Genomic DNA, 57,671 nt, shown 5'->3' with positions numbered 1-57,671 from the left:
TCCGGTAGAGCCGGGTGGCTGGCTCGCCCAGGGTCGCCTTGATGAAGTCATCGATGGCACGGAAGTAGTCGGCGCTCTCTTTCGGGCCGGTCAGAATGATCGGCATCGGCTGGCGTTCATTGGCCGGGTTCATCATGATGCCGAGCAGATAGAGCAGCTCTTCGGCGGTGCCGACCCCGCCCGGGAAGATGATGATGCCGTGGCCCAGACGCACGAAGGCTTCCAGCCGCTTCTCGATATCCGGCAGGATCACCAGCTCGTTGACGATGGGATTGGGCGGTTCGGCCGCGATGATGGAGGGTTCGGTGAGGCCGATGTAGCGCCCGTTTCGTACCCGCTGCTTGGCATGGCCGACGGCGGCCCCCTTCATTGGGCCCTCCATGGCGCCCGGGCCGCAACCGGTACAGATGTTCAGCTCACGCAAGCCCAGTTCGCTACCCACCGCACGGGTGTACTGGTATTCGATCTCGTTGATGGAGTGGCCACCCCAGCAGACGATCAGGTTGGGATCGGCGCCGGGCAGGATCACCTTGGCGTTGCGCAGAATGGCGAACACCACGTTGGAGATATGGGTGGAGTTGGTCAGATTGACCTGGCGGTTGGACTCGAGCTGATTGGAGACATAGAGAATGTCGCGTAGCACCGAGAAGAGGTGCTCCTGAATGCCGCGAATGATCTCGCCATCGACAAAGGCGTGCTCGGGGGCATTGAACAGTTCCAGCTTGACCCCGCGCTCGCGCCGGATCACATGAATATCAAACGATTTGAAGCGCTCCAGGATCTCCTTGGAGCTGTCGGTATGGCTACCGGAGTTGAGCACTGCCAGCGAGCAGTTGCGAAACAGTTGATAGATATCGCTGGAGGCAGTCTGCTTGAGGCGATCCACCTCAAGCTGTGACAGCAAATCCATGCTGCCGACGGGATTGATGTGCGTAATCATAGGTTCCCCTTTACTCACTTGTTATCGTTGTGTTTTTCCCTGGGGAGAAAAGGGGACGCCATGTAGCATCCCCTGAGATCGATAGTAGTGGTAACAGAGGGGGGAGGGAAATAGGGTGACGACTGTTCGCTGTTTTTTTAGCCGGTTGTCAGGCCAGTGTCACTTGATCCCGACCGGTGTTCTTGGCGTGGTAGAGCGCCTTATCCGCCCGCTCGAACACATCGGACGGGTTATCCCCATCCTTGAACAGGGTGGCGCCGATGGAGATGGTGATCTCCACCTTGGCATCGCGAAAACGGAACGGGATGCTCTTGATGGTCTGGCGCAGGGTCTCCAGCGGCTTCTGGAATTTGTCCGGGTTGATGTTGGGCAGCAACACCACGAACACTTCCCCGCCGAAACGGGCGATGAAGTCAGTGTCACGCAGGGCACTCTGCAGCGCCTTGGCGACCACTTTCAGCGCCTTGTCACCCGCCATATGGCCGTAGTTGTCATTGATGTTCTTGAAGTGATCGATGTCGATGATCGCCATGCAGAGCGGAGTGCGGTAGCGCAGCCAACGTTTGTACTCCTGCTCCAGCCGTTCATCGAGGGCGGCCCGGTTGTGTACCTGGGTCAGGCTGTCGAGGAACAGCTTGTGCTTCTGAATGGTCAACCGCTTCTTATACTCGGCGGTCTCCTCCTTCATCAACCGCAGCTTGGACTCCATGGTGGATAGGCGGGTGAGCAGGTGACGCTCTCGCGCCGCTGTGCTCTCGCGCTCTTGCAGCAGCAGGTTGATGGCGCCCATGTGGCCTGAGATGGTTCGCTTGAGCGCATCGAGGGAGTTATAGCTGGCCAGGGATTGATCGATGGCCTGCAACTCGCTGACCAGCGCCTCGCGGGTCTCTCTGGTTTCGTTTTGCAGCGCGCGCCCCTCGTCGAGGGATTCGGTAAACCCGACATGCACCGCGGACAGGCTCTCGTTGAGGGAGCTGAGGAAGGCGCGGGAGGCTTTGCGCTCCTCACGGGTACCTTCGATGATGAGCTCAATCACCTGCAGGCAGGTTTCCGCCAGCAGGGCCGGGTTGATCCCGATCAGCAACTGGCGGCGGATGTCGCCCAGACTCTCGCCGATGGCACCGGCAAAGTCGAGTTCGGTGATGAGCCGCTGCAGCTCGTCGGCGATGCGAGCGTGATCCTTGAGATCAAACGGGTCGACATCGGGCTGGCCATCGTGGCTGGTGGGGGCATTTTCTGGCTGAGCTGCGCCTGCCGGTGCCAGCAGAGGCTGGCTGGGCAGCAGCTGGATCTTGATCGCCTGCTGGTAGAACTCCAGCAGTTTGATTACCTTCTTTTGCTGATCGGCAATGCCGTAACCGGCGGGACTTGCCAGAAACTCCTTGAGGGATTTGCGGGTCTCTTCCGGGAAGCCCTTGATGGTTTTCAGCTGTCTGGAGCCAAGATCGATGGCGGTTTGGGTCAGGGTGATCGACTCTTCCAGCGCATTGCTGTGCTGCTGCAACAGTTTTTCGATGGCCTGCAGATCCTCATCCAGCGCGGTAAAGGCCGGATTGTTATCTAGTTTCTGCTTGAGTTTGGCGAATCGATTATCCAGCTCGCGGTCGAAGCCACGGCAGGAGAGCATCAACTTGTTGATAAACTGGATGCCGCGGGCACGCTCTGCATCGGAGAACGAGAGAACGCCGTCGAGTTCCAGCTGTTTTTGCTGAAGGGATTCCCTGAGCCTGGCCAATTGTCCTGCTACGGCAGCGATGTCATTCATTATCAGGTCGCCCTGTTGTCATTATTGTTTTTGGTGTTGGATAGCAACAGTGGTCGAACCGGGTTTCGAGCCTCGCCCTGTTATCTACATTTCCGGGTGGTCATCGGCAGCCGGCTTCCTTGCAAGGCTGGGCCAATTAACCCATTGCTTTTCATGAGAAGAATTGACTTTTACCAGCCCCTTGTCAATTGCCATCAAGCCGCATTGCCACACATCCCCATTAAAAAATGCGGCCTGTTGGCAATCGATGGCGGCGAGCTCCAACCAGGCGTTTTGCTGGCATTTTTCACTGAGCTGAATGGCTCCCGACAGGGCGAGATAGCAGAGGTCAAACAGGCCATTGTGATCGAGCGCGGTCGCCGCCTTCGGCAGGAAGGGGTGACTGACAATCCCGAGGCTGATCTGGCGATCCAGCGGATAGCTGCAAGGGAAGGCGGCGATGGCGGTCAGCAGGTCTCCCGCCAGTTGATGTAGGTTGGTCACGTGGCGCTGTGGCACCACATAGAGCATGTGTCCTTCACGCAAGTCATAGATACGGCCATCTTGCGGGGTCAGGGTGTCCATATAGGCACCGAAGGCCTGCTCGATTTCTCTGCTGGCCTGATAGCCGTGGCGCTCCAGCGTGTTGACCAGAAAGGGCACCCGGAACAGCAGATAGTGCAGCTTGTCATCGAACTCGCTGGAGGGCTGTTCACTGAGGTACCAGCGATCCGATTTCAGCTGGCGCTTTGCCATCTCCCGCGGCCAGCGGTTCATCAGCCGCTGCCAGTTGGCCAGCCCCGAGCGTGGCTCGATCAGCAGGGCCTCATTGGTCCGTTTCAGTTGCAGGCGGGCAGTACGCAGCTTGAGCCAGAGGGTGAAGAAGAGGTAGATAAAGAGCGCCAGCAGCAGGCTGGTGGTGATGCTCGACCAGAGATAGCGCTCCTGCTGATGCTGGCTGTTGTTAAGTCGCTGCTCCAGCTCCTTGATATGTTGCACCCGCTCGACCTGGACATAGTTGTCACGGATCGCCGCCTGCTCCATGGCCTGCTCCTGCTGGCGCACCTCTTCGCCAAGACGGTGGAAGCGCTTGTAGCTGTCGAGGGCCTGACGCAGATACCCCTTCTGCTCGTAGGCAAGCGACAACAGGCGGAATACCTCGTACTGACGGCGGGTATCGCCGAGCTGATTGGCCAGTGCGCGGGCGTTCTCCAACTGCAGGATGGCGATGGCGGCCTCCTGCTTCTTCAGATAGAGCTCGCCGAGCAGCAGCAGGGTATCGATCAGCGGCTCTTTGGCATCGCTCAGTTCGTGAGACTGACGGGCCGCATTGAGGTAGTTGCTGGCCAGCGAGAGGTTGCCGCTTTGCAGGTAGGTTTTGCCGATTTCATATTTGAGCAGGGAGGCTTGTGGTCGGTTGCTCCCCTCATCGAGCAGATCCAGCGCATTGAAGAAGTAGACCAGCGCCATATTGAGGTCGCCCTGCTCGCGGTTGAGTCGCGCCAGCACCATCAGGGAGTCGCACAGCAGGGAAGGGTTGCCGATGGAGTGGAAGTAGTTGGCCGCCTCATTGGCATACTGCAGCGCTTTCTGGGGCTCCTGCTCCTGCTGATAGAGTTTGACTATCTGGTTCGACAGCAGGCCGAGAAAGAGCGGGTCGTTGAGGCTTTTGGCCTGTTGCTGGGCATCGATATATTCCCCCAGTGCCAGCTGTGGCTGCTGCAGCGCGCGATAGAGGTCGCCGCTGATGGCGCTGACCCAGGCACTGGCGAGGGGATTGGGGGTCTTGGCGGCCCAGATCCGCGCATCTGCCAAGTGGGCCTTGGCATCATCGAAGTGCTGGTTCTCGATGTCGTAGCTGGTGCGTTGCAGGCGGCCATAAATCTGGAGCTGGCTCTGCTTGAGCGTGGGGACGGCCAACTGTTCGTCCAGTTGATCCATCAGGGCGCGGCTGGTGCTCTGGTTATCCGGTTTGAGGGCCTGACTGCGGATCTTGAGATAGAGGCCGTGGGCCTTGAGTTCCGGTTGCCGCTCTTTGTCTGCCAGCGCCATCGCCTTGTCGAGCGCTTGCTGGGTGGCCTGATATTGACCCAGTTGCAGCAGACACTCCCCTTTGAGCAGATGGGCGCCTATGGTCTGGGCCGCCGTGCTGTAACTCAGGATGGGCTCGCGATAACCGAACTCCTGGCGATTGCTGATGATTTGCTGGGGATTATTGGCTGCGCGCGTCAGGAAGGCTGTGGTGATCTGGACGCATCTGGCAGGATCGGTCAGTACCATCGATTGCGCTTGTTGCAGATCGATAGAGAGTTGCTCCTTGTCCAGATCCAGATTCGGAGCTGACAGGGAGGACATCATCATGGCCAGAAAAAACAGTTGATTCATTGGATTAAGGACGGCGCAGAGGTGTTGGCATGTTATCCAAGCCCCCCCCTGCGAGTCCAGCGTTTACTGTGGTTTGCTGGTGGCCGGCAAGTGGGTTTCGTCTGGATTTTATTATCCAGCACCCTTATCCCTGCTGCGTAAAGCATCGATTGAAACCTTTTTTGCCAGTCATGGAGGGCAGTGCGACTGCCCTCTTTGCTGCAGCTCGACTTTATTGGCGGATTAGACGCAGGTTGGCGGGCACGGTTTCGAAATTGGAGCGGAACGGGTTGATGTCGAGGCCGCCGCGACGGGTATAGCGGGCATAGACGGTCAACTGCTCTGGCTGGCAATAGTGCTTGAGGTCGATAAAGATCCGCTCGATGCACTGCTCGTGGAACTCGTTGTGCTGGCGGAACGAGATGAGATAGCGCAGCAGCTTCTCCCGATCGAGTTTCGATCCCTTGTAGCGGATCACTACAGAGCCCCAGTCGGGCTGGCTGGTCACCAGACAGTTGGATTTGAGCAGGTGGCTGTGCAGGGTCTCCTCGACCAGCTCGCTACCGGCTGCCCCTCGCAGCAGGGACGCATCAAACTCGTAATTGTCTACCTCGATATCCTGCTCGTCGATGCACTCGCCGGGCAGCTGGGCAATCTGGTGCGGCGCCTTGTCGAGGGGGAACAGGGTCACCTTGACGGTCTCCCCCGCACAGGCGCGCAGATCCCTGGTCAGCATGGCGGCGACTGCCTCGATAGAGTCGCAACGGGTCTGGTTGAAGGAGTTGAGGTAGAGCTTGAAAGATTTGGATTCGATCAGGTTCGCACTGGTGGCCGGGATGGTCACTTCACCCACCGCCACCATCGGTTTGCCCCTGGCGTTGAGCCAGGAGAGCTCATAGAGGGTCCAGACATCGCAACCGCTAAAGGGCAGATCATCGCCCAGCTGGAGATCATCCCGGTTCAGGCTACGTGGAACCGGCTGCAGCAGGGAGGGGGAGTACTGGCTGATGTAATCGGATTGCTGGCCCAGGCTCAGGCCGGTCAGGGCGCTGGCCCCGGCGTATCTATCTTGTTTGCTCACAGGGTTGCTCACGTAATGTGCTCATGATGAGTGGAATGAAACGGGCCATTGCAGGGCCGGATGGTTGCAGCCGTTTGGCTTGGGCGTCGGCCTCTCTGTATCCCGGGTTCTGTTTCCCGGGTCGCAAGGTCGGCTGGCAACCTTGTCTGTTACCGGGTTTGGTGGTGCAATAGCGGACTTTGCCAGCAATTGTGGGGATTTTCGATGTCGGATCAAGTTTTGTCTGCCCTGGAGCACTTTTTTGCCCGCTGGCAACGGGATGGCGAGGCCAGACGAGGCCTGCCTCTGTGCGAGTGGGAGGCGGACTGGCGTTCCCCCTGCCAGCTTGGTGAGCCCGCCGATGGTCGGGTGGCCTGGCGTCCTCACCATCGCCCCGAACCCGCCGATTTTACGGCCATGGCCGATGCCCTTGAGCTGACAATTCATCCCAGCGCTATCGCCCTGTTTGGGCACTGGTTCAGTCGCCCTATCCCCTGCCTTTTCAAGGGGCTGCGCCTTGAACTGATCTTGCCGTGGAACGACGCGGATCTCGACCTGCTCAAGGAGAACCTCATTGGCCATCTGCTGATGTTGCGCAAGCTAAAACGAACCCCCTCCATCTTTATTGCCACCACCCGCAACGAGATGACGCTCATCTCGCTGGATAACGAGAGTGGTCGGGTGTGGCTGGAGTGGCTCGATTCCGGCCGCCGTCTGACGCTGGCTCCCTCCCTACCGGCGTTTCTGGAGCGGCTGGAGACGTTGCCGCAATAGCACCTGTTCGAGCCAAGGTTACTCATCGGAACGAAAAGCGCCTTGCCATGCGGCAAGGCTCTTTTTTATGGCATCGCGTACAGGGAACGCGCTTAATCCTTGAAATCCCAGGAGAGGTTGGAGACCAGACGGCAGCTGTCGCACTTGAAGTCGAAGATCTCGTGCAGCGGCGCTGCCAGTGCCCACTCACCGCCACAGCTGGGGCAGGGGCGCGCCTTCTCCTCGGCAGCGCTCAGCCCGCCCACCCGGTAGAGGTAGTAGTAGGTGGGGATGCCGCTCAGCACTTCCAGTCGCTTGGCCAGATCGCTGCCGCGCCGGTAGAGGCGGCTGCCCACTTCGCCGATTTCGTGCAGCGCCGCGTGTTCTGCGATGGAGCCGTTCATCTGTAACTGATCACACGCCTCCCAATCCTCCTGCCACTTGATGATCTGTTTCTGATCGCCGTTGGCGACAGCGGGCAGTTGGTAGAGCGGAATGGGGGCGAAGTGGTCGCCACAGCGCAGCGGCGAGCAGGTGTGCAGGAAGCTGGTGTAGAGCAGCATCCAGCTGGGGCGCTCGCCCTGCTGGCCGCAAGGATCTGTGCTGTCGGAGAGCAGATCCGCCCCCTGCAGCTGGAGTTTGGGCGCCAGCAGCCCGGCCTGATTGAGCTGCTGTTCGGCCAGTTTGACCTGCTCGCTCTGGTTGTCGGGGTGCAGGCTATCCTGCTCCGGGCAGACTACCCGACTGACGAAATAGCCGTCGTGCATGCTGGTGGGGAACTCCCGCCCGAGGATCTGGCCCTGATAACGCAGCATGTCGAGGTAGTTGACGATGGCCCGCTCGGCGTCGCCAAGGGAGGTATCGCGGTAACACTCAAAGCAGAGTTCGACGATATACATGGTTCAGCCTTGCCCCTGCTGGAGGAGCAGGTCGGTCAGGCGATCCACCTTCTGTTCGATGCGTGCGAGCTGTTCGGCGAGTTGCTGCAGGGTGAGCTCCGGCGCTGGCTGGGGCACGGCCTCTGGCAGGAGCTCGCTCTCGGCGGTCGCGATGGGCTGCTGCTTCCACTGGCTCAGCACTTTCAGCAGCTCGGCCATCGGCACGGGATGGGTGAGGCGGGCCTTGATCATGGCAGTGGTGGGAGTCAGGCCCTTGGCGGCCAGCTCGTTGGCAATTCGGATGATCTCGTGGGCGGACATAAGCATGCTCTGGGTGAGAAGGAGGGATCGATATCGGGGCGGGATCTTAACCAAAGCCGGCAGGGGAGGAAAGGGGCGGGCGGCTTAGCGGGGCTGGCGCAACATCACATCGAGTTGGTCGATCGCCTCGCACCAGTCGGAGTCGTTCCACAGGGCATCACGCAGAAAGCTGGCCTGGGCGGCGTTCCAGAAACCGGCCTCCGGCAACAGGGTTTCATTGTCGAGGTGATGGTCGTGCACAAAGCGGTGCAGGCTCAGCTCGTCGTTGGCCATCCCGAGCTGGGCAAACAGGGCTGGCAGATCGTGGACAAGGGGTTCCATCTCGTCTCTCCCTTTGTTTAATCCCTGAGATTATAGACAGGCACAGCCACTGGGCGCAGAGACGAGATTGGGGATCAGGCAGAAGGGATGCGGTGAGGTGGCAGATCAACGCCGACGACGTGCAGCCCCTGCATCTTGAGGGTGCCCTGATAGTGGCTCTCGCCATCGCTGGAGAATTCAAACTGGTAGTGGGTCAGCAGCCGCAGGGGATGGCGCGCCAGCTCCCGCCGGTTGCGGGCCAGCGACAGCAGTTGCAGATCATGATGCTGGCAGTAGCGGCGCATGTATTGCCAGGCCACTTCTGCCTGTTGGCGTTGCAGCCAGAACAGGCCGGCAACGGCAATCAGCAACAAAATTCCGAGCATCTCTCCCATAGGCGGGCTTCCTTATCGTGATGTCGATAACCGGGAGTCCTGCTTGGCACTCCCAGTCTCCATTTCTATTTCCCGCCGTGTTGCCTCGTGGCGTGAGGGGGATGCGAGGGATCAGGCCGAGGCAAACAGACGGCCGATGGCCTTGCCCAGCGCCTCGCTGCGGTTGGGGTCGCGCAGTCTGGCCAGCATATCATTGCGCAGGGCCGGTAAAGTGACCAACTCGGCAAAAACCTGATTGAAGAACTGGGTTGGTTGCAGCGCCAGCTGTTCCAGATAGTGGCTGAGCAGATTGGCATCTTTCAGATCGGGCCAGAGCCGGCCGGCGATGGCGAGCAGCAGCGCCGGGCTCGGCTGAGTTTGCAGCAGGGTCAGCAGCTTGTTGCTGCGCTGTTTGTTGCCGGGGCAGGAGGCCATGGCGCGGCAGAGGTAGGCCAGGGTCTCCGGGTTGGGGGCGGCGCACTCCTGCTCCTTGCCGATCCGCTCGAGCAGGGCCCCTTGTACTGCCGGTGGCAGCGGAGCGTTTTCAAGGCTCTGGCAGAGGGCATAGAGCGGCTCTTGCGGCAGCTTGGGCAGCGCCTTGCAGACCAGCGCCAGATTGCGCTCATCATGCAGTCGTTCGGCCAGATCGGCAAAGCCCTGCAGCCCCAGCGTCTGCCAACCGGTGTTGTTGGGGGCAGCCAGATAGTGGCAGAGGGTATCGTAATAGGCCGAAGGGGCCTGCTCCAGCTGGCGCGCCAGTTTGGCGTGCAGACTGGCCATTTTGGCCTCTGCCGGGCGGAAGGTGTAGGGATTGTCGGCCAGGCGCTGGGCCTTCTCTTCATCGAGATCGCCGGTGAGCTTGTAGCCCAGGGTCTCCACCACCTGATCCATGAACAGCTTGGGGCCGTTTGACATCAGCAGGCCGCGCTCATCGAGGGCAAATTTGAGGAACCAGAGGTAGTGGCGAGACTCGCTCGGCTGGAAGAAGTGCACGCCGAGCCAGGCGTGCTGTTGCAGCGGCCAGGGGTAGGGCTCCTGCTGCTGTTCGATGCGGACAAAGGTGTCGCTTGCCAGTGGCCGCACCTGGCGGCCCATGTCAAACAGCTGGAACTGGGTGCCAGCCTGAGTCAGAAATTCGGTCAAGGTATTGATGGCAGTAGGCGTCGCAGACATGGTGAGATCCGGCTAATGGTGATGCGGGCCGATTATAAGGCCCTTGCCGAGGATAGCCAGTGGCAGCAGACGCGCGCTGCGGCAGATATCAACATGGCAGCCATGCGGGGGGCGGTGTATAGTATCGCCCTTTTTTAACGGCGGCAGGCCGCGCTGGCTGCCGTGTATGTCGTTGACCCGGCTGAATCGCCGGTGCTGCGCGACTGAATGTATCGGCATCCTGGCTGATCCTGTCGGGTCAGCGGATCAATCTGTGGTTATGAGGAAGAGAGCGAGATGAATCAATATTTGCTGGTAGCTGGCCTGTTGGGGGAACTCACCGCCGAGTTGCAGCGCCTTGAGCGCTGGCAAGCTGACCATCCCGGTGACGAAGCCCTGGCAAGTACCCTGCCTTTTTGTGTTGATACCCTGAGCTTTGATCAATGGCTGCAGTTCGTGCTGATACCGCGCATGGAGCAGTTGGTGATGTTGCAGGCTCCGCTGCCCACCAGCGTCTCCCTCTATCCCATGGCCAGCGAAGTCTACAAAGAAGATCTGGCCGAGGCAGAAGCGCTGCTGCGCCTGATCGCCCGCTTCGATCTGCTGCTTTCCGGCAAAGTGATCGAACAATGATGCCAGATCAAACCCGAGAAGAAAGTGACTTGAAGCTGACCCTGCTCTATCAGGATGAGTGGCTGGTGGCGGTCAACAAACCGTCCGGTCTGCTGGTGCACCGCAGCTGGCTCGACAAGGGCGAGACCCGTTTTGCCATGCAGATGACCCGGGATCTCATCGGTGGTCGCCATGTCTATCCGGTGCATCGCCTCGACCGTCCCACCTCCGGCGTGCTGCTGTTTGCGCTCGATCCGGTGATTGCCCGCGCGCTGACCGAAGCCTTTACCCAACGTCAGGTGCACAAGGAGTATCTGGCACTGGTGCGCGGCTGGGCGCCCGAGCAGGGGGTGATCGACTATCCCCTCAAGGAGCAGCTGGACAAGATTGCCGATGCCATGAGCAACCCGGATCGCCCGGCGCAGGATGCCGTCACCACCTTCCGTCGCCTGCATCAGGTCGAGCTGCCCCACGCGGTCTCCAAGAAGCACCCCACCAGTCGTTACAGCCTGGTCAGATTGTTTCCGAAGACCGGCCGCAAGCATCAGCTACGCCGCCATATGGATCACCTGTTCCACCCCATCGTCGGGGACACCACCCACGGAGATGGCCGTCACAACCGCTTCTTTCGCGAGCACTTTGGCTGTGAACGACTGCTGCTGGTGGCCCGCACCCTGAGTTTTACCCATCCGGTGCTTAATGTACCGATGCGGATCCAGGCTCCGCTCGGTCAGGATGTGCTACGCCTGTTTGCCGAGCTGGGCTGGCCCGCCAGCGAGAGCGACTACTAAGCGCCTGATCCTCAGCCCTGAACCGGTGGCATCTGACGCCAGCTTGCTGATAGAGTTGCTTAAAAGAGTGACTCAAACAGGGAGCGGAGAATGGCGCAGATCGATATCGTGGTAGGGAGTGTCTACGGCGCAGCCATGCTGGTGGCCGAGACCTTGGCAGATGAGCTGGAGCGCAAGGGGCATCACTGTACCCTGCACGAAGAAGCACGGCTGGCGGACATCGACCCTGGCCGTTTTTTATTGCTGGTCAGTGCCACCACAGGGCAGGGGGATATTCCTCCCAATCTGCAGCCCTTTGCCAGCGAACTGGCCGACAAGGCCCCTTGGCTCAAAGGGCTGCGTTATGCCCTGATTGCCATGGGCGACAGCAGCTATGACCATTTCTGTGGCGCGGGCCGTCGGCTGGACGGATTGCTGCAAGAGTTGGGGGCCACGCGAGTGATTCCCCCGCTGGAGCTGGATGCCACCGTGCACGACGAACCCGAACAGGTGGCACTCAGCTGGCTGCAAAAGTGGGATATTCAGCCCTGAATATTCTCTGAAATAGAGCCATATCAATCCCCTGATTCCTAATCGGCAGGGGATTGTTATTTGTACAAATTCAATAGCCTGTCACCGGCATATTTCCCTAACTGAAAGAGGGATATTCCCCTCGCGCACTATCCCATGGCTGAAATGGTTTCAACCTCGCTGCAGACCCGTCATCTAAATAAAAGTTCAATCTTGAAAGCGATCTCAGTCATGTTTTTGTCATCCAATCGTAAAATAATGACTTTGGTTCTATCGCAAATTAATTGTTGGTAACGCTTTCATGTTTGTTATGATTGCGAAGTTCATGTGATTATTGGTTATTTATTGCCTATTGTGGCGATTTTTTACTTTCTGGTGTTGAGGTGATCGTTTGCCGAGCGATTTGTCGCCATTTTGTGAGTTGCTTCATATTTGTCGTGAAATACGCTCCCTATAATCAACCTCGGTTATCACCAACAGGATTACATGGTGATAAGAAGTTGAATATTCAGGATCACACTCCTCACTGCGGGAAATAAGGAATATGACAATGAAAATGAAGTGGCTCCCGATTGCAGCAGCTGTTACTGCCGCCCTGGCTTCCCAAGCCGCCTTTGCCGTAGATTTCCACGGTTATATGCGTGGTGGTTTTGGTGTTTCTGACAATGGCGGTCAGCAGACCCTGAGCCAGCAAAAAGTTGGTCGTCTTGGTAACGAAAAAAACGTTTTCGGCGAAATTCAGCTTGGCCAAGAAGTATACAATAAAAATGATATTTCATTTTATGTTGACTCAATGATTGCTTTTGGTGATGACGATTCAGCCAAGAGCACATGGAATGACAACATTGCAGGTCGCCAATTTAACGTTCAGGCTAAGAATCTGTTTGGTGGTGGCGAGACCCTTTGGGCTGGTCAGCGCTACTATCAGCGCCATGATATTCATCTTAGTGACTTCTACTACTGGGATGTGTCTGGTATCGGTGGTGGTCTTGAAAATGTGAACATTGGCCCTGGTAAGGCATCTGTTGCTTTGATTCAATCTGATACCAGTGCTGAGTTCAAAGCAGGTAAAGAGCGTGTCGATACCAACACTTTGGATGTTCGTTATGCTGGTATCCCTTTGTGGAAAGACGCCAGCTTGGAGCTGGGTTACGATTTTGCGCAAGCAAATGTCACTGACGATCAGAAAGCTCGACTTGGTTATGATGCAGAAGATGGGCAAATGGGTACGGCAGAGCTGACTTGGGGGCTGTCTGGCGGCTTTAATAAGACAGTTCTGCAGTACATGAGTGGTGGTTTGGCCAATCAAGCTGCTGGTTACGGTGCTGGTAACGGAAACGGTTTGGTTATCGAACAAGGTGATGGGAAAGGTTTCCGTGCAATCAACCACGGTGTCATCGCTTTGGGCGCAAGTAACTTCGAAGTTGGCCATCAACTGGTCTATGGTGAAGCCAATGATGTTTACGTTAACAAAAAACTCGCAGACATTGATACCTTCTCTGTGGTTGTTCGCCCTGCCTATAACTGGACTGATACTATGAAGACCTACCTTGAGCTGGGTTACTTCAAGGATAACGAGAAGATTAAAAATAGTGCAGAAAAGTCTACCGAAGGTAGTAAATACACTATCGCGCAGGCATGGTCTGCTGGCCGTGGCTACTGGGCTCGTCCGGAAATTCGGGTTTTTGCTAGCTACCTGCAGCAAGACGGTGCACTTGAAAAAGACTCCAATGGAGTTCCGCAAGATGATGCTTTCACCGTCGGTGTGCAAGCAGAAGCTTGGTGGTAATAGGTGTATTAAATGCTTGTATAGTCACGCCCCCGCTTGTCGGGGGCTTCTTTGTTTATTCTGTTAATGGATGCGTCGAATCATGTATAACACCAAGCTCGCAGTCGTTTTGCTAGGCTCTTTGTTGTTGGGCGGGTGTGCCTCGCTCGAAGCACAGCTCTCTCCAACCAAAGGGTTCAAAGCAGCCGTTACGGATCGAGAACGTGCCATGCAATCTCTGGATTTGGCTAAAGCGTGTTGCAAGGATTTTGCGAATATCCCGTATGTTGATATGGTGCTTGGGACATCTCAGCTAGCCGCCATTGATGCAAATTCTCCCGTATATGCGTTTTCTGAAGGCAAGAGTTATTTTGCTGCTTATCGTCTCCCTACTCATTCTGGTGACCTCAGTATCACTGTCGAAGGGATCATCGATCAGACTATGTTTGAGCCAGTCGTGGTTATGTTGGACTCGCGTTTTCAGGTCACCCGAACGATGGGGCGGAACGTTTTTAGATATGACCCAGCGAGATTGATCAGTGGGAATGCTGTTAGTGGAACCTTTACCGTCGACCGTAGTCACATCGGTAATCCGAACAATGAGAGCTACCTGCTTATCTATACAGATGAATCGCGATTGAGTGAGACCCTAACGATTCCCAGTGATGCCAAGTTGATGGCCAAAGCAAAGGTTGTCAATGATTACGGCATCAAGGACCCAGTTATTCCACATTCGCCTTGGGGGGTTATCCGTTTCTCTGTTGTAGACCTTAGCGCAGGAAAAGATGGTGTAAATGTGTACAAGCCAGCGTATGCAATTGGTACTGATGAGATAAAAGAGCAGGCGAGACGCTCAACTGTGGAAGTGGTTCCTAATAAACTGGTCGTCCCTGCTGCAACTGCGGTTGTCGCAACCAGTGCCTCGGTAGTTGCCAAACCTGCTCCTGCCATGCTGAGTGAAACAGAGGCTTTCTACCAGAGCCAGATCGAAAAAGCGGTCAAGGCGGGGGATATCGACAAGGCGATGAAGCTGGTGAACGAGGCCGAGCGGGCCGGTTCAACCAAGGCAAAAAGCGTGTTTATTGATGCGGTCAAGCGCTCGCAAAAATAGAATAATACGACCATTTACTGGTCAGATATATTTATTGAGGCCTCCCTTGTTGGAGGCCTTTTTAATCGGTAGACTGTAATAAATAAAAATCAAGCCGTTACACTTGGTTACAATGAGTTGCTGTTTGATGTAAGTGGTATTGTTAAAATACAAAGTGAAACTGCTATTTATATGTCTTTGTAGTAGAGTGATAATGAGGATATATATAACTTATATTACATGCGTTTTTTAGCCGCTAAACAAGTTGTGATCTCCCCTCCAAATTCAATATTCCCCCGCCTTCGAAAGCAGCAATTTATGACCCGCTGGGTTATATTCTGATGGTCAAAATAAACAAGCCCGACTCGAAGATATCTGAATGAATCAGTCCTTATTTCATCCAGATAGATCGTTCAGGGACGACAATCCATTCAGGAGCGCACACAATGTTCAAAAATGCTTTCTCTAATCTGCAAAAGGTTGGTAAGGCGCTGATGCTGCCAGTATCAGTCTTGCCAGTCGCAGGTATTCTGCTGGGGGTGGGGGCTGCCCACTTCAGCTGGATGCCGGAAATTGTCTCCCAATTGATGGAGCAAGCCGGTGGTTCCGTATTTGGCCAGATGGCCCTGCTGTTTGCAGTGGGTGTTGCTCTGGGCTTTACCAATAACGACGGTGTATCCGGTCTGTCAGCTATCGTTGGCTACGGCATCATGGTCGCAACCCTGAAGGTCATGGCACCTGTGATGGGTGTTGAAACCATCGAAACCGGCGTGCTGGGTGGTATCCTGGCCGGTGGTATCGCTGCCTGGGCGTTCAACCGTTTCTACAAGATCCAGCTGCCAGAGTACCTGGGCTTCTTCGCGGGCAAACGTGCCGTACCCATCATCACCGGTTTCCTCTCCATCGGTCTGGGTGTGATCCTGTCCGTGATTTGGCCGCCAGTGGGTGGCGCCATCGGTGCCTTCTCTGACTGGGCTGCCAACCAGAACCCGGTACTGGCCTTCGGTATCTACGGTGTGGTTGAGCGCTCCCTGATCCCGTTCGGTCTGCACCACATCTGGAACGTACCGTTCTTCTATCAGGCTGGTACCTGTGTCAACGGTGCCGGTGAAACTGTTCACGGTATCATGACCTGCTTCCTGACTGCTGATGACGCGTCCCGCGCTGCCGGTAACGGCTTTGGTCAGCTGGCTGGTGGCTACCTGTTCAAAATGTTCGGTCTGCCTGCTGCTGCGTTCGCCATCGCTCACGCTGCCAAGCCGGAAAACCGCGCCAAGATCGTTGGTATCATGGCCTCTGCAGCCCTGACCTCTTTCCTGACCGGTATCACCGAGCCGATTGAATTCTCCTTCCTGTTCATCGCTCCGGTTCTGTACGCAATCCACGCTGTACTGGCTGGTCTGGCTTATGTGCTGACCAACTCTCTGGGTATCGTACACGGTCACACCTTCTCCAACGGCTTCATCGACTTCGTGGTGCAATCACCGCGTGCCGACAACATGCTGCTGCTGGTTGGTCTGGGTCTGGTTTACGCGGCCATCTACTACGTGGTATTCAGCTTCGTTATCCGTGCCATGAACCTGAAAACCCCGGGTCGTGAAGACGAGACTGCTGAAGAGGCCGTTGGCCAAGGCAAAGACGAGATGTCTGCTGCTCTGGTTGCCGCCTTCGGTGGTAAAGAGAACATCGCTTCTCTGGATGCCTGCATCACCCGTCTGCGTGTTGGTGTGAAAGATGTTGCCAAGGTTGACCAGGCTGGTCTGAAGAAACTGGGTGCTGCCGGTGTGGTAGTGGCTGGTTCCGGCGTTCAAGCCATCTTCGGTACCAAGTCCGACAACCTGAAAACCGACATGGACATCTGGATGAAGAGCAACTAATCCTGTTGCCTGAATATCAGCGTGTTTGAAGAGGGAGGCGAAAGCCTCCCTCTTGCTATTTGTGGTTGCTTGTAGCGTGTCTCGGGGCTTGGCCGGGGTTGTGTTTTCCAAGGGGCGATATGTAACGGGTTGCCCAATGGTGGCCCAACAGCACAAGGTGGTGTGCTCCGCTCACCTTATCGCACGGCATTGCCAGATAACCCCATAGCCCCATAAAGCCAGCCAATAAAAAGAGCGCCACCGGGCGCTCTTTTGTCGAGTCGAGGGGATTAGAGTTTCTCCAGATCCCGTTCGATTTCGCTGATCTTGTTCTGTACCACTTTTTCCAGATGGCGCAGGTCGCGCAGGATCTTTTGCTTGATGTCCGGGTCGGCCTGCTGATGGACGCCCTGGGTCAGGTTATCCAGCTCATCCACCACATATTTGAGGTTGGCGTTGATCTCGGTGACATCCTTGTACTCATGGGTACCGGAGTCGACCAGCATGGTCTTGCGCTGGCGGGGATACTTGAATTTGACACTCTTGGCGAAGAACTCGCCCTTCTGCTTCTTGAAGTAGATCTTGAGGATGTCGTGGTTGGCCTCCTGGCGCAGGGTGTAGCTGTCGACGGAGGAGGGATCCTGGATCCCCAGGCTCTTCAGATTCTCGTACATCAGGCTTCCTCGGTTTGAAACGATCCTGTCCCATCCATCTTAACCGATGCCGCATGGCTTGCCTGTGACAGGGGCGCCAAAATCAAAAGGGCGCCATAAGGCGCCCTTTTCATCACAGCAATGCTGATTACTCGTCGATGGAGCGTAGCAGGGCGTTGATGCCGACTTTGGCGCGGGTTTTGGCATCCACCTTCTTGACGATCACCGCCGCGTAGAGGCTGTACTTGCCACACTTGGAGGGCAGGGAGCCGGAGACGACCACGGAGCCAGCCGGTACGCGGCCGTAGTGGATCTCGCCGGTTTCGCGGTCATAGATGCGGGTGGACTGGCCGATGAAGACGCCCATGGAGATGACGGAACCTTCCTCGACGATGACCCCTTCAACCACTTCGGATCGGGCACCGATAAAGCAGTTGTCTTCGATGATGGTCGGGTTGGCCTGCAGTGGCTCCAGTACGCCACCGATGCCGACGCCGCCGGAGAGGTGGACGTTCTTACCGATCTGGGCGCAAGAGCCGACAGTAGCCCAGGTATCGACCATGGTACCTTCGTCAACGAAGGCGCCGATGTTGACATAGGAGGGCATCAGCACGGTATTGGGGGCGATAAAGGAGCCTTTGCGGGCGGTTGCCGGCGGCACCACGCGCACACCCGCTTCCTTGAACTGCTCGGCGGTGTAGTTGGAGAACTTGAGGGGAACCTTGTCGTAGTACTGGGCATCGTCGCCCTTGATGATGCCGTTGTCGTTGATGCGGAAGTAGAGCAGAACCGCTTTCTTCAACCACTGATGGACAACCCACTCACCGGCGATCTTCTCGGCAACCCGCGCCTTGCCGGAGTCCAGCAGGTCGATGGCTTGCAGGATGGCGGACTTGGTGGCGCTATCCACGGAGCCCGGAGTAATGGTGTCGCGGCGCTCGAAGGCCGCTTCAATGATCTGTTGCAACTCGGTCATGACAGGTTTCCTTTAAAAAATTCTGTTTGTTGTATCACACTTTTCCGACTGTTTTTAAGGGGTTGACCGGAATTCTTCCGGCCAGCGGCCATTTCTTCATCCGGTGTGCGCCAACCAGTTGTTTGGTATGGCAAAAAACGCCCGACAACCAGCCTCTTTCGAATCACTCTTCGCTTAATCCAGTACCGACTGCTGGGGATTGAGCTGGTGTACCAGTCGCTCTTCCAGCTGTTTTTGCTGCTCGGCGGTCAATGGCTCGCCATCGAGGCTGGTCAGGCTGAAAAAGTCCTCGACCCTCTCACCGAAAGTGGCGATTTTGGCGGCGTGCAGCGACAGTCCACACTGCTGGAAAACGGCACCGATCCGCGCCAGCAGGCCGGGGGTATCGAGGGCAGTCAGCTCCATCAGGGTGTGACGGCTCTCCCCTTTATGAGGCAGGAAGACTACCCGGGTCGGTACGCTGAACTGGCGGTGGCGCCGCGACAGCGGCTTGTTGCGCAGCACCAGCTTGCCCGGCTCCTGCAGCGCCTTCTCCAGCGCCTTCTTGATGGTGGCGGTGCGGTTGGGGCTGATGGGTTCGCCGCTCGGCTCCAGCACCACGAAGGTATCGAGCACATAGTTGCTGCGCGAGTTCATGATCTGGGCGTCGTGGATGTTGAGGTTCTTCTGATCCAGCGCCGAGGCGACGGTGGCAAACAGATTCGGGGTATCGCGGCAGTAGATAAACACCTCGCTGCCACCGCGGGTCGGGTGTTTGCCGATGATCACCAGCGGAGCCGGATTGTCGCCATGTTCGATGATGTGGCGGCAGTGCCAGGCGATCTGCTCCGGGCTGTGACGCAGGAAGTAATCGGCCTTGAAGTCGCCCCAGAGCTGGTTGATTGCCTCTTCCGATACATCCCGTTGCGCCAGCAGTTGCTTGGCCTGACGCTGGTTTTCGCGAATGCGCAGCCGCATGTCGGGCGGGTTCTCCAGCCCCTGGCGCAGCGCCTTCTGGGTGGCGAAGTAGAGCTCCCGCAGTAGTGTGCCCTTCCAGTCGTTCCACAGGGTATCGTTGGTGGCGCAGATATCGGCCACGGTAAGGCAGTAGAGCAGGTCGAGATGCTGCTCGTCGCGCACCTTCTGGGCAAAATCGGTGACCACGTCGGGGTCATAGATATCGCGGCGCTGGGCGGTGACCGACATCAGCAGATGGTGGCGCACCAGCCAGGCGACCAGTCGGCTCTCGTAGCGATCGAGACCGTGCAGCTGGCAGAACTCCAGCGCATCGACGGCGCCGAGTTCCGAGTGATCGCCGCGCCGCCCCTTGGCGATATCGTGAAACAGGGCGGCGATGCTGAGCAGCTCCGGTTTGCGCAGCCGGGTGAATACCTCGTGGCAGAGCGGGTGGCTCTGGCGACTGGCCGGATTGGGGAACTGATGAATGTTCTTGAGCAGCCGATGGGTGTGCTCATCTACCGTGTAGGCGTGGAACATGTCGAACTGCATCTGGCCGACGATCAGGTTCCATTGCGGCAGATAGGCCGCCAGAATGCCGTACTTGTGCATCAGGGTAAGCGGCAGGCCGATGCCGTTGGGGTGGCGCAGCAGCGCCATAAAGAGGCGACGGCAGTCAGGCAAGTCCTGCAACCAGCAGTTGAGTTTGCGGCGCGCCTCGCGCAGTTGGCGCAAGGTGGCCGAGTGGATGCCCGCAATCTCGGGATGCTGGGCCATCTGATAGAAGAGGCGCAGGATGGCGGACGGTTCACGGCTGAACAGCTCCGCATCCACCGCATCGATGAGGCGGCCACGGAGCTGGAACTCGTCGGAGAGGCGGCGCACATCCATTGCGGTGTTGCCGAGGATCGCCTCGTCAAACAGCTGCAGCAGCATCTCGTTGAGCTCCGAGACCCGCCGCACCGTCTGGTAGAAGCGCTTCATCATCTGCTCGACCGGAGTGTTGCCTTCCCCCTCGAACCCCAGCATCTGGGCCACGGTGCGCTGGCGATCGAACAGCAGGCGGTTATCTCCCTTGTTGATGGCCATATGCAGGGCAAAGCGCACCTTCCAGAGAAAATTCTGGCAGTCGAGCAGCTCACGATACTCGGCGCGGTTGAGAAAGCCGTGGCTGGTCATCTCGAACAAGGTGGTGGCGCCAAAGTGGCGGCGGGCGACCCAGGCGAGGGTTTGAATATCCCGCAGGCCACCCGGATTGCTCTTGAGATCGGGCTCCAGCTTGTAAGCGGTACCGAGAAACTGCTGATGACGCTCCGCCTGCTCCTGGCGCTTGGCGCGAAAGAAGGCTTCGCTCGGCCAGAAGTGCTGGGGGCCGGTGGCCTCTTTCAGTTGCCGGAAGCCTTCCTGGCGACCGGTGATGTAGCGGGCCTCAATGAGGTTGGTGGCGACCGTAATATCGGCGCGCCCCTGCTCGAGGCACTCCGCCACGTTGCGCACCGCCTGACCCACCTCCAGCTTGAGATCCCACAGCAAGGTGATGAACTCGCCGATCCGCAGCCCCAGCACCTCGTCCAGCTCGTCGCCGTCATAGAGGATCAGCAGGTCGATATCGGAGTGGGGGTGCAGCTCGCCGCGACCATACCCCCCCACCGCGATAAGCGTCAGGTCGCTCTTGTCGAAGCCGAACTTCTGCCACAGCCGGCAGAGCAGCTGATCCATGTACTCGGAGCGGGTGGCGACCAGCTCGATGATGTTGTCACCGGCATCGAAACGGGCGTGCAGCCAGCCGAGAAAGCGGCTCAGGTACTCTTTGCAGTTGTCGCGAGTGAGCTGGTCATCGGGTAACAAATGGGGGGAAAGCAGGCTGGCGTCCATGGCATCTCACACGCAAGTGGCAGGCAAACGGTTGAAACAGAAGTAAAAACCCCGGCGCTTTGGAAGTTCAGGGCCGGGGTTCGATGTTAGCTGTGTTTGATGAAGCGGTCGATAGTGTCATCGGGGCGCAGGGTGAGCACCTCGCAGCCATCCTCGGTCACCAGCAGGGTGTGTTCCCACTGGGCGGAGTCGCCGCCATCCTTGGTGGTCACGGTCCAGCCATCCTTCGGATTGACCTTGCAGTGATACTTCTTGCTGTTGACCATGGGCTCGATGGTGAAGCACATGCCCGCTTTCAGCTCCAGCTTGCCGCTGTTGCGGTAGTGGAGGATCTGCGGCTCTTCGTGGAACTCGGCACCGATGCCGTGACCGCAGTAGTCACGTACCACGGAGAAACCGGCCTTCTCGACGATGGGCTGGATGACGGCCCCAATCTCGGTGATGCAGGCCCCCGGACGCACCTTCTTGATGGCGGCGTAGAGGCTCTCTTGCGCAACCTTGCAGAGCTGGCGGCGCAGCGGGGTGGTTTCCCCCACGATGAACATGGCCGAGGTATCGCCGTGGTAGCCATCCTTGATGACGGTGATATCCAGGTTGATGATGTCGCCATCGCGCAGCTTCTTGTGATTCGGGATACCGTGGCAGATCACATCGTTCACCGAGGTGCAGATGGATTTGGGGAAGCCATGGTAGTTGAGCGGAGCTGGAACCGCCTGTTGTATGTCGACAATATAGTCGTGGCAGAGGGTGTTCAGTTCGTCAGTGGTGACGCCAGCTTTGACATGGGGCGCAATCATGACCAGCACATCGGCGGCCAATTGGCCGGCAACGCGCATCTTTTCAATCTCTTCCGGTGTCTTGATTTTAATGGACATGGGATCTCTCTTGCGGCCTGCCACTGGGCCTGCGAGGGCAGACAGGACAGGTAATGAAAAATAGATGCGTTTGCAATCAGGGCAAAATTTTATCCGCAACCCCTGCGTACTTCCAGTGTGATTGTCATCACAACGTCAAATCAGCGTCGCAGCATCCTCTGGCGGGATCCATATTTACACCTGTTTAGGGTGTCGGCCGGTGGTGTCCTGAACAAAGTTATGGTATAAAGCGCGCCGGAATGGGGAACTTGCGTCCCGATTTCATCACCCTTACTTAAACAACACACACACATCGACACATATGCCGGGGTGCCTTAACGGGTCGGTTATATGGGATGTGTGGAGGCCTAACCCCAATACAGAGGTATAAAATGGCTAAAGTTTCTATGCGCGACATGCTGCAAGCCGGCGTTCACTTCGGTCACCAGACTCGTTACTGGAACCCGAAAATGAAATCCTACATCTTCGGTGCCCGCAGCAAAGTTCACATCATCAACCTGGAAAAAACCGTTCCGATGTTTGACGATGCCATGAACTTCATCAGCTCCGTAGCTGCCAAGAAAGGCAAGGTACTGTTCGTTGGTACCAAGCGTGCCGCGTCTGAAGCCGTAAAAGAAGCCGCTGAGCGTTGCGACCAGTTCTATGTAAACCACCGCTGGCTGGGCGGTATGCTGACCAACTGGAAAACCGTTCGTCAGTCTATCAAGCGCCTGAAAGATCTGGAAACCCAGAGCCAGGACGGTACCTTCGACAAGCTGACCAAGAAAGAGGCGCTGATGCGTACTCGCGAAATGGAAAAGCTGGAGAAGAGCCTGGGTGGTATCAAGAACATGGGCGGCCTGCCTGACGTTCTGTTCGTTGTCGATGCCGACCACGAGCATATCGCTATCAAAGAAGCCAATAACCTGGGTATCCCGGTAGTTTCCATCGTTGATACCAACTCCAACCCGGACGGCGTTGACTATGTCATCCCGGGTAACGACGACGCTATCCGTGCCGTACAGCTGTACCTGAATGCTGCTGCTGACACCGTACTGGAAGCTCGCGCTCAGGACATCGTTGTTCAAGCCGAACAAGATGGCTTCGTTGAAGCTGAGTAATTGATAAGGACTGTAAAGCCCTTATTAACCAAGCTGATGTAATTGGTTAGCAGGGGCCCTTGTGGCCCCTGTTTCTTGTCAATTCAAGACCGAGGATACTGGACATGGCTAACGTTACTGCCGCCCTGGTAAAAGAACTGCGCGAGCGCACTGCCGCTGGCATGATGGATTGCAAAAAAGCACTGGAAGAAGCTGCTGGTGATATCGAGCTGGCAATTGAGAACATGCGCAAATCCGGTCAGGCCAAAGCCGCCAAGAAAGCTGGCCGTATCGCCGCTGAAGGCGTTATCTTTGCTCGCACCGAAGGCAACGTTGCCGTCATGATCGAGCTGAACAGCGAAACCGACTTCGTCGCCAAAGATGCCAGCTTCATGGCAATGGGCCAGAAGATCGCTGACATCGCTGCGACCCAGAAAATTGCTGACGTTGACGCGCTGAAAGCCGCTGACTTCGGTAACGGCGAATCCGTCGAGCTGACCATCACCAACCTGATCGCCAAGATCGGTGAGAACATGAACCTGCGTCGCGTGATGCTGGTTGAAGGTGACAACCTGGGTACCTACGTTCACGGTTCCCGCATTGGTGTTATCACCAAGCTGACCGGTGGTTCTGCCGAGCTGGCCAAAGATCTGGCCATGCACGTTGCTGCCAACAGCCCGCAATTCGTCAAGCCTGAAGACGTGTCTGCCGAAGTCGTTGCCAAAGAGCGCGAAATCCAGATCGACATCGCCATCAACTCCGGCAAGCCGAAAGAGATCGCCGAGAAGATGGTTGAAGGCCGCATGAAGAAGTTCACCGGTGAGGTTTCCCTGACTGGTCAACCGTTCGTGAAAGATCCTTCCATGACCGTTGCCGAACTGCTGAAGAAAGAAGGCGCTGACGTTGTCTCCTTCACCCGTTTCGAAGTGGGCGAAGGCATCGAGAAGCAAGAGACCGATTTCGCTGCTGAAGTTGCAGCCCAAATCGCGGCCGCTCAAAAGGCCTAATCGAACCGGTTTTTCCGTTTCCCCAGACCGCGACTTATGTCGCGGTCTTTATATGACCAGGAATCAGTGACATGAGTACCAATCCCAAACCTGCATACAGACGTGTTCTTCTGAAGTTGAGTGGTGAAGCCCTGCAAGGATCCGAGGGTTTCGGCATTGATCCGGCGGTGCTGGAGCGGATGGCCCAAGAGATCAAAGAACTGGTTGAGTTGGGTGTTCAGGTCGGTCTGGTCATCGGTGGCGGCAACCTGTTCCGTGGTGCCGGTCTTGCCAAAGCGGGCATGAACCGCGTGGTGGGCGACCACATGGGTATGCTGGCAACCGTGATGAACGGTCTGGCCATGCGTGATGCCCTGCATCGTGCTTATGTGAATGCCCGTCTGATGTCTGCCATCTCCCTGCAAGGCGTCTGCGACTCCTACAGCTGGGCCGAGGCAATCAGCCAGCTGCGTGCTGGCAAAGTCGTTATCTTCTCTGCCGGTACCGGCAACCCCTTCTTCACTACCGATTCTGCGGCTTGTCTGCGCGGGATCGAGATCGAAGCTGACGTGGTGCTCAAAGCCACCAAGGTTGATGGTGTATACAACGAAGATCCGGTCAAGAATCCGGATGCCGTGCTGTATCATGAACTGAGTTATGATGAAGTTCTTGAAAAAGAGCTCAAGGTGATGGATCTTGCTGCCTTTACCCTGGCACGTGACCATGATCTGCCGATACGCGTGTTCAACATGAACAAACCGGGTGCCCTGCGCCGGGTTGTCATGGGTGAACCGGAAGGCACTCTGATCCACCACGTTGGTAAATAAGATAAAAGTGAGCCACCTGGCGCTCTTATCCTATCCATCACGTCAGTAAATAAGATAGACACGGGCCGTGTAGCGGCTCGTTCGCCAAAAGGAAAACCACTGTGATCAACGAGATTAAAAACGACGCCAAGGACCGTATGGGCAAGAGCGTAGAAGCGCTCAAGACTCAAATGTCCAAGATCCGTACCGGCCGCGCTCACCCGAGCCTGCTCGACGGCATCCAGGTTGAGTATTACGGTGCTGCCACTCCGCTGAAACAGTTGGCCAACGTCGTGGCAGAAGATGCTCGCACCCTCTCCATCTCCATTTTTGACCGCTCCATGATCCAGGCGGTAGAGAAGGCGATCCTGACCTCCGATCTGGGCCTGAACCCGTCCAGCAATGGCCAGACCTTGCGTGTGCCGCTGCCGCCGCTGACCGAAGAGCGTCGTCGTGACCTGACCAAGATCGTCCGTGCCGAAGCTGAAAATGCCCGTGTTGCCGTGCGCAACATCCGTCGTGACGCCAACGCTGACCTGAAAGCGTTGCTGAAGGACAAAGAGATCTCCGAAGACGACGACCGTCGCGCCCAGGAAGAGATCCAGAAACTGACCGACTCCTACATCAAGCTGGTCGATGAGGCCCTTGCCGTAAAGGAGAAGGAGCTAATGGAAATCTAACCGTCTGAAAGGTATATTACGAGCGCCGTGTAGTGCCCCTGCACGGCGCTTTTGTCTTTGTGGGAGAATTACATGTCGCTTTTGGCTGCGTTGGGTGATTGTGCCAACTCGTCTTTACCCCGTCACGTCGCCATCATCATGGATGGTAACGGTCGCTGGGCCCAGAACCGAGGCAAGATGCGGGTTTATGGCCACAAGGCGGGCGTCAAGTCAGTGCGCGAGGCCGTTACCTTTGCTGCGCGTGCCAAGATCGAGGCATTGACCCTGTTTGCATTCTCCAGCGAGAACTGGCGCCGCCCGGAAGGGGAGGTCAGTGCCTTGATGGAACTGTTCATCACAGTGCTGGGTCGTGAGGTGCAGAAACTGCACAGCAACGGGATCCGGCTCAAGGTGATTGGCGATACTGCTCGCTTTAGTGAGCGTTTGCAGGCCAAAATTGCCAAGGCGGAAGCCTTGACCGCCAATAACAAGGGGTTGACCCTAAACATTGCGGCCAACTATGGCGGCCAGTGGGATATCGCCCAGGCGGCCCGCAAGCTGGCCAAAGCGGTCGCGGCCGGTGAACTGGCCGCTGACGACATTGATGAGTCCATGCTGACCCGCGAGGTTTGCATGGCCGATCTGCCACCCGTGGACCTGTTGATCCGTACCGGTGGCGATCATCGCATCAGCAACTTTGTGTTATGGCAGCTCGCCTATGCCGAGCTCTATTTTACCCCGGTATTGTGGCCCGATTTCAACGAGGCCGAGTTCAGTGAGGCTGTCGCCTCTTTCGTTGCCCGCGAGCGTCGCTTCGGTTGCACCGGTGAACAGATACGGGAATTGATCGCCGAGCAGCAGACCGGCTAAACCCCGCTCCCAAGAGAGAGGTTTCTTTTGCTAAAACAACGAATTATTACTGCTTTGATGTTGATCCCCCTGGTGTTGGGGGCGCTCTTCTTTCTGCCATTGAAATTTTTTGCCCTGTTGGCTGCGCTGGTGTTTTTGTTGGCCAGTCGCGAATGGAGTGGGTTTGTCTGTGCTGCCCCGCAGCAATGGTTGCCCATCGTATTTTGTCTGTTGCTCGGTGCCAGCCTCTTTTGGCTGCCGGTGGAGCAACTCTGGACGCCTCACCTGCACCCCCTGGTGATGGGCGTGCTCTGGACCGCGGTCAGCTGGTGGCTGCTGGGTCTGCTGCTGGTACTGCGCTATCCCCAGAGCGCCAAGCTGTGGAAAGAGTCCATCTGGCTCAAGTCGCTGTTTGGTCTGGTGACCCTGGTTCCCTTCTTCTGGTCGCTGGTCGCCATCCGTGGCTACAACTTTTACCATGACCCCATGATGGGCGCTTGGATCCTGTTGTTCGTGATGGGACTGGTCTGGGCGGCAGATTCTGGCGCGTATTTTTTCGGCAAGGCGTTCGGTAAACACAAGCTGGCGCCCGCCGTCAGTCCGGGCAAAACCATCGAAGGGATGTGTGGCGGCCTCTTTACCGCCAGCCTGCTGGCCATCGGTGTCACCTGGTCGATGGGATTTGTGCCTGCCAAGATGATCACCGTGCTGTTCTGCTCCCTGCTGGCGGTGCTTGCCTCTGTGCTCGGTGATCTGACCGAAAGCATGTTCAAGCGCGAAGCGGGCATCAAGGACTCCGGCACTCTGCTGCCGGGTCATGGCGGCATTCTCGACCGGATCGACAGCCTGACCGCCGCCCTGCCGGTGTTTCTGCTCAGTTATCTGCTACTCAGTCAGGAGTTTTGATGCACAAGTCACTGGTTATTCTGGGGGCCTCCGGCTCCATTGGTCAGAGTACCTTGAAAGTGCTGCGCCATAACCCGGGCAGTTGGCAAGTGTTGGCGTTGACCGCTGCCCGCAACGTGGATGCCATGTTGCGGGACTGCCTTGAATTCTCCCCCCGTTTTGCCGTGATGGTCGATGAGGAGGCCGCCCGTGAGCTGGCCGCCCGTCTGAAGGCGCACGGCAGTGCGACCCGGGTCATGTCTGGTGCTGCAGCCCTCTGCGAGGTGGCCGCTCACCCCGATGCCCATAGCGTGATGGCCGCCATCGTCGGCGCGGCCGGTCTGGCCCCGACCATGGCCGCGGTACGTGCTGGCAAGCGCATTTTGCTGGCCAACAAGGAGGCGCTGGTGATGTCCGGTGCTTTCTTCATGGATGCCGTGCGCGAGCATGGTGCCGAGCTGCTGCCCATCGACAGCGAACACAATGCCATCTTCCAGTGTCTGCCGACTGCCGTGCAGCGCCAGCCCGGTTTTTGCGATCTGGCGGCGGCGGGGATTAGCAAGATTTTGCTGACCGGTTCCGGCGGCCCGTTCCGTTACACCGAGATCAGCGAGCTGGCCAGGGTGACCCCGGCGCAGGCCATCGCTCATCCCAACTGGTCGATGGGGGCCAAGATTTCGGTCGACTCCGCCACCATGATCAACAAGGGGCTGGAGTACATCGAGGCGCGCTGGCTGTTCAATGCGGCGCCCGAGCAGATCCAGGTGGTGATCCACCCGCAGTCGGTGATCCACTCCATGGTGCAGTACAAGGATGGCTCCGTGCTGGCCCAGCTTGGCAATCCGGATATGTGTACCCCCATCGCCCATGCGCTGGCTTATCCCAATCGCATCCCCTCCAGTGTGGAACCTTTGGATTTCTTCAGTGTCGGAGAGTTCAGCTTTATCCGGCCTGATTACGATCGCTACCCCTGTCTGGCGCTGGCCATCAATGCCTGCCAGAAGGGACAAGCGGCGACCACTGCGCTCAATGCGGCCAACGAGGAGGCAGTTGCCGCTTTCCTGGCCGGGCGCATCGGCTTTATGGATATTGCCCGGATCAACGAGGCGGTAATGCTGGCGCTGGAGAGCAGCGCCGTCGGCTCCCTCGATGATCTGTTTGCCCTGGACGGTGCGGCAAGAGCCCGTGCTCACACTTTGATTGAGGAGCTTGGCTGATGGGCGGTGTGTTGTGGAATATCGGGGCCTTTGTTGTTGCACTGGGCCTGCTGGTCGCGGTGCACGAGTTTGGCCACTTCTGGGTGGCCCGTCGTTGTGGCGTCAAGGTTGAGCGCTTCTCCATCGGTTTTGGCAAGGCGATCTGGCGCCGGATGGGTAAGGATGGCACCGAATATGTGCTGGCGCTGATCCCCCTCGGTGGCTACGTCAAGATGCTCGATGGCCGGGTCGATGAACTCAAGCCCGGTGACGAGCAGTATGCCTTCAACCACAAGAGTGTCTGGGCGCGGATGGCGATTGTTGCCGCAGGTCCTATGGCCAACTTCGTCTTTGCCCTGTTTGCCCTCTGGCTGATGTTTATCATCGGGGTGCCGAGCGTCAAGCCGGTGATCGGTGAAGTGCGTCCGGCATCCATCGTGGCCGAGGCGGGTGTGCTGCCGGGGATGGAGATTGTCGGGGTCGGCGATGAGCAGACCGGTGACTGGGAGAGCGTCACTTACGCCCTTATCAGCCATCTGGGTGACGATGCTGTGACTCTCAAGGTGCAGGCCCCCAATACCAGCTACGCCACCGACAAAACCTTGTCGCTGACTGGCTGGACCTTCGATCCGGATAAAGAGTCGCCCATCGGCAGCTTGGGGATCGTCCCCCTGAGTGGCAAAGTGCTGCCAGTTGTGGCTGCCGTGGTGGCCAAGAGTGCCAGTGAAAAGGCGGGGCTGCAGGTTGGTGACCGCATCAAGCAGGTCGGAGATCAGCCAATTACCGCCTGGACCCAGTTTGTCGAACTGGTGCAGCAGGCACCGGGCGAACCCCTGCAAGTGGTGGTCGAGCGCAACAACAGTGATCTCAACGTGACCCTGACCCCTGATAGCCGCAAAGTGCAGGGCAAGCTGGTTGGATTTGTCGGCCTCTCGCCGCAACTGGTTCCATTACCGGATGAATATCGAATTCTGTTACAGTATGGGCCTTTGCAGGCGCTGTGGCAGGGGGCCGACAAAACCTGGAGCCTGATCACGCTCACCTTTGACATGATTGGCAAGCTGGTAGCTGGCATAGTGTCGCTGGATAACCTCAGTGGCCCCATCTCCATTGCCAAGGGCGCCGGCAGCAGTGCCGACTATGGTCTGGTCTATTTCTTGAGTTTTCTGGCGCTGATCAGCGTCAACCTGGGGATTATCAATCTGTTCCCCCTGCCGGTGCTCGATGGTGGCCATCTGGTCTATTTCCTGATCGAAGCGGTCACCGGCAAGCCGGTATCAGAGAAAATACAGGAAGTGGGTTTCAGGATCGGCGCCGCCATTCTGATGTTATTGATGGGCATTGCGCTGTTTAACGATTTCGCTCGCCTCTGAGGCCAGAGCATCAACAAGGACACATAAGAACAAAATGGCTGTTAAAAAAGCATTGGTGTTGAGTTGCCTGCTGGGTGCCAGTTTCCTGGCCCAGGCGGCCCCTGCCTCTTTTGTGGTGCAAGATATCCAGGTCGAAGGTCTGCAACGGGTGACCCTGGGTGCCGCACTGTTGAACCTGCCGATCCGGGTCGGTGATACCGTCGACTCCGTGGCTCTGGCCAGCGCCATCAAAAAGCTCTATGCCTCGGGTAACTTCGAGGATGTGAAGGTTTACCGTGACGGCCAGGTGCTGCAGGTGATGGTCAAGGAGCGCCCGACCATCTCCAGCATCGAGTTTGCCGGCAACAAGGATATCAAAGAGGAGCAACTGACCCAGAGTCTGGAGTCCTCCGGTATCCGTGTCGGCGACCCGCTGGATCGCACCGTGCTCACCTCCCTCGAGAAGGGACTGGAAGATTTCTACTATGGCGTGGGTAAATACTCCGCCAAGGTCAAGGCCATCGTCACCCCGTTGCCGCGTAACCGGGTCGACCTCAAGTTCACCTTCGTGGAAGGGGAAGCGGCCAAGATCCAGCAGATCAACATCGTCGGCAACAGCGTCTTCCCGGAAGACAAACTGATTGCCCAGCTCTCCCTGCGCGACGAAGTGCCCTGGTGGAACTTCACCGCCGATCAGCGCTATCAGAAGCAGAAGCTGGCCGGTGATATCGAGACCCTGCGCTCCTACTACATGGATCGCGGCTATATCCGCTTCCAGCAGGAGTCTACCCAGGTCTCCATGACCCCCGACAAGAAGGGCGTCTATGTCACTCTCAACATCAAGGAAGGGGATCAGTACAAGGTCTCCGGTGTCCAGCTCAAAGGCGATCTGATCGATCGCGGTGGCGAGATGAAGGGTTTGATCCCGATCGCTGCCGGCAGCACCTACTCCGCCAGTCAGGTGACCCATACCGAAGAGGTGCTCTCCAAGTTCCTCGGCCGTTACGGCTACGCCTATCCGAAAGTGGTCACCTTCCCGCAAGTCAATGACAAGACCAAGGAAGTGGAGCTGATCGTCAACGTTGAGCCGGGCCCCCGTGTCTATGTGCGCAACATCAATTTCAGCGGTAATGCCACCACCGAAGATCAGGTTCTGCGTCGCGAGATGCGTCAGATGGAGGGCACCTGGCTCTCCTCCGACAACATCGAGCAGTCCAAGAGCCGTCTCAACCGTCTTGGCTACTTCGAGAGCGTGGAAGTGGATACCAAGCGAGTGCCGGGCAACGATGATCTGGTTGACCTCGACTTCAAGGTCAAGGAACAGCCAGCAGGCTCCATCAACGCCGGTATCGGTTACGGCACCGAGTCAGGCCTGAGCCTGCAGGCGGGGGTCTCCCAGGACAACTTTATGGGTACTGGCAAAAAGGTCTCCATCAATGCCAGCACCAACGACTACTCCAAGAACGTTGACCTGAGCTACAACGACCCCTACTTCACCGTGGATGGTGTCAGCCTGGGTGGTCGGGTCTACTACAACCAGTTCCGCGCCGATGATGCCGATATCGTCGATTACGAGAACGAAACCATCGGTTTCCGTCTCTCCAGCGGCTTCCCGGTCAACGAGTTCAACCGTCTCGACTTCAGTACCGGTGTCGAGAGCACCAAGCTGAGTCGTCCGACTTTTAGCCCAACTAAGTACAACGAGTGTGTTGGTCCTGATGGTGTAGATGAGAACGACTACTGCTGGGATCAGTGGAACGATAACCGCCAGTCGGTGCAGATGGATCAGTTCTGGAATGCCTATTCACAGGATGGCGACAACCTCGACTTCGTGACCGTCGATGTGACCGCTGGCTGGACCCGCTCCACCCTGAACAAGGGGATGTTCCCGACCGCCGGTGATCGTCAGCGTGTCAACGCTAAGGTGACCGTACCTGGCATGGAGCTGCAGTACTACAAGCTCTCCGCCGAAGATGCCCACTACTTCCCGCTCGATGCGGACCACAACTGGGTGATGATCGGCAAGGGGCGCGTCTCCTACGGTAACGGCTATGGCGACGACTCAATGCTGCCGTTCTTCGAGAACTACTATGCCGGTGGTTTCGATACGGTTCGTGGTTTCAAGAGCAACACCATTGGTCCCAAGGCGATCTACAAGACCTACACCAAACCGGGCTCAGGGACTTGTACCGGCAATCAACCTTGCGAGACTGGCAGTTACGAGGGTTCTGATACCTCGGTGGGCGGCAACGCCCTGGCTGTTGCGTCACTGGAGCTGGTGTTCCCGACCCCGTTCGTTTCCGAGACCTATCGTCCGCAGATCCGTTCCACCATCTTTATGGATGCTGGTACCGTCTGGAGCACTGACTTTGCCAACGGGGCATATCCTTGCACTGATGGCGCAGACTGCAACTATATGAGTCAGGACTACTCCAACCCGGGCAATATACGGGTTTCTGCTGGAGTCTCCCTGCAGTGGCTCTCGCCGATGGGCCCGCTGGTGTTCGCCTTGGCCAAACCAATCAAGCAATACGAAGGGGATCGCACCGAGTTCTTCTCTTTCAACATCGGTCGTACTTTCTAAGCAGAGTATCGCCCCCACCCATGCGGTGGGGGTCTTCAATGATGGGACGCGCGGTATGCGTGCCTCACCAGGTAACAAGACGGTCCTAACACCGCTTGCATAATCGGGTAAATCAGGTAGCCCTCGCCATGAGGGAACAAGGAGTAAGTGTGAATAAAGCGTTGAAAGTAGCTGGTTTGAGCTTTGCACTGATGGCTGCCGGCATGGGTTCTGCCTTCGCTGAGACCAAGATCGCCGTGGTGGATATGGGCGAAGTCTTCCAAAAGCTGCCCCAGCGTGAAGCCGTTGCAGCCAAGCTGAAAGGCGAATTCGAGCCGCGCATGCGTGAGCTGCAGAAGCTGGAACAGGAAGGCCAGAAGCTGGTCGAGAAGTTCCGCAAGGATGAAGCCTTCATGAGCGCCGAGCAGAAGAAGCAGAACCAGGAGAAACTGGCCAAGCTGCAGATGGAGTTCAACCAGAAGCGTCAGGCGTTTGAACAGGACAACGGTCGCCGTCAGTCCGAAGAGCGCAACAAGATCCTGACCAAGGTACAGGCTGCCATCGATTCCATCGCCAAGAGCAATGGTTACGATCTGGTGCTGGAGCGTAATGCCGCCCCGTATGCCGCCAGCAAGCTGGATATCTCCGGTCAGGTTATTTCTCAGGTAAGCAAGAGCAACTAATTGATGGCATTCACTCTCGCACAGCTGGCCCAGCAACTGGGGGCCCAGGTCCATGGCGACGGAACCCTGGAAATCCGCAAGGTAGCGACACTGGAAAAGGCCGGGGAGGGGGATATCACCTTCCTGTCCAACAAAAAGTACCGGCACTATCTGGAGCAGAGCAAGGCGACTGCCGTGCTCATTACAGAAGCGGATCTGCCATTTTGTCCCACCAATGCCCTGGTGCTCAAAGACCCCTATGTGGGCTTTGCCCGGGTAGCCCAACTGCTGGACACTACCCCGCAGCCGGCCACGGATATCCATCCGAGCGCCGTCATCGCGGCTGACGTGCAACTGGGCGAGAGAGTGGCCATCGGCGCCAATGCAGTGATCGAATCCGGCGTCGTGCTGGGTGATGATGTACGCATTGGCCCGGGTTGTTTCGTTGGCAAGAATACCCGGCTGGGAGCTCGCTCCCGGCTGTGGGCCAACGTCACCCTCTATCACAATGTGACCATGGGTACCGACTGTCTGGTTCAATCCGGCACAGTGATCGGGGCCGATGGTTTCGGTTATGCCAACGAGCGTGGCGAGTGGATCAAGATCCCCCAGCTCGGCGGCGTGACCATTGGCAACCGGGTCGAGATCGGTGCCTGTACTACCATTGACCGCGGTGCGCTGGAAGATACCCGCATCGCTGACAACGTCATCATCGACAACCAGTGCCAGATCGCCCACAACGTGGAGATAGGTTACGGCACCGCCGTGGCGGGCTCCACCGTCATGGCTGGTAGTCTCAAGGTCGGCAAATATTGTATCATTGGCGGCGCTTCCGTCTTTAACGGGCATATGGAGATTTGCGATCAGGCCACCGTCACCGGTATGGCCATGGTGATGCGACCCATTACCGAGCCCGGTGTCTACTCTTCCGGCATCCCTCTGCAAACCAATAAAGAGTGGCGCAAGACCGCCGCCCGGGTGATGCGTATCGACGAGATGCACAAGCGGTTAAGCAAGCTTGAGAAGAAGCTGGATCAAGAATAATCACGATTGGTATAGGGTACTGTTTTGACTACTGAAAAGAAGAGCCTGGGTATCCAGGAAATCATGGATCTGCTGCCCCACCGTTATCCGTTCCTGATGGTGGATCGTGTCGACGATTACGAGATCAGCGATGAGCGCAAAACTCTGCGCGCCATCAAGAACGTCTCGTTCAACGAGCCGATCTTCCAGGGGCATTTCCCGGCCAAGCCGGTGTTCCCGGGCGTACTGATCCTGGAAGCGATGGCGCAGGCCACCGGTATCCTGGCCTTTACCATGGTGGGCAAGCCGTCTCCCAACGAACTCTATTATTTTGCCTCAATCGATAACGCTCGCTTCAAGCGCCCGGTCGGCCCCGGTGACCAACTGGTGCTGGACGTGGAGTTCCTGAAAGAGCGTCGCGGTATTGCCAAGTTCACCGGTGTCGCTACCGTCGACGGTGAAGTGGTCTGTACCGCCGAGCTGATGTGCGCCAAACGCGAGGTTTAACACACGTGATCGACCAGACTGCCATCATTCACGATACTGCCATCGTCCATGAGTCTGCCGTCATCGGTAAAGGGGTTGAAATCGGCCCCTTTTCTGTCATCGGCGCCGAGGTGGAAATCGGTGACAACACCTGGGTAGGTTCCCATGTGGTGATCAAGGGCCCGACCAAGATTGGCCGTGGCAACAAGATCTTCCAGCACACCTCCATCGGTGAGGATTGCCAGGACAAGAAGTACGCCGGTGAGCGCACCTTCCTCGAGATTGGCGACAACAACGTCATTCGCGAGAACTGCACCTTCCACCGTGGCACCATCCAGGATCAATCCCTGACCAAGGTGGGCAGCGGTAACCTGTTCATGGTCAACGTCCACGTTGCCCACGACTGCATCATCGGTGACAACTGCATCTTCGCCAACAACGCCACCTTGGCGGGCCACGTGGTGATCGGTGACTTCGTGATCTTTGGTGGCCTCTCTGCCATTCACCAGTTTGGCCGCGTTGGTTCCCACGCCTTCGTCGGTGGCTGCGCCGCCCTGAACAAGGATGTGCCGCCCTACGTGATGGCTGCCGGTAACTACGCCAAGCCATTCGGGGTCAACTCCGAAGGGCTGCGTCGCCGCGGTTATACGCCCGAGTCTATCTCTGCCGTCAAACGCGCCTACAAAGAGATCTTCCGTTCTGGCAAAACCATCGAAGAGGTGCTGCCGGTTCTGATCGAGATGGCGCAAGCCGAACCGGCCGTCCAGCTCTATGTGGACTTCCTCAAAGACAACGAGCGCGGGATCATCCGTGCCTGATCCGGTTCGTATCGGTATCGTCGCCGGAGAAGTCTCCGGCGACATTCTGGCTGCCGGTCTGGTGCGCGAGCTGCAAGCCCGTTATCCGGATGCGCAGTTCGAAGGGATTGCCGGGCCGCGGATGCAGGCCCTCGGCGTCAAGGCGCTGTTCGAGATGGAAGAGCTCTCCGTCATGGGGATCACCGAGGTGCTGGGCCGTCTGCCGCGCATCCTCAAGGTCCGTCGCGAATTGCTGCGCCACTTTATCGCCAATCCGCCCGATATCTTCATCGGCGTGGATGCACCGGATTTCAATATCGGAGTGGAGCTGAAACTGCGCCGCGCCGGTATCAAGACGGTTCACTATGTCAGCCCCTCGGTGTGGGCCTGGCGCCAGAACCGCATTCACAAGATCAAGGCCGCCACCGACATGGTGCTCGCCTTCCTGCCGTTCGAGAAAGCCTTCTACGACCGTTTCGACGCCCCTTGCCGCTTTGTCGGTCACACCATGGCGGACGATATTCCGTTGGTGCCGGATCAGGCTGCGGTGCGTCGCAAGCTGGGCATCGATGCCAATCGCCGCTGGCTGGCGGTACTGCCGGGCAGTCGCACTGCAGAAGTGGGCTTTATGTCTCCTCTCTTTCTCGAGGCGTGCAAACACCTGACGGTACGCTATCCGGATCTCGGCTTCATCGTGCCGCTGGTCAACCAGAAACGGCGCGAGCAGTTTACGGCCATCAAGACCGAAGTGGCACCGGATCTCGGCATGGTGCTGCTGGAAGGGCAGGGCCGCGAGGCGATGATCGCCGCCGACGTGGTGATGCTGGCCTCCGGCACCGCAGCGCTCGAAGCCATGCTGGTGAAAAAGCCGATGGTGGTGGGCTACAAGCTCAAGCCGTTCAGCTACTGGCTGGCCCAGCGACTGGTGAAGACCGAATTTGTCTCCCTGCCCAACCTGCTCGCCGGTCGGATGCTGGTGCCGGAGCTGATCCAGCACGAGTGCACCCCGGAGAATCTGGTGGAAGAGGTGAGCAAGTACTTCGAGCACGACAACAGTGCGCTGGTCAACACCTTCACCGAGCTGCACCAGCTGATCCGCTGCAATGCCGACTCGCAGGCCGCCGACGCGGTGGCGGATCTGCTCGGCAGATAACGCTATTTCGGACCATCGATTGCGCCGCGCCAACCGTTAATCCGTTTTCGAGCGGTGATGCCGCGCCAGTCGAACCCCTGTCAGGCCCCACGGGGCCTGTTTTGATTCAAGGCTACAAGATGATGATCGATATTCCTGACGACAAGCTGGTTGCCGGTGTGGACGAAGTGGGTCGTGGCCCGCTGGTGGGTGACGTGGTCACCGCTGCGGTCATTCTCGATCCCGCCAACCCCATTGTCGGGCTGGCTGACTCCAAGAAGCTCTCCGAGAAGAAACGGCTGGCGCTGTTTGACGAGATCAAAGAGAAGGCGCTCGCCTGGGCTATCGGTCGCGCCACTCCGGAGGAGATCGACGAGCTCAACATCCTGCACGCCACCATGCTGGCGATGCAGCGTGCCGTGGCAGGGCTCAAGGTCACCCCCGAGCTGGTCTTTATCGATGGCAACCGCTGCCCGGCATTGCCGATGGAAGCGCGCGCCGTAGTCAAGGGCGATAGCCTGGTGGCCGCCATCAGCGCCGCCTCGATCCTCGCCAAGGTGACCCGCGATGCGGAGATGACCGAGCTGGACAGCCGCCATCCCGAGTATGGCTTTGCCCGTCACAAGGGTTATCCGACCGCTGAGCACCTCGCCATTCTGGCCGAGCGTGGCCCGCTGCCCGAATATCGCAAGAGTTTCAAACCGGTGCGCCGCGCACTGGGGATCGAGTAGACCATGCCATTTAGTTTGAGCAGCGAGAGGAGATGACGATGGCTGAACCCCGTTTTATCCACCTGCGAGTCCACTCCGACTTCTCCATGGTCGATGGCCTGCAGAAGATCAACCCCATCGTCGGGGCGGCAGCGGCCAACAACATGCCGGCGCTGGCGCTGACCGATCAGATGAACATGTGCGGTCTGGTGCGCTTCTATGGTTCGGCCCACGGCAAGGGGATCAAACCCATCGTCGGTGCCGACTTCTGGGTGCAGAGCGATGAACTTGGCGACGAGCAGTTCCGCCTCACCCTGCTGGCCATGGACAACGACGGCTACCAGAACATCACCCTGCTCATCTCCCGCGGTTACCAGCGCGGTCACGTGCAGGGGCGCCCGGTTATCGACAAGAGCTGGCTCGCCGAGCATGCCAAGGGGGTGATCGTGCTCTCCGGCGGCCGCGAGGGGGATGTGGGCAAGTTCCTGCTCAAGGGCAACCGGCAGATGACCGAGCAGTGTCTCGCCTTCTACCAGACCCATTTCCCCGATGCCTACTACCTGGAGCTGCTGCGTACCGGTCGACCCGATGAAGAGGTCTACCTGCACATGGCGGTGGCCATTGCCACCGAGTTCGAGCTGCCGGTGGTCGCCACCAACGAGGTGGTGTTCCTCTCAGCCGATGATTTCGACGCTCACGAGATCCGTGTTGCCATCCACGATGGCTATACCCTGATGGACAAGCGCCGCCCCCGTCGCTACAGCCCGCAGCAGTACCTGCGCAGTCAGGAGGAGATGGCGGAGCTGTTTGCCGACATCCCAGAGGCGCTGGAGAACACGGTGGAGATCGCCAAGCGCTGCAACGTGACGGTGCGTCTCGGTGAGTATTTCCTGCCGAACTTCCCGACCGGCGATATGACTACCGAAGATTTTCTGGTGGCCAAGTCGAAAGAGGGTCTGGAGGAGCGACTCGAGTTCCTGTTCCCGGACCCCGCCGTGCGCGCCGCCAAGCGCGGCGAGTACGACGAGCGTCTCGACATCGAGCTGAAAGTGATCAACCAGATGGGCTTTCCGGGTTACTTCCTCATCGTGATGGAGTTTATCCAGTGGTCCAAGGACAACGGCATTCCCGTTGGCCCGGGCCGGGGCTCGGGTGCGGGCTCCCTGGTGGCCTATGCCCTCAAGATCACCGACCTCGACCCGCTGGAATTCGACCTGCTGTTCGAACGTTTCTTGAACCCCGAGCGGGTATCCATGCCCGACTTCGACGTCGACTTCTGCATGGATCGGCGCGATGAGGTGATTGAGCACGTCTCCGAGATGTATGGCCGGGATGCAGTCTCCCAGATCATCACCTTCGGCAGCATGGCGGCCAAGGCGGTGGTACGGGATGTGGGCCGGGTATTGGGCCACGCCTACGGCTTTGTCGATCGCATCTCCAAGCTCATTCCGCCGGATCCGGGTATGACCCTGGCCAAGGCGTTCGAGGCCGAGCCAAAACTACCCGAGCTCTACGAGCAGGATGAAGAGGTTAAAGACCTCATCGACATGGCCCGTCGCCTCGAAGGGGTGGTGCGCAACGCCGGTAAACACGCCGGTGGCGTGGTGATCGCGCCCACCAAGATCACCGACTTTGCGCCGCTCTATTGTGATGACGAGGGTCATCACCCGGTGACCCAGTTCGACAAGAACGATGTGGAGTACGCGGGTCTGGTGAAGTTCGACTTCCTCGGTCTGCGCACGCTCACTATCATCGACTGGGCGCTCGGCATGATAAACCCGCGTCTTGCCAAAGAGGGCAAGCCGCCGGTCGACATCGCCGCCATCCCCATCGATGACAAGAAGTCGTTCGACCTGCTGCAGCGCTACGAGACCACCGCGGTATTCCAGCTGGAATCCCGCGGCATGAAGGATCTGATCAAGCGGCTGCGCCCCGACTGCTTCGAAGACATGATCGCACTGGTGGCCCTGTTCCGACCGGGCCCGCTGCAGTCAGGCATGGTGGATAACTTCATCGACCGTAAGCACGGCAATGAAGCGATCTCCTATCCGGACGAGAAGTGGCAGCACGAGAGCCTGCAACCGATTCTGGAACCGACCTACGGCATCATCCTCTATCAGGAGCAGGTGATGCAGATCGCCCAGACCCTGGCGGGCTATACGCTGGGTGGCGCGGACATGTTGCGTCGTGCTATGGGTAAGAAAAAGCCCGAGGAGATGGCCAAACAGCGGGCCGGTTTCGAGGAGGGCGCCATCAAAAATGGCGTCGATGGCGAGCTGGCGATGAAGATCTTCGATCTGGTGGAGAAATTTGCGGGCTACGGCTTCAACAAATCCCACTCCGCCGCCTACGCGCTGGTCTCCTACCAGACCCTCTGGCTCAAGACCCACTTCCCGGCCGAGTTCATGGCGGCGGTGATGACCGCCGATATGGACAACACCGACAAGATCGTGACGCTGGTGGACGAGTGCCAGCGGATGGGGCTGACGGTGATCCCGCCGGATGTGAACACCGGTCGCTATCGCTTCTCGGTCAACGAAGATGGCCATATCGTCTACGGCATCGGGGCGGTGAAAGGGGTCGGTGAAGGCCCCATCGATGCGATCTTGAGCGCACGAGATCAGGACGGCCCGTTCCGAGATCTGTTCGACTTCTGCAACCGGGTCGACATCAAGAAGCTTAACAAGCGGGTGATGGAGAAGCTGATCCTCTCCGGCGCCATGGATCGGCTCGGCCCCCACCGCGCCGCCCTGATGGCGACGTTGGAGGAGGCGATGCGTGCCGCCGAGCAGCACGCCAAGGCGCAGGCTGTGGGGCAGGTCGACATGTTCGGCGTGCTCACCGAAGAGATTGACGACGTCAAGAAGGCGTTTGCCAACGTGCCGCACTGGCCTGACAAGGTGTGGCTGGAAGGGGAGCGCGAGACCCTCGGGCTCTATCTCACCGGTCACCCCATCAACCAGTACAGCAGCGAGTTGCGTCGTTATACCTCGGGTCGCCTGTGCGATCTGCATCCCACCTCCCGCGATACCGTGACCACGGCGGCGGGGCTGGTGATTGCAGCTCGCAGCATGGTGACCAAGCGTGGCAACAAGATGGGGATCTTCACCCTGGACGACCGTTCCGGTCGCCTCGATGTGACCCTATTCAGTGAAGCGCTGGAAAAATATGAAGAATTGATGCAAAAAGACCGCATTTTGGTGGTTTCTGGACAGGTCAGCTTTGATGACTTCTCCGGTGGCCTTAAAATGTCGGCTCGAGAATTACTGGATATCAACGATGCGAGGGAGCGTTTTGCCAGAGCAATCCGCATCTCCCTCGATGAACAGCGGATTGATGATCGCTTTTTCCCGCGTTTGTGCGAGATTTTGGAGCCCGCCCGTGCCGGAGTCTGTCCGGTTCAGGTAAACTATCGTCGCCCCGGCTCCCGGGTGCGATTGACGCTCGGTACCGAGTGGCGGGTGACGCCCACCGATCAACTGATAGATGACTTGCGAGTCCTGCTTGGACGAGAGCGGGTTGAATTGGTTTTTGATTAGAGGTTCTAAGGCCCTATGAGTCTTTTTCTGGATTTTGAACAGCCGATTGCCGAGTTGCAGGCGCAGATTGATGAACTCAAACATGTGAGTGAAGGCAATCACGCCGTGGATCTGAAAGACGAGATCCGCCGGCTGGAGAAGAAAAACGAAGAGCTGACCAAGAAGATCTTCGGTGATCTGGGTGCCTGGCAGGTATCCCAGATGGCGCGTCATCCCCAGCGCCCCTACACCTTTGACTATATCGAGCATATCTTCACCGATTTCGACGAGTTGGCTGGCGATCGCGCCTATGCCGATGACAAGGCTATCGTCGGCGGCATCGCCCGTCTCGATGGTGAGCCGGTGATGGTGATTGGTCACCAGAAGGGTCGCGAGACCAAAGAGAAGATCAAGCGCAACTTCGGCATGCCGCGTCCGGAAGGATACCGCAAGGCCCTGCGTCTGATGGAGATGGCCGAGCGCTTCAAGATGCCGATCATCACCTTTATCGACACCCCGGGCGCCTACCCCGGCGTCGGTGCCGAAGAGCGTGGTCAGTCCGAAGCGATTGCCCGCAACCTGAAAGTGATGGCCGGTCTGACCGTGCCGGTGGTCTGCACAGTGATTGGTGAGGGCGGTTCAGGTGGTGCGCTGGCCATCGGTGTGGGGGATCGCGTCAACATGCTGCAGTACTCCACCTACTCCGTCATCTCGCCGGAAGGGTGTGCCTCCATCCTGTGGAAGAGCGCTGACAAGGCCTCCGTAGCTGCCGAAGCAATGGGCATTACTGCCCAGCGTCTGAAAGAGCTGAAACTCATCGACAATATCGTCGAGGAGCCGCTCGGCGGCGCCCACCGCGACGTGGAAAAGATGGCCAAGCGTCTGAAAGACCGCATTCAGCAGGATCTGAACGCTCTGCGTCCGCTCGAGACCGAGCAACTGCTGGAACAGCGCTACCAGCGTTTGCTGGGCTACGGTTACTGCTAAGCGCAGCCTGACCTTGAGCATCCAGGCCCCCGTCATCGACGGGGGCTTTTTATTGCTGATGGCCTGTCTTGCGGTGAGTGCCCCAACACGCCCTGAAACGACGCAGGTCTGCATGGGCGGGTGAGGGGAGGGGTTGCCGTTGGCGAGGGCGGTCAGAGAGCAGGAAGAGGAGGGCTGTGCGCTTTGTCTGTCGCCGGTCTGTCTCTTGTCTGCAGTTATCCCGTGGCATCGCTTGCGGTATCCGATTTCGGCATAAAAAAGCGCCCCGGCTGTGCGGGGCGCTTTTACAGGTGTCTGGCGGTATTACAGTTCAATCTCGTCTGTAAGACCTTCATAGGCGATATCGATGGATTGCAGCTCCTTCTGCAGGCGATGCTTGTCTTTCAACGCCTCGATCTCACGCCATTTACGTTTTTTTCCCGTTGTCCCGCGGCTACGCGAACCGAGTTCAACCACCTCGTCATAATCGAAGTTGAACATTTCCATGGCTCCCTCCTTGGTTTTTATCGTTTTCACCACCCGTATAACATAACGAATCTGAAATTAAAACGTTTTCGTGACGACTCTATGACAGAGCTAGAAAAGCCCATGAAAAAAACCGGGCCCCTTGGTAGGGGCCCGGTTTTTTCAGAAAAAAGAACAGATTACAGGCGGCTTGCCAGCATGGTTTCCAGCTTGCCCTGGTCGATGGCGAACATGCGGATGCCTTCGCCCAGCTTCTCGTGGGCCATAGCGTCCTGGTTCAGTTCCCAGCGGAATTCGGCTTCGGTCATCGGAGTCGGCTTGGCTTTGCGCTCACCGGTGTAGTCCAGTTTGCGAACCACGGCGCCTTCGGTCTTGCTCAGCTCTTCCAGCAGGGCCGGGCCAATGGTCAGGCGATCGCAACCAGCCAGTTCCAGGATCTCGCCGGTGTTGCGGAAGCTGGCGCCCATCACCACGGTCGGGTAGTCGTGCTGCTTGTAGTAGTCATAGATGGCGGTGACGGATACCACGCCCGGATCTTCGCTGGCGGTGTAGTCACGGTTGTGCTTGGCCTTGTACCAGTCGAGGATGCGACCCACGAACGGGGAGATCAGGAAGGCACCGGCTTCGGCACAGGCACGGGCCTGGGCGAAGGAGAACAGCAGGGTCAGGTTGCACTGGATACCCTCTTTCTCCAGTACCTCGGCGGCACGGATGCCTTCCCAGGTGGAGGCCAGCTTGATCAGAATGCGGTCGTTGCTGATACCCGCTTCGTTGTAGAGACGGATCAGCTTGCGTGCTTTGGCGATGCTGGCAGCGGTATCGAAGGAGAGACGGGCATCCACTTCGGTGGAGATACGGCCCGGAACGATCTTCAGCACTTCCAGACCGATGTTGACGGCCAGCTTGTCGCCCGCGTCGATGATTTGCTGTGCCTTGTCCTGGCTCTGGGCTTTGGCCCAGTTGATGGCGTCTTCGATCAGCGGAGCGTACTCGGGGATCTCGGAGGCCTTCAGAACCAGAGAGGGGTTGGTGGTGGCATCGATGGGCTGATAGCGTTTGATGGCTTCGATATCACCGGTGTCGGCAACAACAGTGGTCAGGGCTTTCAGCTGGGTTAATTTATCGGCCATAGCGAATATCATCTCTTAATGAGGGAATCATCCCTGGGTTGCGGGCTTGAGACGGTGGTTCTGAAATAAAATTACAGGATCTTGGTGCCTCAGGCTCAGAAAAGCGCGATGGGGGCGGCCCATCGTCATTGCCTGCCTAATTAATACTTATGTGGTGCATCCTGCAATAGGGGCGCTTGGTTGTTAAATATTCAGGCTGGCCATTCATTCCGTTTCAATGAGCTAAAGTTGATGATTTATAAGGTTTTTTATCTTGTTTCTGCAGGCTTTTCCGGTTTGCTTCCGGCTCAACTTTTTTAGCCAATATCCATATTTGTGTCATCGATCACACAAATTGTCCTGTTGCGTACTTGAAATTTAATTACAGAGAAAACGTTTGGTGAAATATCCCCGTTTGAAAGCCATTTCAGGCAAGCGTTTGCGTTTTCGGATAACTCATCAGGGATATATCAAAGTGGTTCTCTTATGGGGCTTAATGGTGGCCTGCCTGATTAGATTATTGAGTTTGTTGAAAGTTTGCGATTTAAATGGAGCTTTATGGGCTTTTACCGTTCGTTTTTTGTGTCCCGAGTGATCGGGATCACTATTCCGGGCTCTCCCGCTGTGCTAGATTCCGCCCCTTTAGCGAAACGCTAATTAAACGACAGACAGAAAACGGTCAGCGCAGACTGACCATGGATGTGAATAACAACGAGAGAATTATGGACACCTTGATTGCGATGCTAAACGACCTGATGTGGGGAGCCGTGCTCATCTACCTGCTGATCGGGGTCGGTATCTTCTTCACCTTCAGACTGGGTTTTATCCAGATCCGTCACTTTGGCCACATGTTTTCCGTGCTGAAAAACAGCCGCAAATCGGACAACGCGGGCATCTCCTCTTTTCAGGCTCTCTGTACCAGCCTCGCCGCTCGTGTCGGCACCGGCAACCTGGCCGGTGTGGCCGTCGCCATCTATCTGGGTGGCCCGGGTGCCATCTTCTGGATGTGGCTGATCGCCTTTATCGGTATGGCGACGGCGTTTGTGGAAAGCACCCTGGCCCAGCTCTACAAGGTCAAGGATGAGGATGGCAACTACCGTGGTGGCCCGGCCTACTACATGGAAAAGGGCCTCGGCATGCGCTGGATGGGGGTGCTCTTCTCCCTCTGCCTGATCCTGGCATTTGGTCTGGTGTTCAACGCGGTGCAGGCCAACTCCATCAGTCTGGCGATGAAGGTGGCGTTTGGCATTCCTGACTGGGTCAGCGGTCTGGCGCTGGTGGCGCTCTCCGGCCTGATTATCTTCGGCGGCATTCGTGGCATCGCCCGTTTTGCCGAGCTGGTGGTGCCCTTTATGGCACTGGCTTACATCCTGCTGGCGCTGGTGATCGTGGCGATGAACATCACCGAGCTGCCCCATGTCTTCATGCTGATCATCAAGTCCGCCTTCGGGATTGAACAGGCGGGTTCCGGTGCGCTGGGTTATGCCATCTCCCAGGCGATGATCAATGGCATCAAGCGCGGTCTCTTCTCCAACGAAGCGGGCATGGGCTCTGCGCCCAACGCCGCGGCGACCGCCACTCCCTATCCGCCGCATCCGGCCTCTCAGGGTTATGTGCAGATGCTGGGGGTCTTTATGGACACCATCGTCATCTGCAGCTGTACCGCCGCCATCATCCTGATGTCCGGTCAGTTTGAGCCGGGCTCCGGCGTGACCGGTGTCGAGCTGACCCAGCGGGCGCTCTCCTCCCAGATTGGCAGCGGCGGCAACATCTTCATTGCTGCGGCCATCTTCTTCTTCGCCTTCACCTCTATCGTGGCGAACTACTCCTATGCCGAGACCAATCTGGTGTTCCTCGAGCACAACCACAAGGGCGGTCTGATGCTGTTCCGGGTGTTCGTGCTGGGGATGGTGATGTTCGGTGCCGTGGGTGAGTTGCCGATTGTGTGGGCGATGGCGGATGTCTCCATGGGGCTGATGGCCATCGTCAACCTGGTGGCGATCCTGCTGCTCTCCAGCGTTGCCATCAAGCTGGCCAAGGATTACAACGACCAGCTCCGGTTGGGCAAGGTGCCCACCTTCGATGCCAACAAGTACCCCGAGATCCGCTCCCAGCTGGAAGAGGGGATCTGGGACAATCCGACCAAAAAATAACAAGCGGTGAGTCAGACCTTGAGTCAAACCTCTTGAGTCAAAACTGAGGGGGGGAGCCAGTGGCTCCCCCTTCTTTTATCGCGTGCTCTTCGGCTGCTTATCCCAGCGCCGAACGAGCTGTCTGATACGTCGTCGCAACTGGCGCCAGCAGCGCCCTTGTTGCCGGTCGCTGAGGGGGGCATAACGCCAGCGGCGATAGAGCCACGCACTCTTTAGCAGGGGGTGGGCAAGGTCGGGGCGCAGCCGCACCAGTCGCTCGCACCATGCCCCCATGCTCTCGGCTGGCTGGGGTGGGCAGCCGCTGCGTTTGCCCCGTTTGAGCAGGGGCTGCCAGATACGCCGCTCTGGCGGCAGGCGGGCGGGCAACAGCAGGGGCAGGCTCACCAACAGTGCAACCAGCATCAGGCTGGCGAGGATCAACCAGGGGGTATGTCCCGCCAGAGCAGGCCAGCGCAGGCCGATCTGCTGCCAGAGCTGACCCGCATCGTGGCCAATCACCCAGCGGCTCCACTGGTAGTCGATATTGTTGCCCCACCAGCGCAGCTGATTGAGCAGGGCCCAGTTGCGATAACGCTGCAAAGCGAGCGGGTCGGCGGCGGTAAACTCGTCGTTCAGGGCCTCTGTTACGCCGCCTTCAATGCGCTCCGGCGCCACCGCGGCAGTGGGGTCGACTCGCCGCCATGATCCCCCTTCATCGAGATACTCCACCCAGGCGTGGGCATCGAACTGGTGTACCGCCAGATAGTTGCCTCTGGGATTCCACTCGCCGCCGAGATAACCGGTGACCAGCCGTGCCGGAATACCGGCCGCGCGCAGCACGAAGGCAGTCGCCATGGCGTAGTGGCCGCAAAAGCCGCGCTGGGTATCGAACAGGAACTCATCCACCCCGTCACTGCCAAGCCGTGGCGGGGTCAGGGTGTAGTAATAGGATTGGCTGCGAAACTGCGCGAGCAGGGCGGCGACCAGCGCTGCGCGATCCGGATAGCGCGCAGCCAGCGCTTGTCCATGGGCGCGCGCTCTCGGGTTGCCTCCGGCTGGCAGTTGCAGGTTGCGCTGGGCGGCTTGGCTATCAGCCTCGATCTGTGCTTTGCCGCGGCCAATGCGATAGCGGATCGCCACCTCGCCGCTTCCCTGACGATAGAGGGTGTCGAGAGGGGTAAGCAACACAGGACCTGCCAGCAGGCGCGGTTCACTCAGAGCAAAGGCCCAGCGGTGGCGCTGGGGCTCGGCGATCACCTCGTAGCTTCCGGCGGGTAACGGACTATCTGTCAGTTGATTGTTGGTCTGTGAAGATGACGCCAGAAGCGTGAGCCCGGTTTGCACCGGCACCGTCCGCTGCCACGCCTTGATCTCGGGGCTCAGCAGCCAGCGCTGGCCATCGAAAATCTCCTGCCGCATCACCGGAAAGTAACGCTCGCGTGCCGGGGGGGGGCCATCGGCAAAGGTGACGCGAAACGCCAGTTCGGAGGAGTTGACCAGTTCGCTGATATCGCCGGGGGCCAGCTCTTCCGAGAGCCCCGACAGGGCGCGGCTGGTGGTGGGCATCTGCCAGAGGGGCGGGAGCCTTGGCAGCAGCAAAAATAGAGTGATAAGCAGGGGAAGCGCCAGCAGCAGGGCGCCACCCGCGCTGCGCCAAGGCCGTTTCTGCTCGGGGGCGATGGCGGCGACCAGCGCGGTCACCGCCAGCCAGAGTGCCACCGCCATCCCGGCCGTCCAGCCGATACTTTGCCGCTGCACCAGCGCTAGCGCAATCAGAAAGAAGGCGAGCAGCAGCACCAGCTCGATATCCCGTTCGCGCCGGACCTCGATCATCTTCAGGCTATAGCTGAGCCAGAGTAGATTGATCAGGGCAGGCAGGGTGCCCAATGTGCGCCACTGCAGCCCCAGCAACACTAAGGTAGTGATGGCCAGCAGTGCTAACCAGCGCGCCGGAATGGGCGGCCAGCCGCGCCACAGCATCATGGCCCGGACGCAGAGGGTAGCGGCGCTTACTGTCACCACCCAGAGCTGCAACTGGGGCCAGAGCGCTGCGACCAGCAGCAGCTGTTGCAGGGCGATGAGTGGCAGCAGGCGGCGGTTATCGAGCTGCATCCCGTGTGCTCTTCGGTGGTGTCGCATCGAATCGGGCCAGTGCCAGCAGGCAGCGCTGCACAAAGGCGGCGCCGCTATCAGGCCCCAGCGTCTGGTTTGCCAGCGTCAGGGTGAAGGGGATACCCCGCTTGCCGTAATCGGCGCACCACCAGGCCAGCACCGCCAGCCGCTGCTCCAGATCCCCACCTGCGACCCGCTGCAAGGTGAGGTGAGTATCATCCTGCAGCGGTTCATGGAACTGCTTGGTCAGCAGGCCGCGCCCCTGAGCAAGCTGCTTCCAGGCGACCCGGCTCAGGGGCTCACCGGTTTGGTGTGTCCGCAGGGTATCAAAGTCACCGAGGGGGGCCGGAGCGGGCTGGCCCTGATGACCCTCGCTTTCGGTCGCATGTTCCCCTCTTAGCGCCCCGAACGCCGGTTTGGGGGCGAGCCAGCCCTCCAGCTGCAGATCCAGCAGTGACCAGCAGCGAAACAGGCCGAGAGGGTAGCGGCTCTCGACACGCAATTGGCCAAGGGGCAGTGGGCCACGGCGCGAGCCCGATACCGGCAGGATCAAGGTGCGGGGCACAGCGTCGGCCTGTGCCAGCCAGAGGGTCCCTTCGTTGAGGCTAAAACGGAGCGCCAGCACCGGGCGCCGGCTGTGCACCAAGATACGCATAGGAAGCTGGCTACCCGCTTCCCCCAGCACCAGCGGGCCCCCCAGCAGCTCCAGCCCCAACAGGTTGCGATGGGTGAGCCACATGGCGGCCATAAACAGACTGCCGAGACAGTAGGCCACCAGCAACACCAGATTGTTCTGGTAGTTGGTGCCGAGCAGATAGATGGCGAGTAGCACCAGCAGATAGAGCAGCCCCATGCGGGTGGGGAGGATAAAGAGGCTGTGAGTCCCTAGCGTGATCTGGCGGGCCGGGGGAATGCGGCGATCGAGCCAGCGTCGTTGCCAGTTTTCTCTCCTTTGCCGCCAGCGGGTGAACAAGGTGCTCATCAGGGGTTGTCCGGATCGACCCTGGCCAGCAGCCGCTGGCTCAGGGGGCTGGCCTCGCCGTGTTGCACGCCGAAGCTGCCCCGCAGCCGATGCTCGGCCACATAGGGGAAGACCGCCTGCACATCCTCCACCGTGACGAAGCGCCGCCCGGCTACCAGCGCCCAGGCCCGACTCACCGCCAGCAAGGTCTGGGCCGCCCGGGGGGAGAGGGGCTGTGGCAGATCCCCATCAAAGCGGCTCTGGTGCACCAGCGCCAGCAGGTAGTCGAGGGTGGCATCGGAAACATGGATGGCATCCCCTTCGTTTTGCAAGGCTGCCAGCTCGGCAGCATCCAGCATGGCGGGCAACGGACCACTCGGCTGGTGGCTCCGCAGCAGCTGGCGCTCCGCCACTCGCGGCGGAAAACCGAGAGAGAGTCGTACGGCGAAGCGATCGAGCTGGGACTCCGGCAGCGGATAGGTGCCCGCCTGATCCGCCGGGTTCTGGGTGGCGATGACGAAAAACGGATCGGGGAGGGGATGGGTGTGGCCCTCGATGCTCACCTTGCCCTCGGCCATCGCCTCCAGCAGGGCGCTCTGCACCTTGGGGCTGGCGCGGTTGATCTCGTCCGCCAGCAGCACCTGGGTGAAGATGGGGCCGGGGTGAAAGCGAAATGTTTGCTGCTGGGGGTCAAAGATCTGCAGCCCCAGCAGGTCGGCAGGCAGCAGATCGGCGGTGAACTGCATCCGCCGGCATGCCAGCCCCAGCACCTGCGCCAGCGCGTGGGCCAGGGTAGTCTTGCCCATGCCGGGCAGATCCTCGATCAGCAGATGACCGCGTGCCAGCAGCGTCACCAGCGCGATTTTCAGCTGTAGCGGCTTGCCCAGAATGACTCGCTCCAGTGTCGCCAGCACCGCCGTGATGTGCTCTTGTGATCTCACTTGCACCTCCATTTCTCTTTCTGGCTCTTTGGCACCTACAGCTTATACGCCAGCGAGCAGAGGGAGGGCTCATCGAGCCATAAGTGATGCAGCCTCGGCCATGTCCCTGTGACTTCACCGAGACTTCACACCGGCCCATCGTGGGCACATACATCTTGTTTATGCTAATGCCAATTTCATTCACCACGAGAATAATCATATGCAACAACTATGTGCGTTCGCGCTACTGACGCTAGGTAGCCTGCTGCTAGCCCCTTGTACTTATGCCAGCGAGGAGGCCCCGCTGACCGCCACAGTGGACGGCATTATCCAGCCGATGCTCAAGGAGTATCGGATCCCGGGGATGGCGGTCGCCGTACTGAAAGATGGCAAGGCCCACTATTTCAACTATGGGGTTGCCAACCGGGAGATTGGCCAGCGGGTCAATGAGCAGACCCTGTTCGAGATCGGTTCGGTCAGCAAGACCCTGACCGCGACCCTTGGCGCCTATGCCGCGGTCAAGGGGGGGTTGAGCTGGATGACAAGGTGAGCCAGCACGCCCCCTGGCTCAAAGGTTCCACCTTTGATGGTGTGACCATGGCCGAGATTGCCACCTACAGTGCGGGTGGTTTGCCGTTGCAGTTCCCCGATGAGGTAGATTCGAATGACAAGATGCGCACTTACTATCGGAGCTGGTCACCGGTTTATCCGGCGGGGACCCATCGCCAGTATTCCAACCCCAGCATAGGCCTGTTTGGTCACCTGGCCGCAAATAGTCTGGGCCAGCCATTTGAGCAACTGATGAGCCAGACCCTGCTGCCCAAGCTGGGTTTGCACCACACCTATATCCAGGTGCCGGAGTCGGCCATGGCGAACTATGCCTACGGCTACTCGAAGGAAGAGAAGCCCGTCCGGGTCACTCCGGGCGTGCTGGCGGCCGAGGCTTACGGGATCAAGACCGGCTCGGCGGATCTGCTGAAGTTTGTCGAGGCCAATATGGGGTATCAGGGAGATGCCGCGGTAAAAAGTGCGATCGCGCTGACCCACACCGGTTTCTACTCGGTGGGAGAAATGACCCAGGGATTAGGATGGGAGAGTTACGCCTATCCGGTGACCGAGCAGACATTGCTGGCGGGCAATTCACCAGCGGTGAGCTTCCAGGCCAATCCGGTTACGCGCTTTGCGGTGCCCAAAGCGATGGGCGAGCAGCGGCTCTATAACAAGACGGGCTCGACTGGCGGCTTTGGCGCCTATGTGGCGTTTGTGCCCGCCAGAGGGATCGCCATCGTCATGCTGGCCAATCGCAACTATCCCATCGAGGCCAGGGTGAAGGCGGCTCACGCCATCCTGAGTCAGTTGGCTGAGTGATCGGCCGAGTTCAGGGCGTCCAAATTTGACAGTGACGCCGGGGCAACCCCGGCGTCATGCGGGGATGCTCGTCTCCGGCAATCGTGCTGTGGTGGGTTTTGCTTCCTAAATGGCTCGATGATAGGAACAAAATTTCCTGATTGGAATGTACCGATCGCCATCTCTTCACTAGGTGCAGGAGAGGGCCCACCATATAGTTCCCCCCATTGCGGCCCTGTCCGATGTCATGTTCATTACGTTCGTTACCACCTTGGCCCTGCCCACTCTTCGCCTGTTGCTGCTTTCCGGCGGGGCTGGCGGGTCAATCTGCTATGGAGCATCCATGCCTGTATTCCTGTTGTGCAGTTTTCTGATGATCATCCTCTATCCGGTCGGGATCGATCTCTATCTGGTGGCAGTGCCCCAGATTGCCGATACCCTGCAGGCGAGCGAGGCGCAGATCCACACCGCCTTCTCCATCTATCTGTTCGGCATGGCGGCGACCGTGTTGCTGGGGGGAATGATTGCCGATCGCTACGGGCGGCGCTGGGTGGTGCTCGGGGGGGCGCTGATTTTTGTCGTCGCCTCGCTGGTGGCGGGTCATGCCGAAGGGATCTCCCAGTTCTACCTCGGCCGTTTCTGGCAGGGGGTCGGGGCGGGGGCGCTCTATATCATGACTTTTACCGTGCTGCGGGATGTACTGAGTCAGGAGCGGCTGGCGATGGCGCTCTCGATGATCAACGGGGTGATCTGCGTGATCCCGGTGCTAGCGCCGGTGCTCGGTTATCTCATCCTGTCCCATTTTGACTGGCGCGGGATCTTCGTGGCGATGGCGCTGGTGGCGGCCGTCAGCGGTCTGGTCAACCTGCTGCTGCTCAAGGAGACCCGTCCGGCCCGGCAACCGGGGAGTGGCGCGGCGCTGCCCTTTGCCCTGCTGCGCTCGCCGCGCTTTATGTTGCTCTCCCTGCTGACCAGTGCCAGCGTGACCGCCATTCTGGTCTATGTCAGCGTCTCGCCGCTGATCCTGATGAAGGAGTTTGGCTTCACGACCGAACAGTACTCCATCGTGATGATGGTGATGGCCGGGGTGAGTATGTCCACGTCTTTCCTGACCCCCCTGCTGTTGCGCCGTTTGGGCAAACAGAAGGTGCTGGCGGTGTCTCATCTCGCCTATCTGCTGGCGGCGTGCTCACTGCTCGGCAGCTGGCAGGCTGGGGACGATATCCATCTCTTGCTGCCGGGTTTTGCGCTGGTTTGTGTCGGCTTCTCCTGTGGCTTCGGGGTAGCGATGGGAGAGGCGCTCGATGGTTGCCAGCATAACGTGGCCTTTGCCAGCGCCGTGCTCTGCATCATGCAGATCAGCCTCTCCGGCCTCTATATCTGGTTGCTTGGCCGGCTCGGCTTTACTCCGTCCGAGATGCTGATCTATGCCCTGCTGCTGGCAATGCTCAGTTACCTGGCTGTCAAAGGGCTGGTACCATGGCTCGCGGTCCGTGAAGCGCGGTCGCAGGGCTGATGGAAGATGAGAGGGGATATGCGCAACCTGGGTGAACTCGATTTGAACCTGCTGGTGGTCTTCAAGTACCTGATGCAGGAGCGCAGTGTGGCAGGGGCGGCCAAAAAGCTCTGCGTCACCCCGTCGGCGGTGAGCAAGTCTCTGGCCAAGTTGCGGGAGTGGTTTGACGATCCCCTGTTTGTGCGGGTGCGGCAGGGGTTGCAGCCGACCAACCTCTCCCTGACCCTGGAGGAGGAGCTGAAGGTCTGGTTCCAGCTCACCGACAGCATCACCTCGCTCAATAGCGATGCGATCCCCGACGGTGCCCGCTTCACGCTGGTGATGGAGTCCCCCTTCTACATCAGCTTCCTGAGCGATCTGCCCATGACCATCTATGAGAAGTACCCGAAATCGGTGGTCAGGATGCTGGGGTGGGATCACCACTCCCTCAACGACATCGTCAATGGTGATGCGGATCTCGGCTTCTGCGCCCGCGAAACCCATGGCCGCTCCCGGGCCAAGGTCAACCGCTTGCCTTATTACATCGATCACGAGGTGCTGTTTACCGACCGTCCGGTGGTTTTTCTGCGCAAGGATCACCCGCTGCTTGAGCAGAAGTGGTCGCTGGAGAACTTTCTGGCCTGTCCCCAGATCAGCATGGTGTGGGAAGCGAACGATACCTGGGCCCTCGACAGTCTGCTGGAGGATGAGGGGCTGAAGCGGGAGGTGCCCATCATGGTCGCCAGTTTCGAGCAAGCGCTGCATATTGCCTCCCAGTCGAGCCACGAGCTGATCGCGGTGGCCCCCTCCTACTGTGGTGGTTATGCCAGTCGGCATCACGGCAATCTGATCGCCATGCCGCTGCCGCTGCCGGAGAAGCTCTATGCCCAGCTGGAGATCGCCTTCATCCTGTTGTGGCACAAACGGCACAATCAGGATGCCAAGGTGATGTGGCTGCGTAACGAGATCCGGCGACTCTATAACGACGAATTGCCACGCTAATGTGGCCGTGACGATGCCCATTGATTAGCCGGAGCCAGCTGTTTCGGCTTGTTATTGATTATTTAACCGGCGGTGATGATGGCGATGGATTATTTAGTTGCCTGTTTTTTCGCCAAACAATGTCGCAACATTCTTTCTGAAATGGAATGTTCTGACTTCTGCTTTTGCTGTAGACGCCAGCATGGGGCCGTTAGATACTGCGATTCATAACAAGAAAGGCTAACTTGCATTCAATCCCTATTGAGGGGGATGCAAGAGGTCGTACATTAAAATTGGCTTGAACAAACATCATTGCTCTGCGTTAACACGGGAAGTGTGGCAGATGATGCTGATCAAAAAACCTCATCACATATATCATTTTTAATTTTTACGGTCGTGACACTGCCATCCCAATATTGGCGGTGCCATATCTGGCAGTCAAAATTTGATGATATCATTGGCAGCACCAGCAAGGTAGTTTAAATGGTTAATTACAAAACGATCATTATCGTCTGCTTGACGGTTGTTAACTGTAGTTGTGCCAAACAGGTTATTGATGTCAATGCCTCACAGGCATTTATACTTGGTAACGAAAATAGTGTCAATTCGACAGATGTCACTAGCCACTTCTTCTTTTCAGATATTGATATTGGCCTGAGCGAGCCTATAGACGCCGCGGCTATTTGTCATGGTGCTGAAAATATTGTTCGGATTGAAACCAAGCAATCTTGGCTTGACTCTTTGGCTAGCGGAATCACCTACGGTATTTATACCCCACGGGAAGCCAGAATTTATTGTTCCAAAAAATAATAGTGAGAAATTTTCTGATGATGGATAGTCATAAATGGGTATTGTTGGGGGCTTGTATGGCCACCCTGTCTGGCTGTGGTGGCTCAGATGATCATAAATCAACTATAGAAACCAAGGTTGCACCTGTTCCTCATATTTCTGCTGAATCTTCTCAGGAGAATATCATTAAACAAGGTATCACTTTACCACAGCCGGGTATTTATCAGACCGCGCTGCTTACTCAAGGTCATATTCAGAAGATAATAAATAACATTGATAGCCTTGCCATCGTTTATCCCCGTGGTGAACACGAGTTGCGTTGGGATGTTTTGGCTGATGATGGCGACTTCGCCACTTGGTGGATTGGTCGGGCCGAGTTACTGGCCGGTAGCGACAAGCCATCGACGTTGAACCTGACGCGCATTAGCAGAAAGAAAGATGCGGGTAATTTCGTGATGATAAGGGCGATAATGGTGCTGAGTTACAAGCATCACCTTATCAAATACAAAGTAATACCCCTAGCAAAGTGTTATTTAAAAGTTGGCCTGTGATTAATGTGGATGGTATCGCAACCAGATATTCTGCATTTGATTTCTCCAGTACGGGTATTTCTGTCTACAATAATTGGAGTGGTTATGTGGCAATTATTCCGCCTCAGCGTGCCACAATCGGGACTAATATCAGGACTAATAATTGGAAAATAAAATCAGGGCTGGCAACAGAAATGTTGGGAAACATCGATGTTACCAATAATAGTGGTAAGTTAACAGTTGGTATGGAGTTGCCATCGGCTGGGTGCACTGTAGTTGGTAAAGGTGATGTGGATACCAGCAAGCCATTAAGCAAACTGACCTTTACTGGATTTGAAAAATGCAAGTTTGCTATAGATGATGATGCGGGTTGGAGTCAGGCTGATTACAAAAACACAGAGGGTTTAGCTAAAGTAAAAGGTACAGCTATTGCGTATGTGGCCGAATTTAAAGATGAAAAAAATATCGAAAATTTAGTTATCGGATTCCCTGAACTCAATGGCGTAATCTTCAAACTAGCAGATAAATAATTTATTTCTGTAATTTGAGCCACATGAGGTACCGTGTTACCTCATGTGGCTTACCATTGAAGTTATATTGAACAGATAATATCTTTTCTATCAGTCTGAGCTATCCAAGTTCCATCAGTGACGCTTTGCATTAGTTGCCAGTAGTCTTTTCTGTTAATATTCATATTTAACAGAATGCAAATAGGACCAACTGGGGGGACTACCCATTCCCTTTTTTGGCAGAGATAAGTGAATGCTTCTTCTCAGCCAGATAATGGGCCGTATCTGTTGTGGAATGGCCCCCCAGAGCACGCAAGTTGCAAGAGGTTGTATGCGAACACTGAGTGAACTCGATTTGAACCTGCTGGTGGTGTTCAAATATCTGATGGCTGAACGTAGTGCCACGGGTGCGGCTACGCTGCTCGGTGTCACGCCTTCCACTGTGAGCAAGTCGCTTGCCAAATTACGGGTCTGGTTTGGCGATCCGCTGTTTGTGCGGGGACGCAAAGAGTTGCAGCCCACTAATCTGGCCTTTGCCCTCGAAGAAGAGCTGAAACTCTGGTTTCCCCTTACCGAACGGATCGCGTCACTCAATAGCGAGGCCATCCCCGATGGCGCCCGTTTCAGTCTGGTGATGCAATCCCCGTTCTACAACAGCTTGCTCAGTGATTTGCCGATGGCCATCCATGAGAAGTACCCCAACTCTGTGGTCAAAATGCTGGGATGGAACCGCAACTCCCTCAATGACGTTGTCAACGGTGATGCGGATCTGGGGGTCTGTGTCCGCGAGAGTTATAGCCGTTCTCAGCTCAAGCTCAGCAATCTGCCCTATTACATCGATCATGAAGTGTTGTTTTGCGATCGGCCTGTGGTCTTCCTGCGCAAGGATCACCCCCAGCTTCAGCAGGAGTGGTCAATGGAGAATTTTCTCAATTGCCCTCATAGCAGCGTGGTGCTGGAGGTCAAGGAGACCTGGGGGCTGGATCTGCTGCTGGAGGATGAGGGACTGATCCGTAAAGTCCCGGTCATGGTCTCCAGCTTTGAGCAGTCATTGCACATCGCATCCCAGCCTGACAACAATCTGATCGCGGTCGCCCCCTCTTATTGCGCCGGACATGCAGCGAAATATCATCCCAATCTGATCACCAGGCCACTGCCCCTGTCTGAAGCGCTTTATCAGCAGTTGGAGCTCACCTTTATCCTGCTGTGGCATAAGCGTCACAATCAGGACGCCAAGGTGTTGTGGCTGCTCAATGAGATACGACGGCTCTATCACCGGGAGTCGATGCCCGTGGGCAGTCAATAATGGGAGCCGGGGCAAGATGCTCCGGCTTTTTTTGTTGCGTAGTGGCGTGATAGGTCGAGCGTGAACCTCATTGATCCAGAAAGCGTTCCATTCAGCGCCGCATATACACAAATGGGCACTGACTGCACGTCTCGTGTGAAGCTCTTTGCACGAAAAAAATTCATGTAGTTTCATTAGAAAACTTCACTAATTGATGATTTTAAAGTGTGATCAACCATTAAGTTCCTGTATTTCCAGTGATATAGCATGGCAACCTTCGATATGGTGGGGTTAAACATAACCCGCATGAGGTGATCCTCCGCAGAGCGGGTGAGTGAGCCAGCCTCAACGGTCGCCAGTGGTTGCGGTTGTGCCATGCCCCGGCTATCCGGCTACCCGTCGTGTGCGCCGGACCAGAGGAGAGTAAGCATCGAGGTTGATGAACCGGCTTGAGTGAAGGGATGCAGCAAAGGTGAAGCCTGGAGCCCGTAACGGCACAGGGCGACGCCATTCACCCATCCCCCGATAACCCGTGATTGCACCGGTTAGATGAAAAATATCTTTCATCGAACGGGGCGCGTGCACCCGAAAATATCCAGATTGGCAGGCTGACGGTGTCCCCTTTATAGCAATGAGGGATCAGAAAATAGTGAAGCAGCCGCCACCAGATTAATAAAAAATAAACCTCAATAAAGGCAGGTTAATATGCGTCCAGCAACAGCACCCACGGGGTTGTTACAACAACCCAAACCCTTCTTCATGATCTTTTTCGTCGAGCTCTGGGAGCGCTTCGGTTATTACGGCGTGCAGGGGATCCTGGCGGTCTTCTTCGTGCAACAACTGGGATTTTCCCAAGAGCAATCCTTTATTACCTTCGGTGCCTTCTCGGCGCTGGTATATGGCCTGATCTCGGTCGGTGGCTATGTCGGCGACCATGTGCTCGGCACCAAGCGCACCATGGTGCTCGGGGCTATCGTGTTGGTGATCGGTTACTTCATGACCGGTCTCTCTATCTATAATCCCGACCTGATCTTCTACGCGCTGGGCACTATCGCAGTCGGTAACTGCCTGTTCAAGGCCAATCCGGCCAGCCTGCTGTCAAAATGCTACCAGCCAAAAGATCCGCGGCTGGATGGGGCTTTTACCCTGTTCTATATGTCGATCAATATCGGCTCCCTTATTTCCCTCTCGCTTGCGCCAGTGATTGCCGATCACTACGGCTATACCGTGACGTATAACCTGTGCGGGGTCGGGCTGATTATTGCGCTGCTCACCTTCTTTGCCTGCCGCAATATGGTCAAGGATATCGGCTCCGAGCCGGATCACCTGCCGCTCAGTTACAGCAAGCTGCTGCTGGTGATAGCGGGCTCGGTGGCCATGGTGTTTTTCTGTGCCTGGCTGATGCACCACGTGGTGATCGCCAACATGGTGCTGATCTTAACCATCCCCTCATATGAGCGAGGCGTGGCGCGGCTTCTGAGGTATGATCGCCATCCTTGACCAGCTAATACCCAACAG

General features: G+C 57.6%; 50 protein-coding genes and 1 pseudogene (1 of these 51 running past the window's edge). 33 read left to right on the top strand and 18 right to left on the bottom strand.

Features of this window, described 5'->3' with window-relative positions; all coding sequences use genetic code 11:
• From ppnN to queF, 4 genes are all read right to left on the bottom strand, one after another.
• Window positions 1-940: the 5' portion of a nucleotide 5'-monophosphate nucleosidase PpnN gene (gene ppnN / locus PG888_RS05805; protein WP_182939052.1), read on the bottom strand. The gene continues 416 nt to the left of window position 1, outside the view; the window shows 940 of its 1,356 coding nt (coding positions 1-940); its start codon is at window positions 938-940; its stop codon lies off the left edge, out of view.
• A 148-nt stretch (window positions 941-1,088) separates the two neighbouring features.
• Complete coding sequence (locus PG888_RS05800; protein WP_182939053.1) at window positions 1,089-2,705, bottom strand: GGDEF domain-containing protein; 1,617 nt, start codon at window positions 2,703-2,705, stop codon at window positions 1,089-1,091.
• A gap of 84 nt (window positions 2,706-2,789) precedes the next feature.
• On the bottom strand, window positions 2,790-5,069 hold the full coding sequence (locus PG888_RS05795) for a tetratricopeptide repeat protein (RefSeq protein ID WP_182939054.1): 2,280 nt from the start codon (window positions 5,067-5,069) through the stop codon (window positions 2,790-2,792).
• A gap of 211 nt (window positions 5,070-5,280) precedes the next feature.
• Complete coding sequence (gene queF / locus PG888_RS05790; protein WP_182939055.1) at window positions 5,281-6,129, bottom strand: NADPH-dependent 7-cyano-7-deazaguanine reductase QueF; 849 nt, start codon at window positions 6,127-6,129, stop codon at window positions 5,281-5,283.
• Window positions 6,130-6,333: 204 nt separating this feature from the next.
• Here queF and syd point away from each other — a divergent pair, with 204 nt between their 5' ends.
• Window positions 6,334-6,882: a SecY-interacting protein gene (gene syd / locus PG888_RS05785; protein ID WP_182939056.1), complete on the top strand. Its 549-nt coding sequence runs from the start codon at window positions 6,334-6,336 to the stop codon at window positions 6,880-6,882.
• A gap of 92 nt (window positions 6,883-6,974) precedes the next feature.
• Here syd and PG888_RS05780 read toward each other — a convergent pair whose 3' ends face one another.
• From PG888_RS05780 to PG888_RS05760, 5 genes are all read right to left on the bottom strand, one after another.
• Window positions 6,975-7,760, bottom strand: coding sequence for a Zn-ribbon-containing protein (locus PG888_RS05780; protein WP_139463048.1), 786 nt, complete (start codon window positions 7,758-7,760; stop codon window positions 6,975-6,977).
• A 3-nt stretch (window positions 7,761-7,763) separates the two neighbouring features.
• Entirely contained in the window at window positions 7,764-8,060 is a 297-nt protein-coding gene (locus PG888_RS05775; protein WP_182939057.1) for a DNA-binding protein, read from the bottom strand.
• An 84-nt stretch (window positions 8,061-8,144) separates the two neighbouring features.
• Window positions 8,145-8,381 carry a DUF2789 family protein gene (locus tag PG888_RS05770; protein ID WP_005338602.1) on the bottom strand — a complete coding sequence of 79 codons (237 nt, stop codon included), beginning with the start codon at window positions 8,379-8,381 and terminating at the stop codon, window positions 8,145-8,147.
• A gap of 74 nt (window positions 8,382-8,455) precedes the next feature.
• Window positions 8,456-8,755 (bottom strand): DUF3301 domain-containing protein, encoded by a 300-nt coding sequence (locus PG888_RS05765; RefSeq protein WP_182939058.1) that lies wholly within the window; start codon window positions 8,753-8,755, stop codon window positions 8,456-8,458.
• Between the two features lie 111 nt (window positions 8,756-8,866).
• On the bottom strand, window positions 8,867-9,907 hold the full coding sequence (locus PG888_RS05760) for a DUF3549 family protein (RefSeq protein ID WP_182939059.1): 1,041 nt from the start codon (window positions 9,905-9,907) through the stop codon (window positions 8,867-8,869).
• A gap of 276 nt (window positions 9,908-10,183) precedes the next feature.
• On the opposite strand from PG888_RS05760, the gene PG888_RS05755 reads away from it, so the two are divergent.
• From PG888_RS05755 to ptsG, 6 genes are all read left to right on the top strand, one after another.
• Complete coding sequence (locus tag PG888_RS05755) at window positions 10,184-10,519, top strand: YqcC family protein (protein ID WP_005338596.1); 336 nt, start codon at window positions 10,184-10,186, stop codon at window positions 10,517-10,519.
• Window positions 10,516-11,289, top strand: a complete 774-nt coding sequence (gene truC / locus PG888_RS05750) for a tRNA pseudouridine(65) synthase TruC (protein ID WP_182939060.1) — start codon at window positions 10,516-10,518, stop codon at window positions 11,287-11,289. Before PG888_RS05755 ends, truC begins: the two co-directional genes overlap by 4 nt.
• A gap of 90 nt (window positions 11,290-11,379) precedes the next feature.
• Window positions 11,380-11,820 (top strand): flavodoxin, encoded by a 441-nt coding sequence (locus tag PG888_RS05745; RefSeq protein WP_182939061.1) that lies wholly within the window; start codon window positions 11,380-11,382, stop codon window positions 11,818-11,820.
• 529 nt (window positions 11,821-12,349) lie between these two features.
• Entirely contained in the window at window positions 12,350-13,588 is a 1,239-nt protein-coding gene (gene lamB / locus PG888_RS05740) for a maltoporin LamB (RefSeq protein WP_019445215.1), read from the top strand.
• Between the two features lie 82 nt (window positions 13,589-13,670).
• Entirely contained in the window at window positions 13,671-14,678 is a 1,008-nt protein-coding gene (locus PG888_RS05735; protein WP_182939062.1) for a MalM family protein, read from the top strand.
• Window positions 14,679-15,103: 425 nt separating this feature from the next.
• Window positions 15,104-16,534, top strand: a complete 1,431-nt coding sequence (gene ptsG, locus PG888_RS05730) for a PTS glucose transporter subunit IIBC (RefSeq protein ID WP_005338586.1) — start codon at window positions 15,104-15,106, stop codon at window positions 16,532-16,534.
• Window positions 16,535-16,803: 269 nt separating this feature from the next.
• Here ptsG and PG888_RS05725 read toward each other — a convergent pair whose 3' ends face one another.
• The 4 genes from PG888_RS05725 to map all read right to left on the bottom strand — a co-directional run bounded on the left by PG888_RS05725 (window position 16,804) and on the right by map (window position 21,828).
• A complete protein-coding gene (locus PG888_RS05725) occupies window positions 16,804-17,187 on the bottom strand; it encodes a DUF3461 family protein (RefSeq protein WP_182939063.1) in 384 nt (127 codons plus the stop codon).
• 127 nt (window positions 17,188-17,314) lie between these two features.
• On the bottom strand, window positions 17,315-18,142 hold the full coding sequence (gene dapD, locus PG888_RS05720; RefSeq protein WP_005338581.1) for a 2,3,4,5-tetrahydropyridine-2,6-dicarboxylate N-succinyltransferase: 828 nt from the start codon (window positions 18,140-18,142) through the stop codon (window positions 17,315-17,317).
• 174 nt (window positions 18,143-18,316) lie between these two features.
• A complete protein-coding gene (gene glnD, locus PG888_RS05715) occupies window positions 18,317-20,953 on the bottom strand; it encodes a bifunctional uridylyltransferase/uridylyl-removing protein GlnD (protein WP_182939064.1) in 2,637 nt (878 codons plus the stop codon).
• 86 nt (window positions 20,954-21,039) lie between these two features.
• Window positions 21,040-21,828 (bottom strand): type I methionyl aminopeptidase, encoded by a 789-nt coding sequence (map, locus tag PG888_RS05710; RefSeq protein ID WP_103251469.1) that lies wholly within the window; start codon window positions 21,826-21,828, stop codon window positions 21,040-21,042.
• A gap of 371 nt (window positions 21,829-22,199) precedes the next feature.
• Here map and rpsB point away from each other — a divergent pair, with 371 nt between their 5' ends.
• The 17 genes from rpsB (at window position 22,200) to accA (ending at window position 41,518) form a co-directional block, all read left to right on the top strand.
• A complete protein-coding gene (gene rpsB / locus PG888_RS05705; protein WP_005303470.1) occupies window positions 22,200-22,928 on the top strand; it encodes a 30S ribosomal protein S2 in 729 nt (242 codons plus the stop codon).
• 104 nt (window positions 22,929-23,032) lie between these two features.
• Window positions 23,033-23,914: a translation elongation factor Ts gene (tsf, locus tag PG888_RS05700; RefSeq protein WP_005338578.1), complete on the top strand. Its 882-nt coding sequence runs from the start codon at window positions 23,033-23,035 to the stop codon at window positions 23,912-23,914.
• Window positions 23,915-23,985: 71 nt separating this feature from the next.
• Entirely contained in the window at window positions 23,986-24,720 is a 735-nt protein-coding gene (gene pyrH / locus PG888_RS05695) for a UMP kinase (RefSeq protein ID WP_005338577.1), read from the top strand.
• Window positions 24,721-24,821: 101 nt separating this feature from the next.
• Window positions 24,822-25,379 carry a ribosome recycling factor gene (gene frr / locus PG888_RS05690; RefSeq protein WP_005338576.1) on the top strand — a complete coding sequence of 186 codons (558 nt, stop codon included), beginning with the start codon at window positions 24,822-24,824 and terminating at the stop codon, window positions 25,377-25,379.
• 72 nt (window positions 25,380-25,451) lie between these two features.
• Window positions 25,452-26,228 carry a polyprenyl diphosphate synthase gene (gene uppS / locus PG888_RS05685; protein WP_042058437.1) on the top strand — a complete coding sequence of 259 codons (777 nt, stop codon included), beginning with the start codon at window positions 25,452-25,454 and terminating at the stop codon, window positions 26,226-26,228.
• A 27-nt stretch (window positions 26,229-26,255) separates the two neighbouring features.
• On the top strand, window positions 26,256-27,113 hold the full coding sequence (locus PG888_RS05680) for a phosphatidate cytidylyltransferase (RefSeq protein WP_033137949.1): 858 nt from the start codon (window positions 26,256-26,258) through the stop codon (window positions 27,111-27,113).
• Window positions 27,113-28,309 carry a 1-deoxy-D-xylulose-5-phosphate reductoisomerase gene (gene ispC / locus PG888_RS05675; RefSeq protein ID WP_182939065.1) on the top strand — a complete coding sequence of 399 codons (1,197 nt, stop codon included), beginning with the start codon at window positions 27,113-27,115 and terminating at the stop codon, window positions 28,307-28,309. Before PG888_RS05680 ends, ispC begins: the two co-directional genes overlap by 1 nt.
• Window positions 28,309-29,661, top strand: coding sequence for a sigma E protease regulator RseP (gene rseP / locus PG888_RS05670; RefSeq protein WP_182939066.1), 1,353 nt, complete (start codon window positions 28,309-28,311; stop codon window positions 29,659-29,661). Before ispC ends, rseP begins: the two co-directional genes overlap by 1 nt.
• Window positions 29,662-29,695: 34 nt before the next feature.
• Window positions 29,696-32,224 (top strand): outer membrane protein assembly factor BamA, encoded by a 2,529-nt coding sequence (bamA, locus tag PG888_RS05665; RefSeq protein WP_182939067.1) that lies wholly within the window; start codon window positions 29,696-29,698, stop codon window positions 32,222-32,224.
• A gap of 149 nt (window positions 32,225-32,373) precedes the next feature.
• Window positions 32,374-32,886, top strand: coding sequence for an OmpH family outer membrane protein (locus PG888_RS05660; RefSeq protein ID WP_005338563.1), 513 nt, complete (start codon window positions 32,374-32,376; stop codon window positions 32,884-32,886).
• A 3-nt stretch (window positions 32,887-32,889) separates the two neighbouring features.
• Complete coding sequence (gene lpxD / locus PG888_RS05655; protein ID WP_197970786.1) at window positions 32,890-33,909, top strand: UDP-3-O-(3-hydroxymyristoyl)glucosamine N-acyltransferase; 1,020 nt, start codon at window positions 32,890-32,892, stop codon at window positions 33,907-33,909.
• Window positions 33,910-33,933: 24 nt separating this feature from the next.
• Window positions 33,934-34,395, top strand: a complete 462-nt coding sequence (fabZ, locus tag PG888_RS05650; protein WP_005338559.1) for a 3-hydroxyacyl-ACP dehydratase FabZ — start codon at window positions 33,934-33,936, stop codon at window positions 34,393-34,395.
• A gap of 5 nt (window positions 34,396-34,400) precedes the next feature.
• Complete coding sequence (gene lpxA, locus PG888_RS05645) at window positions 34,401-35,192, top strand: acyl-ACP--UDP-N-acetylglucosamine O-acyltransferase (protein ID WP_182939069.1); 792 nt, start codon at window positions 34,401-34,403, stop codon at window positions 35,190-35,192.
• Window positions 35,185-36,324, top strand: coding sequence for a lipid-A-disaccharide synthase (lpxB, locus tag PG888_RS05640; protein ID WP_182939070.1), 1,140 nt, complete (start codon window positions 35,185-35,187; stop codon window positions 36,322-36,324). Before lpxA ends, lpxB begins: the two co-directional genes overlap by 8 nt.
• Window positions 36,325-36,443: 119 nt before the next feature.
• Window positions 36,444-37,034 (top strand): ribonuclease HII, encoded by a 591-nt coding sequence (gene rnhB / locus PG888_RS05635; protein ID WP_005343795.1) that lies wholly within the window; start codon window positions 36,444-36,446, stop codon window positions 37,032-37,034.
• A 38-nt stretch (window positions 37,035-37,072) separates the two neighbouring features.
• Window positions 37,073-40,552 carry a DNA polymerase III subunit alpha gene (gene dnaE, locus PG888_RS05630; protein ID WP_182939071.1) on the top strand — a complete coding sequence of 1,160 codons (3,480 nt, stop codon included), beginning with the start codon at window positions 37,073-37,075 and terminating at the stop codon, window positions 40,550-40,552.
• A 15-nt stretch (window positions 40,553-40,567) separates the two neighbouring features.
• Window positions 40,568-41,518, top strand: a complete 951-nt coding sequence (gene accA, locus PG888_RS05625) for an acetyl-CoA carboxylase carboxyl transferase subunit alpha (RefSeq protein WP_042657956.1) — start codon at window positions 40,568-40,570, stop codon at window positions 41,516-41,518.
• 303 nt (window positions 41,519-41,821) lie between these two features.
• Here the strand turns inward: accA and PG888_RS05620 are convergent, their stop codons facing one another.
• Both PG888_RS05620 and tal read right to left on the bottom strand, forming a co-directional pair.
• The gene (locus tag PG888_RS05620; RefSeq protein ID WP_005338547.1) at window positions 41,822-42,004 is read right to left on the bottom strand and encodes a DUF3545 family protein; all 183 of its coding nucleotides are present in this window, start codon (window positions 42,002-42,004) and stop codon (window positions 41,822-41,824) included.
• Between the two features lie 158 nt (window positions 42,005-42,162).
• Complete coding sequence (gene tal, locus PG888_RS05615) at window positions 42,163-43,113, bottom strand: transaldolase (RefSeq protein ID WP_042058455.1); 951 nt, start codon at window positions 43,111-43,113, stop codon at window positions 42,163-42,165.
• Window positions 43,114-43,814: 701 nt separating this feature from the next.
• On the opposite strand from tal, the gene PG888_RS05610 reads away from it, so the two are divergent.
• Window positions 43,815-45,245: an alanine/glycine:cation symporter family protein gene (locus tag PG888_RS05610; RefSeq protein ID WP_042058457.1), complete on the top strand. Its 1,431-nt coding sequence runs from the start codon at window positions 43,815-43,817 to the stop codon at window positions 45,243-45,245.
• 75 nt (window positions 45,246-45,320) lie between these two features.
• On the opposite strand, the gene PG888_RS05605 is transcribed toward PG888_RS05610, so the two are convergent.
• Genes PG888_RS05605 through PG888_RS05595 form a run of 3 tightly spaced genes read right to left on the bottom strand, consistent with a single transcriptional unit; the run spans window position 45,321 to window position 49,250 of the window.
• Window positions 45,321-47,336: a transglutaminase family protein gene (locus PG888_RS05605; RefSeq protein WP_182939072.1), complete on the bottom strand. Its 2,016-nt coding sequence runs from the start codon at window positions 47,334-47,336 to the stop codon at window positions 45,321-45,323.
• Window positions 47,323-48,318: a DUF58 domain-containing protein gene (locus PG888_RS05600; protein WP_182939073.1), complete on the bottom strand. Its 996-nt coding sequence runs from the start codon at window positions 48,316-48,318 to the stop codon at window positions 47,323-47,325. Before PG888_RS05600 ends, PG888_RS05605 begins: the two co-directional genes overlap by 14 nt.
• Entirely contained in the window at window positions 48,318-49,250 is a 933-nt protein-coding gene (locus PG888_RS05595) for an AAA family ATPase (RefSeq protein WP_442866238.1), read from the bottom strand. The genes PG888_RS05600 and PG888_RS05595 overlap by 1 nt, the downstream gene beginning before the upstream one ends.
• Before the next feature lie 187 nt (window positions 49,251-49,437).
• Here PG888_RS05595 and blaFOX point away from each other — a divergent pair.
• From blaFOX to PG888_RS05555, 8 genes and pseudogenes are all read left to right on the top strand, one after another.
• Window positions 49,438-50,585: pseudogene (gene blaFOX / locus PG888_RS05590) on the top strand (FOX family cephalosporin-hydrolyzing class C beta-lactamase).
• Window positions 50,586-50,907: 322 nt separating this feature from the next.
• Complete coding sequence (locus PG888_RS05585) at window positions 50,908-52,080, top strand: MFS transporter (protein ID WP_042058464.1); 1,173 nt, start codon at window positions 50,908-50,910, stop codon at window positions 52,078-52,080.
• 18 nt (window positions 52,081-52,098) lie between these two features.
• Window positions 52,099-53,061 carry an HTH-type transcriptional regulator YidZ gene (gene yidZ, locus PG888_RS05580; RefSeq protein ID WP_042058466.1) on the top strand — a complete coding sequence of 321 codons (963 nt, stop codon included), beginning with the start codon at window positions 52,099-52,101 and terminating at the stop codon, window positions 53,059-53,061.
• A 462-nt stretch (window positions 53,062-53,523) separates the two neighbouring features.
• The gene (locus PG888_RS05575) at window positions 53,524-53,850 is read left to right on the top strand and encodes a Bor/Iss family lipoprotein (protein WP_182939075.1); all 327 of its coding nucleotides are present in this window, start codon (window positions 53,524-53,526) and stop codon (window positions 53,848-53,850) included.
• Window positions 53,851-53,867: 17 nt separating this feature from the next.
• Window positions 53,868-54,380 carry a hypothetical protein gene (locus PG888_RS05570; protein ID WP_182939076.1) on the top strand — a complete coding sequence of 171 codons (513 nt, stop codon included), beginning with the start codon at window positions 53,868-53,870 and terminating at the stop codon, window positions 54,378-54,380.
• Window positions 54,377-54,889 (top strand): hypothetical protein, encoded by a 513-nt coding sequence (locus tag PG888_RS05565; protein ID WP_234603359.1) that lies wholly within the window; start codon window positions 54,377-54,379, stop codon window positions 54,887-54,889. The genes PG888_RS05570 and PG888_RS05565 overlap by 4 nt, the downstream gene beginning before the upstream one ends.
• Window positions 54,890-55,199: 310 nt before the next feature.
• Window positions 55,200-56,174 (top strand): HTH-type transcriptional regulator YidZ, encoded by a 975-nt coding sequence (yidZ, locus tag PG888_RS05560; RefSeq protein WP_270692923.1) that lies wholly within the window; start codon window positions 55,200-55,202, stop codon window positions 56,172-56,174.
• 684 nt (window positions 56,175-56,858) lie between these two features.
• Window positions 56,859-57,653: an oligopeptide:H+ symporter gene (locus PG888_RS05555; RefSeq protein WP_269475375.1), complete on the top strand. Its 795-nt coding sequence runs from the start codon at window positions 56,859-56,861 to the stop codon at window positions 57,651-57,653.
• Window positions 57,654-57,671: the final 18 nt, after the last annotated feature.

This window comes from Aeromonas sp. QDB23, assembly GCF_027707745.1.
Taxonomy (GTDB): domain Bacteria; phylum Pseudomonadota; class Gammaproteobacteria; order Enterobacterales; family Aeromonadaceae; genus Aeromonas; species Aeromonas allosaccharophila.
Note: the sequence above shows the minus strand (reverse complement) of the source record. Positions and strands in the feature narration are given on the sequence as shown.

Excerpts from the sequence above, each read along its gene's own strand:
- PG888_RS05800 (WP_182939053.1), bottom strand. The coding sequence starts at position 2,705 with ATGAATGACATCGCTGCCGTAGCAGGACAATTGGCCAGGCTCAGGGAA.
- PG888_RS05795 (WP_182939054.1), bottom strand. The coding sequence starts at position 5,069 with ATGAATCAACTGTTTTTTCTGGCCATGATGATGTCCTCCCTGTCAGCT.
- syd (WP_182939056.1), top strand. The coding sequence starts at position 6,334 with ATGTCGGATCAAGTTTTGTCTGCCCTGGAGCACTTTTTTGCCCGCTGG.
- PG888_RS05780 (WP_139463048.1), bottom strand. The coding sequence starts at position 7,760 with ATGTATATCGTCGAACTCTGCTTTGAGTGTTACCGCGATACCTCCCTT.
- PG888_RS05775 (WP_182939057.1), bottom strand. The coding sequence starts at position 8,060 with ATGTCCGCCCACGAGATCATCCGAATTGCCAACGAGCTGGCCGCCAAG.
- PG888_RS05770 (WP_005338602.1), bottom strand. The coding sequence starts at position 8,381 with ATGGAACCCCTTGTCCACGATCTGCCAGCCCTGTTTGCCCAGCTCGGG.
- PG888_RS05765 (WP_182939058.1), bottom strand. The coding sequence starts at position 8,755 with ATGGGAGAGATGCTCGGAATTTTGTTGCTGATTGCCGTTGCCGGCCTG.
- PG888_RS05760 (WP_182939059.1), bottom strand. The coding sequence starts at position 9,907 with ATGTCTGCGACGCCTACTGCCATCAATACCTTGACCGAATTTCTGACT.
- PG888_RS05755 (WP_005338596.1), top strand. The coding sequence starts at position 10,184 with ATGAATCAATATTTGCTGGTAGCTGGCCTGTTGGGGGAACTCACCGCC.
- truC (WP_182939060.1), top strand. The coding sequence starts at position 10,516 with ATGATGCCAGATCAAACCCGAGAAGAAAGTGACTTGAAGCTGACCCTG.
- PG888_RS05745 (WP_182939061.1), top strand. The coding sequence starts at position 11,380 with ATGGCGCAGATCGATATCGTGGTAGGGAGTGTCTACGGCGCAGCCATG.
- lamB (WP_019445215.1), top strand. The coding sequence starts at position 12,350 with ATGAAAATGAAGTGGCTCCCGATTGCAGCAGCTGTTACTGCCGCCCTG.
- PG888_RS05735 (WP_182939062.1), top strand. The coding sequence starts at position 13,671 with ATGTATAACACCAAGCTCGCAGTCGTTTTGCTAGGCTCTTTGTTGTTG.
- ptsG (WP_005338586.1), top strand. The coding sequence starts at position 15,104 with ATGTTCAAAAATGCTTTCTCTAATCTGCAAAAGGTTGGTAAGGCGCTG.
- PG888_RS05725 (WP_182939063.1), bottom strand. The coding sequence starts at position 17,187 with ATGTACGAGAATCTGAAGAGCCTGGGGATCCAGGATCCCTCCTCCGTC.
- dapD (WP_005338581.1), bottom strand. The coding sequence starts at position 18,142 with ATGACCGAGTTGCAACAGATCATTGAAGCGGCCTTCGAGCGCCGCGAC.
- glnD (WP_182939064.1), bottom strand. The coding sequence starts at position 20,953 with ATGGACGCCAGCCTGCTTTCCCCCCATTTGTTACCCGATGACCAGCTC.
- map (WP_103251469.1), bottom strand. The coding sequence starts at position 21,828 with ATGTCCATTAAAATCAAGACACCGGAAGAGATTGAAAAGATGCGCGTT.
- rpsB (WP_005303470.1), top strand. The coding sequence starts at position 22,200 with ATGGCTAAAGTTTCTATGCGCGACATGCTGCAAGCCGGCGTTCACTTC.
- tsf (WP_005338578.1), top strand. The coding sequence starts at position 23,033 with ATGGCTAACGTTACTGCCGCCCTGGTAAAAGAACTGCGCGAGCGCACT.
- pyrH (WP_005338577.1), top strand. The coding sequence starts at position 23,986 with ATGAGTACCAATCCCAAACCTGCATACAGACGTGTTCTTCTGAAGTTG.
- uppS (WP_042058437.1), top strand. The coding sequence starts at position 25,452 with ATGTCGCTTTTGGCTGCGTTGGGTGATTGTGCCAACTCGTCTTTACCC.
- ispC (WP_182939065.1), top strand. The coding sequence starts at position 27,113 with ATGCACAAGTCACTGGTTATTCTGGGGGCCTCCGGCTCCATTGGTCAG.
- rseP (WP_182939066.1), top strand. The coding sequence starts at position 28,309 with ATGGGCGGTGTGTTGTGGAATATCGGGGCCTTTGTTGTTGCACTGGGC.
- bamA (WP_182939067.1), top strand. The coding sequence starts at position 29,696 with ATGGCTGTTAAAAAAGCATTGGTGTTGAGTTGCCTGCTGGGTGCCAGT.
- lpxD (WP_197970786.1), top strand. The coding sequence starts at position 32,890 with ATGGCATTCACTCTCGCACAGCTGGCCCAGCAACTGGGGGCCCAGGTC.
- rnhB (WP_005343795.1), top strand. The coding sequence starts at position 36,444 with ATGATGATCGATATTCCTGACGACAAGCTGGTTGCCGGTGTGGACGAA.
- dnaE (WP_182939071.1), top strand. The coding sequence starts at position 37,073 with ATGGCTGAACCCCGTTTTATCCACCTGCGAGTCCACTCCGACTTCTCC.
- accA (WP_042657956.1), top strand. The coding sequence starts at position 40,568 with ATGAGTCTTTTTCTGGATTTTGAACAGCCGATTGCCGAGTTGCAGGCG.
- PG888_RS05620 (WP_005338547.1), bottom strand. The coding sequence starts at position 42,004 with ATGGAAATGTTCAACTTCGATTATGACGAGGTGGTTGAACTCGGTTCG.
- tal (WP_042058455.1), bottom strand. The coding sequence starts at position 43,113 with ATGGCCGATAAATTAACCCAGCTGAAAGCCCTGACCACTGTTGTTGCC.
- PG888_RS05610 (WP_042058457.1), top strand. The coding sequence starts at position 43,815 with ATGGACACCTTGATTGCGATGCTAAACGACCTGATGTGGGGAGCCGTG.
- PG888_RS05605 (WP_182939072.1), bottom strand. The coding sequence starts at position 47,336 with ATGCAGCTCGATAACCGCCGCCTGCTGCCACTCATCGCCCTGCAACAG.
- PG888_RS05600 (WP_182939073.1), bottom strand. The coding sequence starts at position 48,318 with ATGAGCACCTTGTTCACCCGCTGGCGGCAAAGGAGAGAAAACTGGCAA.
- PG888_RS05595 (WP_442866238.1), bottom strand. The coding sequence starts at position 49,250 with ATGGAGGTGCAAGTGAGATCACAAGAGCACATCACGGCGGTGCTGGCG.
- PG888_RS05585 (WP_042058464.1), top strand. The coding sequence starts at position 50,908 with ATGCCTGTATTCCTGTTGTGCAGTTTTCTGATGATCATCCTCTATCCG.
- yidZ (WP_042058466.1), top strand. The coding sequence starts at position 52,099 with ATGCGCAACCTGGGTGAACTCGATTTGAACCTGCTGGTGGTCTTCAAG.
- PG888_RS05575 (WP_182939075.1), top strand. The coding sequence starts at position 53,524 with ATGGTTAATTACAAAACGATCATTATCGTCTGCTTGACGGTTGTTAAC.
- PG888_RS05570 (WP_182939076.1), top strand. The coding sequence starts at position 53,868 with ATGATGGATAGTCATAAATGGGTATTGTTGGGGGCTTGTATGGCCACC.
- yidZ (WP_270692923.1), top strand. The coding sequence starts at position 55,200 with ATGCGAACACTGAGTGAACTCGATTTGAACCTGCTGGTGGTGTTCAAA.
- PG888_RS05555 (WP_269475375.1), top strand. The coding sequence starts at position 56,859 with ATGCGTCCAGCAACAGCACCCACGGGGTTGTTACAACAACCCAAACCC.